Here is a 57,671-nt window from a genome sequence, read left to right on the forward strand (position 1 = left end):
TTTGCAACGATTCTATCGTTGCGGTAAATCTAGAATTAACGTTGACGTATTGTCTTGTTTTGTTCAGTTTTCAAGGTTCAATTTGTTGATGCGCTCCGTTTGAAGCGACTTAACCATCATACCAAGAATGCGACGCTTTTGTCAACAACTTTTTTCAAAAATATTTTTTCTATCAATTTCAGTTGTTTTCCGCGTCTCACTTGCGACGGTTTTTAAAGTATATCAACCATTCCGAGTTCCGTCAACAGTTTTCGCTAAATTAATTTAAACTTTTTAATAGAGTCTAAATCTATCCATATTCTATCTACCTTTCACCTCCACTATACTAACAGCCGCGAAGCATCTTTAATTATTGTCTCGGGCACCAACCCATCCTTTACAAACCCCCTATCACGGTAGACGATTACCTCTTCCCACTAGATACTCCCCCACTCCTTGCACCTTCTTTCTTCTATATAAAATAAAACCCCACACCGATACTAAAATCGGTGTGGGGTTTCTCAACTTTCATCAGTCAATCTTGATGATATTCTCGTCGTTACGATTTACTTTTCCTGTCTTTTCAAGAGTCACTTGCTGACCCTCTTTAAGGTTTGTAAAGACAATTGGCGTCATAATAGAAGGTGCGTTTTCTTTGATATAATCTAAGTCTACTTCAAGTAACGGTTGACCTGCTTCTACTTGATCTCCCTCTTTAACCAGCGCTTCAAAGCCTTTACCTTCTAGTTTAACTGTATCGATTCCGACGTGGATCAATACTTCTCGGCCATTCTTTGATTCAAGGCCTAAAGCGTGCTTAGTCGGGAATACATTCACGACTTTACCATCTACAGGAGAAACGATTGTTCCTTCTGATGGTACGATCGCGAATCCATCTCCCATCATTTTGCCAGAGAATACTTGATCTGGTACTTCTGTGATTTCTTTGATTTCACCCGTGATAGGTGATACAAATTTTTCGTTCTTTTCTTCTTCGGTTGTTTGAAGAGCATCAGGATTCACTTCTTCAATCTGCTGTTCCACTTCTTCATTTGCGCTTGTTTGCGCTTTACGAGGAGCTTTACCGCGCATGATGTCTTGCATTTGTGATTTCAATGTATCAGATTTAGGACCGAAGATCGCTTGAATGCTATTGCCGACTTCAAGCACACCTGAGGCACCTAACTTCTTAAGTCTTGGCTTATCAACGTTTTTCGCATCGTTTACTGATACACGAAGACGGGTGATACATGCATCTAAGTGAGCGATGTTTTCTTCTCCACCCAGCGCTTCAAGAACATTGTATGGAAGTTCACCGGCTGCACCTGTACCTGCACCTGCATCGTCTTCATCTTCTACTTCTTCACGACCAGGGGTCATAAGGTTCCATTTGCGGATCGCGAAACGGAATCCGAAGTAATAGACGACTGCAAATACCAGACCTACAGGGATGACAATCCATGCATTTGTTTGAGGATTGATCAGACCAAATAAGATATAGTCTATCAGACCGCCTGAGAATGTCATACCGATTTTAACATCCAATAGATGCATCGTTAAGAATGACAGACCTGCGAAAATTGTATGGATACCGAATAAAACTGGTGCTACGAATAAGAATGAGAATTCAATGGGTTCTGTGATACCTGTCAAGAATGATGTTAAGGCTGCAGATCCCATGATACCTGCAACGACCGCTTTACGCTCAGGGCGGGCTTCATGGTAAATGGCAAGTGCTGCTGCAGGAAGACCGAACATCATGAACGGGAATTTACCTGTCATGAAGGTACCTGCTGTCAGATCTTGAACACCGTCTTGAATTTGTTTCATAAAGATTGCCTGATCACCACGGATGATGTTCCCAGCTTCAGATGTGTACGTTCCAAACTCAAACCAGAATGGTGAGTAGAAAATATGGTGAAGACCAAACGGGATAAGAGCACGTTCGATGACACCAAAGATGAATGCGGCGAACGCTCTGTTTTCACCCAGCATGAAGTTCGAGAATGCATTCAAGCCGTTTTGGATCGGCGGCCAGATTAAAAGCATCAATAACCCTAAAACAACTGCAGATGCTGCCGTTGCAATCGGTACGAATCGTTTACCAGCGAAGAATCCTAAGTAAGACGGAAGTTCGATTTGGAAGAAACGATTATACATATACGCTGCCAGAATACCGACGATGATACCGCCGAATACCCCGGTTTGAAGTGTTGGGATTCCAAGAACAAGAGCATAGGCAGGGTCTACCCCTTCACCTGTTACATCACCGATTCCCAATCCTTCCACAGTACCCATCGTTACGTTCATAATCAAGAAACCAACGATGGCTGCAAGTCCGGCAACACCTTCTCCGCCAGCAAGCCCTATGGCTACACCGACCGCGAAGAGGAGTGCCAAGTTTCCGAAGATGATTCCGCCAGCTTGTTCCATGACACTGGCAACCATTTCGACTCCACCACTTGCAAGGAATGGAGCAATCTCTAATAAAGTAGGATTCTGCAAGGCATTACCAAATGCAAGCAGAAGTCCGGCAGCCGGTAAGATCGCAACTGGAAGCATAAGTGCTTTACCGACTTTTTGTAAGACGCCAAAAGCCTTTTTAAACATGTGTTTTCCTCCTTTTATTAAATAAATAGTGATTATTTCAGCAGATGAGATGATAGCAAACAAAAAAGGCATGAGAAAAGAGGATAATGAACGTATAAGGATAGACTACCCCAAATCATACGTTTCAATTATCTTCTTTACTCATGCCTGATCGAATCAGTAACACGTAAGATAGATAAGTACATTATTTGACTTTATTCTGTATACGCTGCAAGTGCATGGTCAAGTACACTGCCTCTGCATCATAAACAGGTTTCTTCAATGTTTGCTGCATCATCTTGATCAGCTTCCAAGATAAATTATAGCAGAGAGGGTATTCCTCTTTCAACAGTTTTGCGATTTTTTCCGGTTCCTCGACACGTTCTTCACGCAGGACCCGCTCGATTGTATATCGAATATGACGGACAAGCCTCATATAATCTACACTTTCTTTGTTGATTTTGACATCCAGCTGCTGTTCGATCATGGTTGTGAGCCTGGAAATCAACTGAGAGTGCTGATTCACTTCAGAAAGATCTTTATTCATCATTGCACTGTGAATGTGAAGGGCAATGAATCCCACTTCCCCTTCAGGCAAATTCACATCTGTCATATCATTGATCATCCCGACAACCTCTCGGGCTATTTCATATTCAAATGGATAGAGAGTTCTCGTTTCTACTAAAAAGGGATTTCTGATCTCCATCCCTCTCATCAGTCGATTGATGGCAAAGAGTATATGGTCGGTCAGGGCGATATGGATATGTTCATTCAAAAACGAATTCGTCCGTTCACGTATGAGTTCAATAGCGGAGATGATCACGTTGGAAATATTCTCATCAAGGAATGGCAGCAGGTTTTTGTACTGTTCCTGCTCTTTCTCTCCTTTCAGGACGAACATTTTTTCGGCTATATCATTTTGAATAGGGTCTCCTTTTTTACGGTTAAACCCAATCCCTTTTCCAATCAGCACAACTTCCCCATAGCTCTCATGCTCGGCGATTAGAACGTTGTTGTTCAATGCTTTTTTTACACTCAAAGTAGACATATGAATTCTCCCCATCATTTCGACCAATTTCGACAGTATCCGATTTCATGATTTTAACGAAAATGAACATATATTTCAATTAAATATAATCCCCTTTAGTATTACATTCTCTTCTTTCTTCTTACATCCTCTTTTTTATAGCTATTCATATATAAAACGGCTCTTGAACACCGCTTTTGATTTCCGTGCAAGACTTCACTTTCCGCGGGCGGACACTGAGCCTCCTCGTCGCTATGCTCCTGCGAGGTCTCATCAGTCTCGCTTTTCCCGCAGGAGTCTTCGTCTCGCACTCCAATCAACAGCTGGATTGAACTAAAATTAATAATGGGCCTAAAAATAAAAAACTGACCTCCAACAAGAGATCAGCTTTTAATGTGATAACTATACATTCTTCAATAATATTTTCGAAGATATTGAAAGTTTATTAAGCGATAAATATAAAATACAGAACAAAGATAACGAACAGTCCGTACATGATCGGATGGATTTCTTTTGCGCGGCCCTTCATGATCATCGTGATCGGATAGAAGATAAACCCGATTGCAATACCTGTTGCGATACTGTAAGTCAGCGGCATGGCAACGATCGTCAAGAATGCCGGAACGGCCACTTCGAATTTCTTCCAATCAATCTCACCTAAGGATGATACCATCAGCACACCTACGATGATAAGCGCCGGTGCCGTAACTGGAGCCGTGATGACATCGAGTAATGGGAAGAAGAAGATCGACAGTACGAATAGAACCGCAGTAACGACTGATGCAAATCCCGTTCTTGCTCCTGCTGCAACCCCTGCAGAGGATTCAATATAAGAAGTTGTAGTGGATGTACCCAGGATAGCCCCTACCACTGTTGCACAAGAATCAGCGAATAGTGCTTTTCCTGCACGTGGAAGCTTGTTATTTTTCATTAAACCTGCTTGATTAGCAACTGCCACGAGTGTACCTGCAGTATCAAAGAAATCCACGAATAAGAATGTCAATACAACGACAAGCATTTGGATGGTAAAAATACTTCCTGCATCATTGAACAGCGGATCAAGCGCTGCCCCGAAAGTAGGCGCCAGGCTCGGTGCAGCATCTACCACTTTATGTGGAGTATCAATCAACCCCATTAACATCCCTACGATGGCTGTAGCCACCATACCGATGAAGATTCCGCCTTTTACGCCTCTTGTCATCAATATCACTGTAAGGATGATGCCGAATATAGCCAATAACGTATTCCCGTGAGTAAGGTCACCAAGTCCAACAAGGACAGCATCATTATTCACTATGATCCCCGCATTTTGAAAACCGATAAATGTAATAAAAAGTCCGATACCCGCTCCAACTGCATACTTCAGTTCTGCTGGAATCGAGTTAATGATTTTTTCCCTGACACCTGTCAAGGTCAACACGATAAAGATCAATCCCGAAATTAAAACACCTGTTAAAGCTGATTGCCAGGATACACCCATTGTTAAAACAACCGTATAAGCGAAAAATGCATTAAGTCCCATTCCCGGTGCAAGAGCGATCGGGTATTTGGCAAGGAGCCCCATGATCAATGATCCGATTGCCGCAGCCAAAGCTGTGGCCACAAATACTGCACCTGAGTCCATTCTCATGCTATCCGGAAGATCCGGTACTGATTGAAGTGTCAACGTTAACGGGTTGACAACCAATATATAAGCCATTGACAGGAAGGTTGTCAGTCCCCCGATGATCTCTCTTCTGTAATTCGTCCCCAGTTGTTCAAACTGAAAGAAATTCTTCATTTCTGTAGTCCTCCCTTATGCGTCGCAGATTTCAAATAAAAAAAGCTCTGAACTACCGAAAGTTCAGAGCTTTGACTATAAGATAAAAAACAGATAGGACGTATGTGTATATGCCGAAGTCCTTCCATCAATCACCTCGTAGTCAAGCCATTTACGGTAGCTTGGTAGAAACGCTCGGGCCCTATTCCCGAAATTATACGACGTAACAAAAAATATAAGATTTATTATGACATGACTATTGTACCAACGAACGACGTGATGGTCAATATGAAAACCGAACATTTTATAAAATTAATTATAAAATGTTCGGTTTAAATTCAAAGCGGGTATCAATTACCCTTTTTTATATATTTATCGATGGTTTACTCCCACTCGATTGTAGCAGGCGGCTTACTCGTCACATCATACACCACACGGTTAATGTGATCGACTTCGTTTACGATACGGGTCGAAATTTTCTCAAGAACATCCCACGGGATACGCGCCCAGTCGGAAGTCATACCGTCAATCGATGTAACGGCACGGATTCCGATTGTGTAATCATAGGTTCTGGCATCTCCCATGACACCCACACTGCGAATATCAGGAAGGACGGTGAAGTACTGCCAGATATCGCGGTCAAGGCCGGCTTTCTTGATTTCTTCGCGAAGGATATAGTCGGATTCACGCACGATTTCAAGCTTCTCCTCAGAAATTTCTCCAAGAACGCGGATGCCCAGACCAGGACCCGGGAACGGCTGTCTCCAAACGATGTCGTCCGGAATACCAAGTTCCGAACCTAACGCACGCACTTCATCTTTAAATAAAGTATTTAAAGGTTCGATCAAAGTGAACTGCATATCTTCAGGCAGTCCGCCAACGTTATGGTGGGACTTGATAGTTTGGGCAGTCGCTGTCCCGCTTTCGATGATATCTGTATAAAGGGTTCCTTGCGCAAGGAATTCAATTCCTTCTAACTTAGTCGCTTCGTCATCAAATACGTAGATGAACTCGTTACCGATGATTTTACGTTTTTGTTCAGGGTCGGAAACACCTTTCAACTTATCAAGGAATCTATCCTGTGCATCCACTTTGATCACGTTCATGTTGAATCCTTCAGAGAAGGTTTTCATCACACTATCCGCTTCCCCCTTACGAAGAAGACCATGATCAACGAAAATACATGTTAACTGATCACCGATCGCTTTATGGATAAGGACTGCTACGACAGAGGAATCCACTCCGCCGCTAAGGGCACAAAGCACTTTCTTATCTCCGACGATCTGACGGATTTTGTCCATTTCCATATCGATGAAGCTTTCCATCGTCCAGTCGCCTTCACAGCCGCACACTTCAAATACGAAATTCTTTAGCATTTCATTCCCGTGAACAGAATGACGTACCTCCGGGTGGAATTGAACGGCATAAAGATTTTTCTCTTCGTTGCTCATCGACGCAATCGGACATGATGGGTTTGTCGCATTTACATCAAAGCCTTCTGGAGCTTCAACGACAAGGTCCCCGTGACTCATCCAAACAACTTGCTCATCTTCAAGACCGGAGAAGAGCTTTGATGTTTTCTCGATATTGATGGCTGCTTTACCATATTCACGGTGTTTGGCACGCTCTACCTTACCGCCGAAATGCATCGTCATCAGCTGCATGCCGTAGCAGATACCAAGAATCGGAATGTCCAGGTCAAAAATTCGCTCATCACAACGGAAAGAATCCTCACCATATACGCTGTTCGGACCGCCGGAGAAAATGATTCCAGTCGGATTCATTTCCTGGATTTCCTCAAGAGTGATGGTATGCGGGTGAAGTTCGCTGTACACCCCGAACTCACGAATTCTTCGTGTGATTAACTGATTATACTGACTTCCAAAGTCTAAAACGACGATCATTTCCTGATTATGCAATTCCTCTTTACCTAGCATTCAGTTCACCTCATCCATTTATTTATCTCTCTTTTGTGTATGATTCCCTTACCATCCACAAATACATCCTTTTGTTAGCAATTCTTTTTTAAAGAATGGTCCCCTCAACACCGCTTTTGATTTCCGGGCAAGACTTCGCTTTCCGCGGGTAGCCCGTGAGCCTCCTCGGTCGTACCTCCCTGCGGGGTCTCACATTAGCTACTTTTCCCGCAGGAGTCTTCGTCTTGCACTCCAATCAAAAGCTGGATCCGAAAACCAACAAGCAATCCTAAAATAATATACAACAAGCTTTTAGTTTACTGTTAATCCCCAACCATAAAATGACCTCTAAAAAGCAAAAAAACTAGACTCCGCCTGTGAAAAAGGCAGGATTCTAGTTTTTTGGCATGCAAAGATGTCGAAATAGAACACTGCCTTCATAGTCCAGTCATTTACGGTGACCGGGTAGAAACTTTCGAACCATATTATCGAGGATATACGAAGGATGCTAACGAACTCTATTATTAATTTGACATCATTTTAAACCTTGTTGATGAAGCGGTCAACCAGTTGTTCTTTTAATTAAATTTTCCCATAATTCTCTCATCTTCACCCAATCTTCCCGATCGGGCTTGTGACCATATAATGTGCGCTCGTAACGGTTGGTCAAACTCGTCATTTCATAGGTTCCAAAGAAGGAATCGATGTAGCGGGAGAACCCTCTGAGAGTTTGCCCGTCCTGCATTTTTAATCCATATCTTCCTAATTGTTTCACCAATGAGATAAAGGCTTCGGAATAAACATCTTCAGACTTTCTTCTCCGGTAATAGAAGATCAGGAAGTAAGGAAGCCAGCGTCTTCTGAAAATATAAGCAAGTGCAGCGGCCAAAATCAATAGTAAGAAACCAATCAGGATTTTACCCCAGTTTTCTGCAAAGAATGTTTTAATATCCTCCCAAAGGTCCTTGAAAGAAAAACCGCTCCCGTTTGATGTTTCTTCAACATCTGGCTGCATAGGTTTTTTAGGCGTTTCTTTTTCAGGCACTGGCGCCTGGTCTTCATCTTCTGAATCTTCAAGGTCCAAATCATACTCATACGCTATGTTGCCGTTGAACCCGACCGTCGGTTCAAATGGAACCCAGCCGACTTCAGGGAAAAATACTTCTACCCAGGAGTGGGCATTATTATTCGAGACCTCATAGAGCTTGTACTCTGAATCAATCTGGCGGCTGTAATCCCCTTCAGTGTATCCTTTTACCCAGCGGGCGGGAATACCGAGGGACCTGACCATGACGACCATTGATGTCGAGAAGTTATCACAATATCCCTTTTGCGTTTCAAACAGGAACTGATCGACATAGTCCTGATCTCCCTCAGGAACTGGGACGTCGAATTGATCATAAACAAAAGCCTCTTTTTCAAAATACCCTTCAATGGCACGTACTTTGTCATACCAGTCAGCTTCGTCCTGAGTGATTTCAATCGCCAAATCCTTTACCCTCTGCGGTGTGGAAGCAGGAATTTGCGTGTATCTGTCCACAAACTCAGGAACCTGCATGGCTTCCTGTTCTGCGTTTGCCGCCCTCATTCGTTTTTGAGAATAAGAAGGGTGACGATAATCAAGAGTATACTCATCTAACCTTTCAGGATCACCGGATTCATTAAGGCTTCTGATTTTCTCATTGACCGGCATGAATTCGAACGAGCCTTCTTCATTCCCGGTCACCTTTTCAACCCCGTAAGGATATACCACATGAGGGTACGCTTCTTCGATCATGACTTTTTCAGTTTGAAGTTCACGCTCTTCATTTTTAGGGTTTAGGGCAAACGGAAGCTCCTCAGCCGAACGGAAAGGGACTCCTGCCTCCTCTTCCATGGATTGCTCCCACCCTTTTCCCGTATACAAATCTTTCGTTTCGATTCTCCAATAATGTTCCCTTGTCACCTCAGCCGTGAAGACCACGGTCGGATCACCGATGAATGGACCGCCGAGCTTTGAATCGTCCGTATCATAGCCCAGCTTGCTGACACCCTTCAATCCACCGGAACCCTCTGCAAAGGATTTAATATACGGAACCGGGTCCGGCCAGATGGGATCGGCCTTTGGTGCCGCAAAAGCGGCAATCGAGCTGACTCCAAGCAACACCGTAAGCGGCACAATCCACCGGTGCCTGCTCATTTTTGAACCAAGCAGCTTTTCACCCTGGATCAACCGCTCAAGAGCGAGCAGTCCCATAAGCAGGAAACCAAACACTACGACACGGATGATCGCTTTGTCTCCCTCATACACCGTAAACGTATCCATGACGCTGATATACGTGACCGTCATGATATAAAAAAGCAAGATCGCTTTCCTGACCGACAGCCAGTAATAAATCAGATAAGTCATCAGCCACAGCAGGATAAAGAACAGCAGGCTTCGAAAGAAGAATGACAAATCGGACCAATCCCTGCCTATCGTGAGACCTAAGTTATGCCACAGGTCTTTAGCGAATACCCCAAGCCATGTGAGATCGAACAACGATCCCGGAAAATACAGGGCATGTAAAGAGACCATGATAAAGATGGCTTTAACAGTGCCCGACAGCAAATAATGAACCCCAAAGTAGGATAGGGTCAGTGCCAATGCAATAAAGATGATAAAATACGTCAAATCACCTGTATCGGTTACGACCTTCAAAGGTTTCAGCCACTCCCATAAAAGCAGGAATCCGAACAGATAAATCAAGACGGAATAAAATCGGTTGGCAGATGCTTTTCCCCTCATGCGCGCTTCACCTCCGAAAAGGCAGATGAGAAATCGCCTTCATAGCACACCTTCAGCCAGATTCCGCGTGAGGCTGCGTATGCATTCAATGCTTTTTCCTCGGAAGTGTAAGACTCCCCTTTTGACTTGACCAGGAAAATAACGACTGAACTGTTGCGTTTCGAATAATTATTGACACTCATGATCATTTTTTTCGACACGGACGCTGTAACAAAGAAGACAGCTGCAGACTGAGAGTAGTTCAGCCCTTCACCCTGGAGTATTTTCCCCAGTTCAAAACGGCTGTCCGGCTGGACCTTCGCCAAATGATAGAAGAGCTGCCCTTGATGCTCATCACCGCCTCTTATCGGAAATGATTGATGTTCTTTCCCGATTGAAACCAACCCAACCTGTGCACCTTTTTTAATAATGGAACGAATGACAGAAGCAGTGAAGGTGACCATCGGTTCAAAAGCAGAGGAATACTCACGGTCGAGAACGATGAGTACATCGTGCGACTGGCGCTCTTCAAATTCCTTCGTCATCAGTTCATTTGTGCGGGCAAACGATTTCCAATGAATCCAGGAAAAGCGGTCCCCCGGCTGATACGACCGGACACCCGTTGCCATCGTCGTATCCTTCTGTATCTTCACATTGGACGAAGTCATCCCTTGGTCGTAACGATTCTCAAGCGGTCTGTAAGGAACCTCGACGAACGAAGGGTAAACCAGCAGCTGATCCTTGCAGTCTATGACCACATCTTTTTCAAATACCCCAAAGAAGTCGCCAGTCTTAAGGCGCACTGCAGAGTAAATATGTTCACCTCGGGGAAGCTCGTCTATATAATAAGACAGCTTTATTTCCTTCCTGAATCCCGGATAAATCATTGATTTGGCTTTTTGAAACTGAGACTGCTGGAAAAGAGACTCTGTTACGACATCTTCAAGAATCATATAAAAAAGCGGAAAAGGCAGCTTCCTTCTCAGCGTCAGCGTCACCTTAAGTTCATCCCCCGCCTTGTATTCGACAGATTCAAACCTTCTTTCCACGTAAAAATCGGAAAGCGGGTACATGAATACGAGCAGCGAATACAGAGCAAAAGGGAGGAAGCTGTAAAATAAAAACCAGCTCACAAATCCACCTTGAAACATCGCATACGTAAACGTGATGGCAATTAAAAGAAGAAGAAGCAAAAGCTTGCCTATCGGCTTAAGTACCTTAAGTTTGTTCTTCATACTATCTCACAAGCCTTTGAACAGGTACAGGAATGCGCGCCATCACTCGTTCCACCACTTCTTCCGGCGTGATACCCTCATAACGGGCTTCCGACTTCATGATAATTCTGTGCGCAAACACAAATGGCGCAAGAAATTGAACATCATCAGGAACCACATAATCTCTTCCTCTTAAGAATGCATATGCCTGACACGCCTTCATCAATGCAATCGAGCCGCGGGGGCTTGCTCCAAGATACACATTCGCATGGATTCTCGTACGGCCAGCAATATCCACGATATATTTCTTAATGGTGTCATCCACCAATACTTCCTTCACTTCTTCCTGAAGGTAACGCAGCTCTTCCAGAGTCATGACCGCCTCCAGATCATCAATCGGAGGATTCTTCTGTGCCCGGTGCAGCACTTCCATCTCTTCCGCAGGCTCCGGATATCCCATCTTCATCTTTAAAAGGAAACGGTCAAGCTGAGCTTCCGGAAGCGGATACGTCCCTTCATACTCAATCGGGTTCTGTGTTGCCATAACGAAAAAAGGCTTATCGAGTCTGCGGGTATTCCCGTCGATGGTCACACTTCCTTCTTCCATCCCTTCAAGCAGTGCTGACTGCGTCTTCGGGGACGTACGGTTGATTTCATCAGCTAAAACGATATTCCCCATGATCGGGCCCGGCCTGAAGTTGAATTCCATTTCCTTCGGATTGTAGATCGATACCCCGATGACATCCGAAGGAAGAAGATCCGGCGTAAACTGAATCCGCTTAAAGCTAGCCCCGACAGATTTGGCAAGCGCCCTGACCATCATCGTCTTTCCGACACCCGGGACGTCCTCAAGCAGCACATGGCCGCCAGCCAATAAAGCCACTACACTCAATTCCGCTACCTTTCTCTTCCCAATCATGACTTTCTCTATATTTTCAACGACATTTTGCAGTTTCGGGTTTAAATCTTCTTGCGTCATATGACCCCTCCTGTATCCCTTTTATATGTTTTTTCTCTTTAACTATTAATACTTTCGTTTTGATTCCCAAAAATCCTCCATTTTGAGGAAAAAATAATACGAATTTTTAGGAAATTTGTCATATCAACCGGAATTGGGCGTTAAAATCATTGGGTAGGGTTCGCTCTTTCGGGCATAATCTCTAAATGGAAGGATATTGACTGCACCACAGGGGCAGGAGTCATGGGATGGGTATGAATTCTTCGAGTTTTGTATGTTAATCTTTTAGTTTCACCCATTAATCTTTGAGTTTTGGGCATTAATCTTTTAATTTTGATCAAAAATCTTTTAAAAACAGATGTTAATCTTTCACATAACGTTTTTAGCATATGTATTCATCTTCAACCTGACCTTCACCTTCACTAGGTACAATAAACTGAAATTCTCATTATCAATTACAAATGAACATAAAAAAGCCAACCCTCAATCATATGAGAATCGGCTTTTCTTTAGTCTTATTTCCAAAAATCATCAAATACCGTAACCGGCAGATTACGCTTATGCTGTGACTTCAGATAATGTTTCTCGATCGTTTCCCTTGCTTCCTGAGGAACCTCTTTCCCTTCGAGGAAGTCATCGATCTGATCATACGTCACACCCAGCGCTTCCTCGTCCGGAATCAACGGCTTATCATCTTCCAGATCAGCTGTCGGCTTCTTCTTGTAAAGGTGCTCAGGACAGCCAAGCTCTTTCAGCATCGCTTTCCCCTGACGTTTATTGAGACGGAACAGAGGTACAAGATCAGCCGCTCCATCACCGAACTTCGTATAGAAGCCTGTGACCGCTTCGGCTGAATGATCCGTTCCAAGGACGACACCATTCTTCATCGCGGCGATTGCGAACTGAACCTTCATGCGTTCACGCGCCTTTTCATTCCCCTTAACAAAATCTGACATTTCGATGCCGGCCTTCTTCAAGGTTGAGTAACTTGCGTCCACTGCAGCCTGGATGTTTACAGTTACGGGAACAGACGGGCTTATGAACTCAACGGCATCAATCGCGTCCTGCGCATCGCCCTGTTCACCATAAGGAAGGCGCACCGCATAGAAAGCATACTCATCAGAACCCTTTTCTTGGTTTAGTTCATCCACTGCCATCTGGGCAAGCTTTCCTAATAAAGTAGAATCCTGTCCACCTGAAATACCGAGCACCATACTTTTTAAAAATGAATGCTTCTTTAAGTATTCTTTCATGAAATCTATACTGCGGCGTATTTCCTTCTTGGGATCGAAATCGGGAGTTACCATCATTTCTTCTACAATCTGTTTTTGAAGAGAATCCATACTTTCACACTCCATGTTAGGTTTTGTTACATCAAGTATACCTGTTTATCTTACCCCATCACAACTCGTATTAACTGCCGGAATGGAACCGTTCCTTTACTTCGGCTTTCACTTTTTGAATGAGGTTCATCTTATTTGTCCAGCATTCATCACTCAAATCCACCGGATATTCCTCTGGGTTCATCGAACGCTTGTATTCATCCCAAAGCAGTTCAAGGTTCTCGTTGACAAAACCCCTCATCTCCTGAAGGGACGGTGTCTCATATATTAGCTGCCCGTCTTTGAATACATCGACATGAAGCTCTCTCGCTTCAAAATTCGTCACAAACTTGCTGATATACGTGTGAACCGGATGGAACATCTTGAGGCGGTCTTCGTTTTGGGGATTTTCATGTTCAAGCGTGATATAATCCCCCTCTGATTTATGATTAACCTTATTGATGATGCGATAAACCTTTTTCAACCCGGGAGTCGAAACTTTTTCCGCATTACTGGAGATCTTGATGGAATCCTCCATCTCCCCCTGTTCGTTCTCGATCGAAGCAAGCTTGTACACAGCACCGAGCGCCGGCTGATCGTACGCCGTGATCAACTTCGTACCGACTCCCCATACATCAATCTGCGCTCCCTGAGCCTTCAAGTTCAGGATCGTGTATTCATCTAAATCATTGGAGGCAATGATCTTCGTTTCGGTAAAACCCTCTTCATCCAGCATCTTACGGGCCTTCTTTGATAAGTAAGCCATATCCCCGCTGTCGAGGCGGATCCCCTTAAAATTGATCTTATCGCCAAGCTCTTTCGCGACCTTGATTGCGGCCGGTACGCCGGATTTCAACGTGTCATACGTATCGACCAGGAACACGCAATCCTTATGGCTCTCAGCGTACTTATGGAAGGCAGTGTAATCATCCTGGTACGCCTGGACCAATGAGTGGGCGTGTGTCCCTGAAACAGGCATGCCGAAGATTTTTCCGGCACGGACATTACTGGTGGCATCGAATCCGCCGATGAAAGCCGCACGCGTTCCCCAGATCGCTGCATCCAATTCATGCGCACGGCGGGTACCGAATTCCATCACAACCTCATCATGAACGACCTGCTTGATCCGGTTCGCTTTTGTCGCAATCAATGTTTGATAGTTAATGATATTCAGGATTGCCGTCTCGAGAAGCTGCGCCTGTGCAAGAGGTGCTTCGATCCGCAAGAGAGGCTCATTCGCAAACGCAAGCTCCCCCTCCCTCATGGAACGAATCGTCCCGGTGAATCGAAGATCCTTCAAATACGCCAGGAACTCTTCCTCATACCCCAGCTCTCTCAAATACTCAATATCACTATCACTGAAATGAATATTTTTCACATACTCTATCACACGTTCCAAGCCGGCAAACACCGCATATCCATTCCCAAAAGGCAGCTTTCGAAAGAACACCTCAAAAACAGCCTTTCGATTATGGAAGTCATCATCCCAATAGGCCTTCGTCATATTGATCTGATACAAATCTGTATGCAAAGCTAAGCTATCATCTGTAAAATGTGTCATGATTTCTCTCCTTCTACATTCCAACCGTTAGTCAATAAAACCATTGTTTCTATTCTACCCAATTATAGCGGTTTTTCCGAATGTTTTGGTTGGGGAAGGATTTCAAAAGGGCAAAATTTCTTTTAACTTTAAGGGTCCCAATAAACACCGCAGTTGATTTCCGTGCAAGACTTCGCTTTCCGCGGGTGACCCATGAGCCTCCTCGGCTTCGCCAGCGGGCAGAAAAGCGGAGGGGCTTTGCTCAGAGGCGGGTGGCGTAAGGCGAATCGGCCACGAAGGCGTTCTTTGCCTTCTGGTCGGTTTGACTTATGACATGTGCCTCTAAGCCCCGTAGCTGGACAGGTCTCACATTGGCCACTTCTCCCGCAGGAGTCTTCGTCTTGCACTCCAATCAACTGCTGGAACAAGCCAAAACAATAATAAGATTATTAAACAAACTTTTGATTAGAAGGGCCTCCCTAGCTGTTTTCTGCGGACTGCCATTGAAAGAGAGTTTTGTGCTATCTGTAATAGAGATTACCCCAATATTTTGAACTATTTGTTCGAATCTTCTTAATAGACATATATCTAGATAGTTAGTATTCTTATTAAAAATGGTTTCATTTTCCATTTATTGAAGCTTGTTGTCTAGACTTATAAAGTTATAATTTTATATAGAAGTAATTGTATGATTTTTCATACTTTTACAATAAAACGAAAAATCTTTGCTGTTTAGGAGGTTGAAATGAGAGAAATTACGCCTGGATCTATACTATCATCCACACAGTACGGATACTTAAAAGTCCCCAAAAAGGTCCGGACACAGTGCCCACATTGCCGTAAACAAGGAGAATTTGCATTAAAAGCGAATTTTTATCAGATTAAAACCGGGGTTTTTTCAGAGGGAATTTGTTCTGCGTGCAAAAAACCCTCTACTTTTATTTTGATGATCAAGGAAATTTCAACGAACCAGACGAAAGAAGTCACCGTCCACGTCTATGATCCACATGTAACAAATGGTCCTCTTGATAAAATTCAAGATAACAAGCGAATTTCGCAGGACCTTGTAAGGTCTTATCGTTCCGCTCTAAATGTGAACCAGTCAAATGATCATTCAGCAACGGCTGTCATGACAAAGCGGGTTCTTGAAAGTTTAGTAAAAAACCTGAACGCGGAAAAAGCAAAAAGCCAGACTTTATCAGAGCAATTTGAGCAGCTGCCAAAGAATGTAGATTTATCATCACCCATTCAAACATTAAGCCAACTCACTCGTCCAGAAAGCCCATTTTTTCAAATGCTTGAGCTGGAAAAGGAGATCGATGACAAAACAGCAGAACTGCTGATAGAATTGTTAGAAGCCTTGATTGACTATCTCTATGTAGTTCCTGAAAAAATTGAAACGATAAAACAAAAGATTGAAAAAAATTATTGATCCATTTGAAAAAACCACTCAATGATGAGTGGTTTTTTCTAAGCTTTGTACTTCAGTTATTAGACTTCTACCTTTTTAAACAAACGTTTGATTAAACTCTTAATTCTTTCGGTATTTCTGTATTTTCCAGGAGTGCCATCAGCTTATTTTTGATGTTCTCTGGGTTCTGAAGTTCTTCTTTAGTGAAAGATAGATTATGGATTCTTTCATCCCGGTCGCTTTCACTTATGGCAGCACGCTTGAAGTATCCGCCAATTTCTTTTGGGATGATGAATTGAAGCTCCACATACAGACTTTAATAACGCCACCGATCACTGGAACAACAGCAAAAAGCTAAAAACAGCCAGATGATAGCCAATGCTAAACTTGCTCTCGTAGTGTTTTGAAAAAGCCTGAAATAGACCTTCCCTGAAAAAATGCAATAAAACAAAGCCGACGATCCAACACGACGCAAAGTAGATCCAGGCACCATTACCCTCCTGCCAGAAATATTTAATGATTGGCTGTACAAATAAGTGGGACAAACAAAAGAGCAGGCAGTAACTCTGAATAGAGAAATACCTCACTTTAAGTTCGACTGTCTTCCAAGACACAACATTTATCATTAGCAATACAAATGAGATAACCGCATTTACTCTAAATTGTGGAACAGACCATTCAGGTAAAGCACTGAATAAAAAAGTAACGATCACAACGGAAACAGCCACATGAAGAATTCGGCTTTCTTTAAATGATAGGTCGTTTTTTTCTGACAATCGCGATTCCTCATTCATCATTTCTCCAACTCCTTTACCCGACTAGGCTTAATTAACAATACTGGGGCAATGAATAGGAATAATAGGGCAAAGATGAAAAAGAAAGACGAAAGGGCGATCGCATCAGGATTTTCTGAGAAGTTTATGGTAGCAAAAAATATCCCACCAAACCCTACGATGAAGGCGGTAGCTGTAAAAAAGAACTTGCCAATACGATTTTTAGAAGGGTTTACAAACCCTGTTGCTATAAACTCCCGATTAAGGAAAGGCAATATAATCATAACGATGATCAATACCATTCCCAGCCAAGATATAAGCTGACCTGCGAACACTCTGAAAAACGGAATAACAAAGTAGATGGACAACGCAATAATCATTACATAGGATAGTAAGGAAAAGTATCGCTTACTTTCATGTTTTGTCTTTAACCAAAACACAAAAAATATCAAACAGCATAATCCAGCAAGGCACATATTTACCGCTAGTAGAGACCAGTTTTCTTCAGGTACAAAGCTAACTAAAAATCCCATTAATATCAGCAGAAAAGTTGTTTGAACAATCCTGCTGTCTTTAAAAGTGACCGGTTTATTTTTCATGCAATCACCTCCTTATACGCGGATAAGATAATTACACGGAATCTGATGTTTTAGGTATCTCATTTTTACTTATTAATCTGTATACAAAAGCAGCATGCATTTTCCCTTAAGATGGACGTCTTTTCTTGTGAAAAAAAGCTTGAACTTATACATTCAAGCTTCCGCATTCTCCTTCATCTGAATCTGATGTAAATGATTCTTTCTCATATAGGGCAATGCAATCCCCACGACTACTGCTGTTAATGGAAGTCCGCCATCTCCCGCCAGCCATTCGAATACTGATACCGGTACATAAATTGCGTAGAAAAAGATCATTAGAAACAAGTAAAACCTTCTCCAGCGTTTTTCTTTTTTGGACATTGTAGCCTCTCCCGTCATTGTTAATAATCAAGCGACCTTTCTACTTCTACATTAAAATTCCTTAATTCGGTTAGGAAATCGATCTTAGGTCCTCCTGCAGTTTGAAAGAGATCTTCTTTTAAATCAGTAAAGAAACCTTTATACGATGTTCCTTCTACCGTATTGGATGCACGGACAAACACCTGACCATTATCTATAACCAGTTCGGCTCCTGTTAAATTTCCGTTGTTTTGTACAATAGTCGTTTGGGCTTGTGCTTGCATGTCTTTTAAGGTGGATTGATAAAGTTCTTCATTCAACATATCATGCAGCTTGTCCTTACCCACTCCATGCTGTAACTCCTCTGTAATTACAATATCCATCGCTTCCAGTTTGATTTCATTGTCAGAATAATCATCATAACTAGAAGATGATCGGAGCTCAATTTCTTTCTTCTGAATCTTCATTTCAATTGATTCCGGAATTTTATCAATTGTACCTTCAAGAGTTTCCTCATATTCTTCTATTACCTCATCAACCTGAGAGTAAAGTACTGATGTAGCCGCTAAACTCGCTTGCTGGGCAGTCGTGCTGGCTTCTTCCTTAACGGCAAATATTTTTGTGAGGTTGAAAACAAATATAAATAAAACCATCATTATGCTGAGAAGACCAATCATAAGAAGGGCTGCATTTCCTCTCTCTTGCCTAACAATATCTAGTATTCTAGCTTTCATTCTTAATCACCTTACCAGTAGCCTTTGAGGTGTATGAAATAGATGGGGTAGCGTTACCTGGCATGATCTTCTTAGGAAGAAACACCAAATCTATAGATACACTGACGTTTGCTGTAAAGTCCTTCTGCGTCATACCGGATGCTCCATTGAAAGTAAGGTAAGATCCCCCGGCAGCTACAATATTTTGAGCCGCCTGTGAGGCTTCAGAGGAATTTTCAGTTATAGAATAGACCTTAGCTGCTTCATTCACTGCAGATTGTGCAACCACTACAGCTTGAACACTTACAATCAGCTGCCAGGAAATCATCACTACTACGAAAATAAGTGGGAGGATACCAAGGAATTCAATTGTAGATGAACCTTTTTCATTTTTTATTTTTTCAATGATTCTTCTCATTTGCTATTCACCCATCCCGACTATACAAGCTTTCTTAATCCAGCTCTCCACTTCAGCGTATAAGTAGTTAATAAAATTAAGAAGATTGGATAAAAGATCATATTTGTAATCATCTGAACACCTGCGATTGCAGCGTACGATGAGGTTATTCTTAAGATCAATCCGTTTAAAACTATTCCAATTACCATTTCCACAATACCCCATAAAGATATTAAAAGAATAATCTTGATGAATTTCTTCTTAAATAATAGACCTGATTCTTTAATCGATTTCCATACGGATTTGTCATCCACAATCGCAATAATTGGAGCTGTAATAAATACAGTCAAAATAATTATTCCTGGAATAATAAATAATGCAAATCCTAAAATAGCTAGAATACTAATCAGACAGGCAAAAACAAAGATAGGAAACCCATTAACCACAAACGTGTAAAAGGCGTTTCTTAAGGAATCTTCCCTGCCTTCAAGTTCGTTGAATGTAAATTTCACAAAAGGAACTTGAGCGTAGATAAAAATTAGGATCGTAAGCAAAGCATAATAAATGTCTGCGACGGAATAGATTGTTCCAACATTTGGAGTTATGGCGTAGATATAATTTGTAATGAAAGAATGCAGCAGCAATAAAGGTAACTGTACGCATAAAATAATTAGAAGAATCTTTTCAAATCTTTCCCCTATAAATGAGAAAGTGTATCTTATTGGTTTATCCATGAATTCTCACCTCAGGGTTTGGGGTAACGCAGATCTTGTTTGTATCTCGGTAATTTTTCTTTTCCTGCCTTTTCAAACTCTTTCACCAAATACTCTATCTGTTCGTTAACAGGTAAATCTGAAATTTGCTGCTCAACATCTAATGACTTAATGTCTCTCTTTACATCTTTAATATCTTTTTGCATTTCTTTTAGAACTGTTTTATCAAAATTTGAAAGTTTATCTACTAAATTTAGGATCTCCATCTCTTTATACATCAACTTTACAGCATCGAAATATTCTATCATCTCTTTAGCTTGTAAATATTGCAGTCTATTTAAATGAGAAAGTACTTCCCAAAGAGTATAAATTTCATTTTCATCAATTTTATGATTGACCAAAATCTTATTATCATAATGACTTACATAATTTTTAATACGAGTCTGAATTTCCCCTAAAATACTTTCTTGTTTTAGTAAGTATTCTTTTCCTCTTAACAAGTTGTCATTGTAATTTTTATCTAAGTAAGATTCTATTACGTTTCTTATATTCTTAAAAGAATCAGGGGATAGCTTCATTTTCGCTTCTTCGATATCAAATAAGTTATTTCCAAATACCGTAAACACGATAAGCTTTTCAAAAGCTTTTATTGCATCTTGTTTCGAGTATTCACTTTCCGAAATTACTGAATAACCCTTAAAATTCTGACCTCTTTGATAGATAACCAAAAAATAATCCACATTATTTACCTGGTAAGCAAAAGGATTAATGATCACTTGGTTTTCCAGGAATTTCTTATATTTGTTTGCTTTTTTGCTTAAAATATTTAGATTCATTTATAACTTCCTTTTTAAAAGATTGCCTAGAGGATTAGATCATCCTCCAGGCACTTATTAAATTTTTCGTTAACTGAACCAGCCTTTTACCTTACTAATACCTTTCCCAATTACCTTAGAAGTACTTTTAATTGGATTTTTGGCAAATTTCTTAACTCCTTGCCAGTTATCTGCAACTAGTTTAGTAAGCTTTGAAGCACCCCATATAGCTGCTCCACCTGCAATCATAACAGCACCTGCTGCTTGACCACCTGGGAATGCTGCAGTGACCACTCCCGCATTCATCATTAAATCACCTAAGTTACTTGTGGCTTCGGCAACTGCAGAGACTTTTTTATTTCCTGCAACATCAGAGTTTAAGACATCATAAGCTTTTGCTCCATTAAAGCCCAATTCAAATGCAGAGTAACCAGCCCCCACTGCAGCAGTTGCTATATTCAGTTTAGAAATCGAACCGACTTTTGAGAGTTGAGATAGGATATCTGAATTCTCAGCTACCTGGAACGCACCTCTGATACTTCTACCTGCATCTGCTGCTTGCCTCGCATTTTGAATTATTTTGTAGTCTTTATATGCTCCAACTGCATCTATTGTCTTTAATGTACCATCTTGAGCATCTGCAATACCATTAACATACCAAGGAGTTTTGTCCCCTAACCCTACCTTTACTCCATTTAACATTAGCGCAGAAAAAAAAGTAGCTCCCGGCCTAAATCCATTTGGATTAGCCTCGAAATCAAAATTCATAAAATTGCTGGCCAAATTCACTTGCCCGCCAATAACATCATTCGAAATGTACTTAGCAACCTCATAACCCATTGGCAACTTTACGTCTGTCGGATTTCCTGAAAATGCTCCGGATCCGCCACCTCCACTTGAGTCTGTCGGAGTCCCTTCAAACGGACTTGCTAACGTACCATCTCCATTAAATGGATTGCCATTCGTTCCATTTCCGTTAAAAGGACTACCTTCAAATCCATTCGGTGTCCAACCATTATTTAGCCAAGGATCCATATACCAAGGAGCATTCGTCCACTGATAACCTTCCCAAGACTGTCCGTTTGTCCCTTGTCCGCTCGTTCCTTGGCCTTCAGTACCGTTTCCTTCCCAATCATTTCCGTTTGTGGACTTGCCTTCCCACGGATTTCCTTCCCAGGACTCACCTTCCCATTGAAGGTCTTTCCCATCCCATGGGGTACCTTTCCAATCTTGTCCTGTCCATGGATTCCCTTTCCATGGCTGTATTGTTGCACTTGCATAGATAGGAAAAGAAAATGATTGGAAAAGAACGATGAGTAGAGCGATTATTACAACAACCTTACTTGTAATTTTTTCAAACATCGTTCTTAATTCCTTTCTGATTATAAGGCTTTATGCTTTACTCATCGATGTAAGCTTATGAAAGTAGAATTCTATGTTTGCACAGACACTATTCCACTTGCTTGTTGTATTTTTTGTTTATCGATTCTTTTAAAGATTCAATTCCTTTTTTGTTGGTTGTATTCAAATCATTAACAATTTCATCGTAAGCTTCGTTAATAACTGCGATGACTTCCGAGGATCTTTTTTTGAGCTCTTCTTCATTATCCAAATTTATTTTATCTTGCTCTCTTAATAGAGTAAGTATCTCATTGATACGTAACATTTGATCTTCTTTAAGAAAATTCCAGTCATTAGAATAGGAGCTTATATCAAGCTCATTATCCAGTTTTTTACTTTCTAGATCAATTAAGGCATCCGCTTTCCAGCTTTCCCAACGTAATAAAACTTCTTGAGCCCGGTCAAACTCATTCGTTAATTGTTCTTTATTTCCTACAGTTGTATAAATTCCGTTGGAGGAATCCGCTACATCCTTCAATTGTTCTTGAGCTTGTGAATCTACATTGAATCCAATTACGTTTATTATTGGAGAGACATTGGAACCCGCAAATTCATCAGCAACTTTAACTGGATCTCCGTCACAGGTTTCAATTCCATCACTCACCAAGTAAATTAGATTAGTGTTTGTTTCTTGATCATATTTTTTAAACGATTCAAATGATTCTTTTAAGCTTTTTGCAATGGGAGTCCAGCCGCTAGGTTGGAATTGTTCAAGTGCTTCATTAAATGCGCCGGAATCATATTGTTCAAACCCATAAACTTGTTCAATGCTTGAACAGGACTTTTGTTTGTCTGAGTCATCTCCGGTGCCTTTGTGACCATATACTCTTAAAGAAATATTCACTTCTTCAGGTAAACTCCCAACAAATTCATTAATAGCTTCTTTCGCTAACTGCATTTGGGTTCTGCCGCCCACTACTGCACCCATAGAGCCGCTCGAATCTAGTATGATCTCAACGTTATAATTATCTTTAAATTGATATTTGGGATCCTTTAAATCGGAACTTCCAAATATTGAAAATTCCCATTTTTTCACTAAGTCATCAGGATCTTGAAAATCATTTGCAGCTAATGAATACACATATTTGAAATATGTTTCATATTCTTGCTCTGTTGGATTTTCAGGCAGGGGAGGAAGTTCTTTAATTTCCTGATTCACCTTTTCTGTGACACCTTCTTGGAAAACAGTTTGATTTGCATATTTTCCGGGTGTCTGTTCCACCACTTCTAGAGTACTCTTAGGAATCTCTGGCAGCTTTTTAAAATAATCACTCTCACTAATGGTTGTGTTTTCCTTTTTATCTACCTGTTCTTCCGCATTTTCTTCTGGGTCATTTTTTTGTTTAGTTTCACTAGTATTCTCTTTTTCACTGCAAGCCGCTAAGAAGAGAAGAACAGTGAAGAAAAGTAGGATGACTTTAATTCTCATAAGCTTCGTCTTAACCTCCAAACATGTTTCTTCTCTATTATTTTCATCCGCCGCCGATTTGACCTATCATTGTTTTAATTTTATTTAGAACTGTAGTTCCAATCGAAGTATCATTAGAAAATGCAGTAGAGATGACACCTACCATAATAACCACAACCGCCGCAATTCCGATCCACTCTAGTGTCTGTGAACCTCTTTCATTACGAATCATACCCTCTACTTTCGTTGAGCATCTTGTGTAAATTTCTGTAAGTTTTTTCATTGGTTAATTCCTCCATTTTTATAAATTAAATAGTTTAAAAATACTGTTCTCGCCATAAATCATATTAAGCAGCATCAATCCAGCAATCATAAGAATCGATACAGGCGCTACCACAAATGTGGTTACAAGTGTAACTTTAGGAGAGGCTTTAGCTGCGAGCTCCTTTACTTGCTCTTCACGGAACTGGCGCATATCTTCTGCTTGAACCTTAAATGTAGTTGCAATCGGAACACCCAGCTTAAGCCCCTGCAGCAATGACTTTATTAAACTCTGGAATTCAGGATTATCATTGCGGTTCAACAAATTACGATAGGCCGTTTCCCTTTGTACTCCCAGATCAATTTCATGATTGAACCTTGAGAACTCTTCCTTGAGCGGTCCTTCAAAGAAACGGATCACCTCCCTTAAAGCCTGGTCTAAACTGACGCCAGCCTGCAAGCTGGTACTGATTGTATCCAGGAAATCTGGCAGGTCATGGCGAAGTGCTTCCTGGCGTTTTTTTGCTTGGTTTCTTACCAATATAATCGGCAGGAAATATCCGATGATCGGATTAAAAATAATGGCATATTGGGAGAAAGGCAGACCAATTACCAGGGATAAAAAACCAGCAATGAATCCTATTAACAGCAGGACAATTTTGAGACCCTGAAATCTCTCTACTGTCAGCCCGTATTTATTTCCTGATTTCTGGAGCCAATCTTTCACGTCATGATTTTCACTAAAGAAGTTGATTCTTTGACCCAAATCCGCAAATTCATCGGCATATTTTGTTAGTTTTTCAAATAAGCTTGTTTTATTTTTCTTTCGACTTTTCTTATCAAATGCATTTACCTCGGTTACGTCATATACATGCTCCAGAAGCATCCTCTTTTCTTTTATATAGACAGAGTAATGACGTATCGCAATGACAAAAGTGATCCAGAATAAAATAATGGCTAGAATAATTATGGCATCCATCAGCTACACCTTTATATTCGTTATTTTTCTGATTAGAAAGAACGAGAGGACGATCCCCGAAAGAAACAGGGCAAGGATTATCATCCCGGGAACAGTTTTTAGTGAATCAGTAAATCCTTCTATGATGTTGTTCATCATAAGCACGATAAAGATTGGCATTGCAGGGACAATGATGGAAATGTACCTCTGCTCCGAAGTCATTGTCTTAATCGTTTGATTTAATATTTTCCGATCTTCCAGGGTATTGGACATAGATTCAAGGGTTGCTGCCAGGTTCCCCCCTGTTTTCTTTTGAATCAGTATGGTTGCGATAAATAGCTGGAAATCCCTGGACTTGTTCCTCTTTTGCATGGACCTGAGTGCCGTTTCAAGCGGAACCCCCAGCTTTAGCTCATTCGAAATCCTTTTGAACTCCTCCCCTGCAGGTGCCCCTACCTCTCTTGCCACCATTTCGATACCCTGGTTTATCGTAAGGCCGGATCTTGCCCCATTCCCCAACAGCCGGCATATATCTGCAAGCTGACTATTGAACCCCTGCTCATATTTATTCTTCCGCAAATAGAATAATAGATAATGAGAAACAAACAGAATGGCAGGGATCAATATGAGTGTGATATTTCCTGGTAGCTTAAAAATATTGAACAGGAGTACAAATAGTACTAACGATCCCAAAATGTGAACACCGATATATTCCGATGGAAGAAGGGCAATATTAGAACCTTGAAGTTTTAGTGCAAGTGACTGTGCCGCTTCGGAATTATCAAACCGATCTCCCATGACACTAAGTGAACTTTTTCTCTTTTGCTCTGGATACCACTCATTAACCTTTTGCTTCCATTCCCTTTTTTGATTTCGATATCCCAAAAGAAAGTACAGACCCCAAAGAAGGAAAAGAACACCTAAGCTATAGAGTGCGGAGGCTATCAATAGCTGCATGGTCCACATCCTCTCCTCTTTGGAATAGTGTATCGCCCATTTCTATTCCATGTATTTTTAGTCGGTGCAGGCAACGCGGCACTATGCCGGTTGGTGTGAATTGTCCGATCACTTCACCGTTCTTACCGAGACCAGTTCGTTCGTAAGTGAAAATATCCTGAACTTCAATCTGGTTATGATCGTTAACAAATACTTCTGAAATATTCATGATTTTCCTGGTCCCATCTGATAAACGTTCGGCCTGTACTATAAAGTCCAACGCTCCCACGATATATTCGCGGATAATATGAATCGGGAGGTCCATTCCAGCCATTACAACCATTCCTTCTACACGGCTTATCGCATCTGAAGGTGAATTGGCATGAACTGTTGTAATGGATCCCTCATGCCCGGTGTTCATTGCCTGCAGCATATCAAAGGCTTCCGATCCCCTCACCTCACCGACAATGATTCGGTCGGGACGCATACGAAGTGCGTTTTTCACCAATTGGCGAATCGATACTTCCCCCGTACCTTCTACATTTGCAGGACGCGCTTCCATCCCAACCACACTTGCACGGTTCAATCTTAATTCTGCAGAGTCTTCTATGGTTATGACCCGCTCTTTAATAGGGATAGATTTTGCCATCGCATTCAAGAGAGTCGTTTTACCGCTCCCCGTTCCTCCGGATACAAGAATATTCATTTTTGCCCTGACAATTGATTCAAGGAAAAAAGCCATCTCATTTGTGAAAGTGTTGTAGTTCATCAGGTCCTCCATTTCAAATGGAGTCTTCTTAAATTTCCTGATTGAAATAAGTGTCCCATTTAAACTTATTGGAGGGATGACGGCATTAACACGGCTTCCATCTGGCAACCTGGCATCCACCATGGGTGAACTTTCATCAATACGTCTTCCTAACGGAGCAACTACACGATCAATGATATGGCGAACATGCTCCTCATTTTTGAATGTCACATCCGATTTTTGCAGTTTACCGTTCTTCTCTATAAAAACCTCTGAAGGTCCATTTACCAGAATCTCTGTGATCGTTTCATCCTTTAACAGTCCTTCTAAAGGTCCAAAACCAACACTTTCGTCTATTAATCTCGTTAGCATTGATTCTTTTTCATGGCTCGGTATGACCACTTTTTCCTCAGCCATGAATTGGTTGACTACTCGTTCAATAGAAAGGCGGCGTTCCCCAGATTGTAAACTGGTCAACTCTTCAAGATTCGTCTCAGTCAGCAATCTGGCTTTATAATGTTCAACCAGTTCATCAATATAGGGGTTGGATGAGGACGTTTTTCTATCTTCGTTACTGTAATCCTTATCTGGCTTTTTAACTTGGTTCCTTTGAAAGAGTGACATGATTCCACCTCCTTCTCACTAATCTGTTTTCTATTTCAGCATAGAAGTAACCCACTTTTGTATGTCTTTTGCAGGTGCAGTCAATTTCTTCTCTTTTACTTCTTTTCTTAGCGGCTGCCCCTGATTAATGGCTGCTTGTACACCTTTAATATCCCTTCGGATTTCAGCAGTTACAGGCAGATCAACGAATCTCTCAATGTCTTTTTTCGTTAATTCGTTTTCCCGGCCTGTAAAATTCACCACAAGCTCCATTTGTTCAAGTGTTTGCGGCCCCAACCGCTTGAGTAGATCTTCTACATGTTTGAGGACCCTTATTGCAGGTGTATCCAGAGTCATGACATAATACACCCGGTCTGCCTCTTCCAGGGCAGTATACGTCTTTACATCCATTGCTGAAGGTAAATCAATGATGATAAAGTCATAACATCTTTTACATGCCCTCAAAAGCCTTATGACGAAATCTTCGTCCATTTTTTCAGCCATTTCAGCATCCCTTGGACTGACGAGTAATTCTAACTTCGAATGTGTCTCTGTCTCTGAGATATTCTTCAAATGATGCTCATTGATTTCATTTATGACAGGGAGGAGGTCAATTAATGAGCGATTACTCTCTATTCCTAAGTATGTTTCAGCCCCGCCATACTGTAAGTTAAAGTCAATATGAATGACCTGTGCAGTAGATTCCAATTTCAGAGTCTGGGCAAAAGCAGTGCTGAGCAACGTCTTTCCAGAGCCGCCTTTTCCACTGTAAAAGGCAAAAATTTGACCCTTTCCCCTTTTATAGTTTCCTGAAGAAACAGCTGTTTCAGACTTCGTCTGTGTATGTTGAAGAATAAAATTGATTCTTTCTTTTATAGAGTCTTCCTCTTCAGGTAAAAGAATAAAATCTTCCACACCGGCACGAGTGGCTTCCCTTAACAATTCGAAATCCTGCTCCATATGTACATACACTGCAGCTGTGTCCGTAAATTCTTTTCTCAGTTCTCTTATCTTTAGACTTACCGGTGTGCTGGGATCTCCCTGATAGAAGACGACTACACCAGGTTCATATTTTCTGAGTTCTGTAGACCAGGAATCTTCTTGGATAAAAATCACTTCATATGAAGTATTCAGTAATTCAATTAAGCTCTTTCTTAAGTCATTCTCTTCTCCAATGAGGAATATCTGATTTTCCTTACTCATAAGGTCCCTCCGTTATCTCTCTGACTGCCTATTCTTGTTTTGGTTTTTCTGTTGGTTTTGATTGCTGTTCACTCTTTGAATCTTCTTTTTTCGGTTGGGCTTCTTGTGCTTCCTGTTTTGGTTCTTCTTTCTTTTCTGGCTGCGACTCAGCATTTGTTTCATCCGCTTTTTCAGCTTCGCCTTCTTGAGCCATCTCCTGTTTACCGACATTTGCTTTGATTATTCGAAGGCTGTCAGCATAGTTTTGCATATGGATCAGTTCAGGAGCTTTTTCCATTGACACTTCAAGCTGGACACCTTTGAAATCTTTATCTTTCTTTGCAACCCTTGCTACTTTCACATCTCTCATAAAAACCGTTGTTTCTTCTTTATCATTAAAACGGTGAGAAACGATGATATCGACACGATCAAGGGATTCTAAGGGTTCATCAAAGAAAACACGTTCATTTTGCATTAACGTTATAAGTCGACTGTTCTCATCCACTACTGAGGAAGCTTGTTTTAATATGTTTGTAGTAATCATGTCACCTGTTGTCAATGGAACAACCGACACTTTATTGACTAGATCATCGACATCCGTGACATGATAGTCTTTCAGAAATTTTTTAGGGATTTCCTCGGTTTTCACATTGTCTGGAGTGATAAGTGACCGTGATGCAATCTCTTTATCAGCCACGAAAATTTTTACGCTTGTCCCAAGATTGGTATTAAGTGCCTGAACTTTTTTCAATACTAGAAACCCTGCAGTTACAGCTAGCAAAATAGATAAAACAATAAAAATAATAGCTTTTCTCTTCGATTCAAGCATTCACGATGTTCCTTTCTTTCTATTAATACGATAAATAGATTTTTAGATTGTTATGTTACACAGTTAAGCACCTTGGAAGCAGCTCTCCTCCCTCTTGTTGTATGTACGATTCAGTTTAAGGTTCGATGTCAATTCAACCCATAAATGATACAAATGTATCACTTTTCAATATTTTGGAATTTAATCAACTCTTATTTACCACCAATTTCACGTTTAAAAACCTGATTGTCATATTTTGTTCATGATTTTTTCCTATATATTAATTATCATCGGATGTTACTAACGTCAATGAGTGTTGGGGATTGTCGAAACATGTCTGATATTTTAGGACCAGATAGAGAGATAAAAAATGGAGGAAATCGGGTATTAAGTTCTGTATCTAAAGTTCCGATAGATAGAAATCAACCGTTGAAGAAGTTGTGATAGTGGGAATTTTTAGGTGGTTTATTACAAATGTTAAATTTAGTAGGTAATTGTAATTATTTGTGAGGGTGGTGTGTGCGATAATAAAATACCCTGTCCCATAAATAAAGCTCCCCGTCTTTTAACGAGGAGCTTTTCTTTCTTATTTAAGGAATCTTTCTATCTCTTCCAGCAATGCTGAAGGTGTAACCACCGGTTCTCCCCCGCCCTGGATAAAGTCTTCTTTCCCTCCGCCTTTTCCATTGATCAGGGAGAAGATTTTAGGAGAAAGATCTTTCAAATTTAGGTCCGCTTTCTTCCCTTTCGCTCCGACAACCTGAAGCTTGTCACCATTCAAGACTGCAAGAAAAACAACCGCCTCTTCTTTTTCTGCTATGATCTGGCGGGCAAGTTGTTGAAGCTCCTGGATGGGACGATCTTGATAGGCACTTTTAATAAAGACTGTGCCTTCTGCAAGCGGCATTGCGTTATCTTGAAGCTCTTTCGCTTCAAACTTCATTAGTTCCGACTTCAATTCTTCTATCTGCTTTTCTAGGACTTTGCCTTTTTCAATCAGCTGGCCTGTTGCGTCTTTCATTTTATCCTGAGGCGATTGAAGCAGGGCTGTCAGATCCTTTAGCACTTCATTTTTTTGATGAAGCTGCTCGAGGACCCGGTCCCCGCATACAAACTGGAGACGGATATGCCCTTTATGCTTTTCCCAATCAAGTATCTTGATGGCTCCCACTTCTGATGTTGAGCGTGGATGCGTACCCCCGCATCCGTTGTAGTCATAGTCAGGGATGATGACCAGACGTACATCATCGGAAACAGCCAGCTCTTTTCGGAGCGGATACGCGGTCGCTTCTTCTCCCGTCATCCATTTCGTTTCGATCGGACGTGCTTCCCGGATAACGTGATTGGCCAATACTTCTGCTCTACGGGCATCTTCATTTGAAATCTTTTCAACCGCCAAATCGATCGTCAGGATTTCTTTTCCCAAATGAAAGCTGATCGTTTCATATCCAAGCGCTTCTGCAAAAGCTGCGGATAGAATATGCTGGCCTGCATGCTGCTGCATATGATCAAACCGTCTGTTCCATTCGATTTCACCCCCGATCGTTTCAGGGAGTTCTTCAAACGGCCTTTCTATATAATGCCGGATTTCCCCGGCAGCCTCTTCTACATCTAACACCTTGATGCCGTTAAGGAATCCCATATCAAACGGCTGTCCCCCGCCAGTCGGGTAGAACGCCGTCTGTTCCAACACAACATACCAGCGGCCGTCTTCCTCCTGCCCCTGATGGTGGATGGTTGTCTCGAATGTTGTTAGGTATGCATCTTCGTAATATAGCTTCTTCGTCATAGGTGCCCCATTCCTCTCCTTTTTCTCTTACTTTATCATATCCTCCGCCAAGGGCCCGCACACAAACACCCAGTCCCTCATAAAATAACAGGAATTCCAGTGCAAATTATGGGTCAACCCTTGTGAAATCAACTTGAAAAGGTGAGAATATGAATTTTGGCAAAAACACGATCATGACCATCATCTCGGTCTTTATTATCCTTTATTTAGGGACGCTGATTTATTTTCTTAAGGATGGAAATGATGAAACAAGAAAATCCTCCGGAATGAATCCTTCAATGGGTCAATCTAACGCCACGATCACCATCCATACAAATGTTCAAAATAATATTTACGGAAATTCCAATGTGGAAACCACTATTACTAATGACATGACCAGTGATACGGATTATGATATCCAAAATGAGATCGATAACCAGGCAGAAGGCAGTGGAAAATCGACTTTCACCAATTCGATAGATAATCAATTTGAAGGAAAAGCAGAAGGGACGCTGTCTAATACCCTTAAAAACTACCTTAACGGAACTGGCAGCTATGGCTTGGATAACAACGTCCTGAACAATCTTGGAGTCAATGTGGATGTAAAGGTGACAAATGATGTCGGAAACGAAACCAGCGGCCGAGATGACGATAATGACGACGGAAGTGATGGCAATCAGGATCCAAACCCGGAAATCGTCTGGGGTATCGATTCTGCCAGTGAAACGACGGAACAGTTCTATGCGTGCGTGAGGGAGAATTTCGGTGATCCGGAAGTCTTCGGACGCTATATCAAAACACGAGATGGGGTCTCGGTCGGCTTATCCCCTGAACAGGTAGAACTCATCCATTCCAATGGGGATACGATCCTTCCGATCTATAATAATTTCAGTGATGCGACCGGTTTCGAAAATGGAGTGAATCAGGCAAAGGCTGCCATCCAGGCTGCAAATGAACTGGGGATCCCGGAAGGCGTTGCACTGTTCGCAGATATTGAACCGACCTATCCAGTAGATTCAGAGTTCATCAGAGGCTGGTACGAAACGGTAGCTGCTTCGAAATATGAATCTGGTATTTATGGAATATTCGATCCCGATAGAGCCCTTTATATAGAATATAATAGAGCGGTAGAAAGCAATGGCGAGATTTTAAAAGGAAACTATATATGGACGGCTTCACCAAATGTGGGTATCACCACCCAGTCTGACGCTCCTGAGTTCGCCCCTGAAGCGCCTGACAACTCGCTTGCCCTCGGCTGGCAGTACGGCATCGATGCCGTGGCATGCAATATCGATACGAATTTGTTCGATGGGGATCTCCTCGAGGTCCTATGGCAGCCCTAAATTCTTTACTCAACAATAAAATAAATGCAGCTAACCCTTGAAGGCCGGCTGCATTTATTTTTGTTTAAGGCTCTTTTCGAAGACTTTGTTGATTTTTTACGCAAGAAAATACTGGATCTTGGGTATTTTCTATTGTTCGTCCTTATCTCATTGAAGCTTGATTTCGGAAAGAGCATGACCACAATCCTTTTAAAGGCTCCAGTATATCCGAAAAGCCACAATCTTTTTGAGAACAGCCTTGTTTAATATTGTTTCAGCGTCTCGACAAGCATGTTCCAAAACTTTTCATGATCGAGTTTCAAGGCCACATTCACATTCGGCTCCCTGCCGGTCACCCCATGCAGATCCACCAATGTCATACCATAGGTAAGTTCCCCTTTTGTCTCAATGTCCACTCTCAGTTTCTTCGTTTCCACGACGGTTGGATCGATACAGTAAGCCACGCTGCAAACATCATGGACAGGTGGATGCTCAAATCCGAAAAACTCTAAGTAAGTCTTTCGGAAAAAGCTCAATAATTCACTGACGAAATTCGCCGCCGGGTTGCCAATTTCCCCGATGCGACTGCAGACGTCCCCATCCGCCAAGGCCTGATGAGTCAAATCCAGCCCCATCATCGTGATTGGCACGCCGCTCTCAAAGACGACCTTGGCAGCATCTGCGTCTACATAAATGTTGAATTCTGCCGCCGGTGTCCAGTTGCCGAACGTTCCTCCGCCCATGATGACGATTTCCTGGATCTTGGACAGGATGGCCGGTTCCCTTCTCATCGCCATCGCAATATTGGTAAGAGGGCCGACCGGTACAAGCGTGATATCGCCGTCGGATTCCATCAATTTTCGGATGATGAAATCCACGGCATGTTCATCTTCTATCTTTTTTACAGGTTCGGGCAAAATAGGACCGTCCATACCGGAGTCCCCGTGGATATCAGCCGCTGTTTCCCGTTTGCGGATCAGGGGCTGACTGCTCCCTTTCAGGACTGGGACATCGACAACCCCTGCAATTTCACAAACCTTCAACGCATTGACCGTTGTCTTCTCCAATTCTGCATTCCCCGCTACGGTCGTAATGCCGATGAGATCGATGGCTTCATTTCCTGCTGCGAGTAAGATCGCGATCGCATCATCATGCCCCGGATCGCAATCAAGAATGATTTTTCGTTTATGATGTGTTTGCATAGAAGATACCGCCTTTTCCACTAGTCTGGTTGTTTCTTATACTATGATTCTAATATTCTACTCCATTACGAGTATGTGTTTTTTCAAACTCAACAGGATCCGGGTCGAAATGTTTCTCGTTGAAATCCGCTACAAACTTATCGTCCTTGATATAGCCGGACCCCCACGTCGGATCCATCGTGAGCCACTCGCCGTCCACTTTCGCTTCGACCCAGGCATGCCGCTGAGGCCACCATCCGCCGCGTGCCATCCCTTCTACAAACCTTGCTTCAATATCGCTTGCCCTTAAGAGAGCGACGGCCAGATAGGCATAGTCCTGACACACACCCGTTTTTTCTTCAAGCGTCTTTAACGCGCTGTCATCCCACTCAAACTCTGAGTTTTCCAGCTTATCTACATCATAACTGACATTCTTCGCTGTGTAATCATAGATGGCCTTCACCTTATCACGATCGGTCTTCTTTCCTTCAGTCAGCTTCTGTGCCAATTCTTCAATCTTTGGATCATCGGACTCCACACCCCTTGAAGGCAGAAGATCCCGCTTATCCTCGCCCGTCGACTCCACTTCGAACTTGGCAAATCCGTAGAACCTGAAAGAATCACTGTTTTCTTCCTTTATTTCCGGCACGCTCAAGGTCACCTCGTATGTACCAGGACCGAACCGGAGATAGAATGCGTCATCAAAAGTGAAGTCCTCCACCGGAATGACATCGAGTGCCTCATCCTCACCTTTTTTCGTCGTCACATAAATGTGATCGGTTTCAGGTCCGAACTCCGCTTTCGGATCGATCGTCCCTTTTACCGTGTACATACCATCAGATTCCTCACCCCCGTATTGCGGCGATTCCAATGTGACACCGCGCTCCATATATGCGTTGGAAAAATCGATCGGACTCATCGTGCGATCGGATTCGTTATCGATCAGAAGACTTGTTGCCGTCTGATAGTAATTCTCGCGTTCATCATCAGGAACGAGCACTTCAAGTTCATGAACCCCTTTTCCATAAAATAAAGGGACATCGTAGGAAAACATTCCATCCTCAACCGTAATGACATGAGTCCACGTTTCGCTGTCCTTCCTTAGCTTCAGCATGATGGTGTCGCCATCCTGTAACTCGCCTGCTTTCCCTTTAAGCGCAAACACCTCATTCTCCTTTGTGTAGCTGGAATCGACGCTCACTTCCAATCCTGCGTCGCGGCCAAAAGGAGTATACGTCACATCCCGCTGTTTGTCAGGATTTACGTTATGGACAGTGAAAGATGCCGTATCATAAAAATAGTTCTCACTGTCCTTACTAGGCAGCTGCACCTTCACACTGTATTCTCCCTCGCCGTTGAAGAAATGAATGGCCTGCTTGAACTTTCCGTCCTCGATCGGGGTGTAATACTCAAGCTGATCCCCGGCCACACCTTCTTCTTTTGAACGAACCTTGATCCAGGCATAGTCCGATTTCAAATCGGAATGCTTCTCGATGTCCCCTTTAATCACCACTTTCCCATTCGCAGCGAATTCCTTATGCGAAGGCTCATTTAAAGTCAAACCAATTTCTTCACTGTAGGAAGTCAGTTCGATTGGTTCGAGTTCCAGCTCATTATTTTTCTCTTTTACGAGCTTCTCATATTTATCTTCTTCTTTCGCCTCTTCTTTTTCGGCTTTAGTATCAGCCGAACTGCTGCAGGCGGAAAGGAAAAGCATACTGGCCATGAAACACAGTATCAAGACAGCAATTGGATTCTTACGGTTCATAAGATTCTCCTCCAGGTTCTTTCCCGTTTTGTATCATCTCTCTTATGTACGGTTTAGCCAAAAATTGGTTTCTGATGCTTTTTTCCCATTTTAACTCTTATTCTAAACCTGTTCGAGTGGGTTTTTTTGGAAAAATAAAAAATTATTAATGTTTTCCTGCTCACCTTTATGCATCGTATACACCACAAATATGTATGATTGTAACAAATTCACTTGATTGTCATACCATATTCTAGGTCGTTGGCCGTATTCTTATTAAGAAGGTGATTATTTGAGACAAAATCAAGAATGGCAACCTGTTTTAATGGAACTGAATAGAAGTTTATATAGTGAAGGCATGGTCTGTTCAATGAGCACACAGTTATTTTATATTCCAGAAACAGAAGATCTAAAGGGAAATTCAGAAATGCACACAGCTCTAGTTCCTGCCTCCTACCACCGTGTAACAGCTAGTGGATCTGCTCAAAGATTATATAGCGGTGAAACTAATTCGACTCTCACACAGACCTTAATTAATTGCATTGAAAATGCCGAAAAGAGAGATCTTGAAGTACGGAACGGGTTGAATATTATGGCAAACGATGCTCCTATTTCTTTTAAACCTTTTATACAAACTATTATCCTGTGGCAAGACGATGCAGAATTGCACTTAAGAAATGCAAAGCAATTACTTGCTCAAATGACTGAATATGATCCAGCATAATTTTTAATTACCTTGATATTGCATTGGGTTTGAAAATAGGGGTTTGTTTAATCTCCTGATTGGTCGAATCCTTTCTTTTTTACATTATAGTTAGACAATCATAGTTAAGTTGATTATGGAGATTTAGCCTCCTTAGGGACAAGCGCATTAGCCATCCCATCCATACCTAATAAGGTAAAAAGGGATGGAACTAAACGACTTTGACTTTGAAACAATCCTTTTACCTCAAGCTAATGTAAAAGACTTGGAGTTACAAATCGAAATCGTCCATTTGGAGATATTTAATATAAAAAAGCTACTCCCATTTTATACTTTTGGGTGTAGCTTTTTAGTAGGGATTGATGAATGCAAAAATCAGAGAATTAACTATTCAAACCGTCTAAACAAAATCATAGATTATGTTAAGTAATTTATTGTTTGATTTTTTGATTCTTTCATCTATACAAGTCTTTAATAAAGTACATAAAATATAATAGTTTATTTTGGGAGGTGAGACTAATGAAAAAATTCGTAGCAGAGCTAAAAGGAAGAAACGAAGTTCCTCCAGTAAATTCAAGAGCCTTTGGAGTGGCTAAATTCTTCTCTTATAAACAGTGCTCAAAAATAAAATTTCACCTGGAGGTCGAAAATATTAAAAATTTCGTTCAAGCACATATTCACTTTGGTGAACGTGATGTGAACGGACCAGTACTCGTTTTCCTTTTTGGTGCTGACTTGATGACTCTTCAAGAGCAAAATGGTATTACAACACGGCGTGGAGTAGTTACTGGGATTATTACAAATGAGGATATCGTAGAAAATAATGCAGGGGTAAATGACATCAATGACTTACTGAAACTAATGGAAGAAGAGCTTACGTATGTAAACGTTCATACAGAGCAAAACCCTGGTGGAGAAATTAGAGGACAAATTATCCCTCTTGATAATAGGTACTAAAAAATGATAAATACCATGCAAGAAAAAGCCTCTCAAAAGTTCATAGAACTCTTGAGAGGCTAACTATAATGTAAAGTATTTCTTTAATTGAAATGACAAGAAGTATGAAAACCAGAATTTAATGCCCTGCTTCTGCATGGTCCAAATGCTTTAGGAACTCCAAATATTAAACAAATTCTCTTCATTCATACCAATATTTTCATAATTCTAGTACGCTGATCTAACATATCTAATTCCCATACACGATCAATTAAATGGATAACCCGTTTTCTCCTTATAGAACTCAATTCTCCGACCTCAGTAAAATGTTGAATGACCTTTTCCCATGGTCTTGTCCCCTGCAATAGTTCAATTAGTACTTCATCTGGTTGATCACTAATTATTGAATACATTGACTTTTTACTCGAATCATATCCGTGTAAAAAGTTTGTCATTTCCTTTGTTAATCGGTGTTCAGCTCTATTTCTTAATTGTTGAACCCGGGATGAAGAGATGCCCATCCGATTACCAATTTCTTTAAGTGTTAAAACTTCCCTGCTGAGTCTGTATACAAGATCCAAAACATATTTTTCTCTTTCTTCCAAACACTCTCTGAAAGACAAATAAACAAAAATAAATTCTTTGTATCCATCCGAATCCAAATCTTTAAGGAGTTAATAATATCCACTAGATTTCCCATATGGCGACTTTCTCATCTCAATATAAAATAATATACTTTGTTCATTTAATTGATAATCATTCATAACTTATGTCTCATACTCACTCCATTTCTTTTTGCAATAAAAGATAAAAAAGAAGCTTCCCAAAAGTTCAAAGAACTCATGAGAAGCCTCCGTTAATATCCTCAATGTTAGCAAACTGTTAGCAAACCACTCCCACCTTACCAACAAATTCTTTTATATCAAGGGTTGAGAGGCAGATTACATCATTCCGCCCCTAAGGTGAGAGGGTGTAATATCTTATACTCTGAGTACGAAAAGTGCGGTATATAAAGATTTTGTTAAATTCTTACTGTAACATCTTTAACGGGAGATTACTGTTTTTCACTGGATTGCGTTAGCAAAATGTTAGCATACTGGTCAGGAATTTTGGACTTCAGAACCATTTTGGTTTTTTGCTGATTCACTGTTCCTTTTTGAATTTCTAACCCAATATTTTCGTTTCAATTCCTTTATAAGAAAATATCTCCATTTAATCTAAAATTGATTTACAATAGAGGTACAAATACCCATAAGGAGGTAATTCTGTCAATGAAGACACAAGAGCATCAAAGTCTATTTAAAAAGTATAAATCACAGCTTTCCAAAGAGTTTTTTGAAATAGAAAATAACGAAGCACTTACACCAGATGAAAAGATAAACAAAATTATTGGTACCACTTCACTGATTTGTGCGGCTGTCGCCATTCAGCCGATCCCTTTTGCCGATATTTTCATTCTTACACCTATTCAGGCATTTATGGGACATAAAATTGCAAAAATCAGAGGCATCAACTTGAAGGAAAGCGGTGTAACAGATGTAGTGAAATACTTAGGTGGTGTAGTTGGAGGAGGTTTTGCTGCTCAGCAGACAGCCATCGGTCTCTATAAATTAGGACTCCCCGGCTTAGGAGGTCTTATGTCAATACCACTGGTTGCAGGCCTTACATTTGGAATGGGAAAAGCAATGGACCTGTACTTCCGTGAGAAGGCGAAAGGGAGAGAACCAAGCAAGGAAGCATTAATTAATGCCTTCAAGTCTGGAAAAAGGGAAGGAATAAAAATCAACAGAGACGATGTAAAAAACAAAATGGAGAGTATGAATGGATAAAGTTAAAAGAATCATTAAGAAGAATTGGGATGAAATTGGAATCGCCACCGCCCTCGGCCACTTTTACTCACAAGGCTCTCAAATAGATATAGAAGAGCACGGCTATATCATAGAGGCCTTGAAACGGAGTAACAATGATTTACAAGAAGCGGATGTCAATGAATTGCATACATATGTGCAATCCCTAGAAGAAGAGCAGCTGCCTGGACTGATTTCAAACATTAAAGGAATTGCCCATGAAGTCTATTATGTAGAAACAGAAAATGATGACGGAGATGCCATCTATGCTTATATGTTTGAGGATACGAATCATGAAGACTATGATATCGTAGTTTATGACCTGGACGGAAATTCTGAGAGCTTCCAAATGAAAGCCACAGACTCAGAGGCATATGCGAACATTGCAATTGAAGAAGTAGGAAGTGATCAGGTCATACTGACAGAAGAGCTTGCTGAAAAAATGAGCACTTCTTCATCCGGAATTAGCAATAAGGAGTTGACCTCCGATGTTGAACAGGTCGTGGACCATCTGCTTGAAGACCAGTCATTGTGGGATTACCTTCCTGCTCTCTCTGCATGGTCTATAGCCCTTATTGCCTCTTCCCTGACAAAGAGGTATATAAATAAACAAATCACTAAAAAAACATACTTCCAGCTAATGACCATTTACTGTGGAGCAAAAGTGTCCAAGCTTGCTATTATTATTGCTGCCCTTTCTATTCCCGGAGTAAACATCGTAGCAGGAGCCATGCTATTCTTGAAAGTCGCCTTCAGTGTCAAAAGTACCTACAGCGCATGAAAGAAAGCGAGAAAGCACATTATCCCGATCAGCATACCTTCTGTGAGCTCTCTGGCCCAACTGGAGAATACAAAACTCTAATAGAATAGCGGGGAAGGAGCATGATCTTCAAACAGGAAAAATGCAATTTCAAAGAGGCTGGGACATAAGTTGTAAGTGAAATCACAAAAATTAAAAACCGCAGGGAATCAAGGTATTACTGCTTGTTTTCCTGCGATTTTTTCATTTTTACAGGGCTTTGTCCAGGCCTCTTATATTTCAAGTACTAATTCAGCTTTGAACCTTTCCGCTTCGAATTCGGCGAGATCCAGTTCTTTTTCTTCTTTTATCGCCAACTGCCGGTTTTTTCCGGAGCGGTACAAGGTTCCAGTAAGCGGCAGTTTTTCTTCAGGCAATTTGAAGGTAATGGACGAAAACGGCAATTTGAGGTCTTTTTGCTTTGGAATATAGCTGAATTCCCGTCCCAGTTTTTCTAATTTATCTTCTTGGGATTTCCACTCACTCTCTAGCTTCTTCAATTCTTTTTCCTTTTCATTAAAGAGTGACTTCAACTCAGTGTTACCTTGCTGACTTTCCTTGAGAACTGTTTCTTTCTCATTTGAAAGATCATCGATTTCCACTGAAATTTCTTCATATTGCTTGAAGGTTTCCTGTTGTGCCTCCGACAGATCGGCTCTCAGTCCAGAATGAGTCGCCAATTCCTTCATGACATACTTCATATTTTCCTTGGATTCATTGATCTTACTTTTACTCATGATTTCCTCGAAAACGGAGATTTGGCCTACTTCTTCAAGCTGACTTACTAAGTATGGTTTGATGGTTTTTTCAAAATAGACGTTTTTCTTTCTCAGACTCTTTTTCAAGCTGGAGAAGGAATTAATTTTTTCATTTAAGTACGAGCAGAGATCAAGGATCTTCTTTTCAGAAGCAGCTTTCATTATTACGTCTCCTTGCTCAGTCTCCATTTCCTTCTGCTGGATGTGAAGACTTTCGATTTCAGTATCGAGTTCCTCTATCTTGGCCTCTGCTTCCGGGGAGACCTGCTCCATTTGGCTTGTTAACTCACTTAATTTCTCTTGTGCTTGAGATATAGCATAACCTAACTGCTCCTGCTCTTTTTCCAGTCGTTCTTTTTCGGACTGCCATTCTTCCTTATTGTTATGGTATTCCTGCTTTTCATGGAGTTCAAGCTGTTCTTCAAGCAATTCAGAGGTATAGGAGTCGATAGTTCCGAGCAAACGTTCTGCTTCACTCCATTCAAATACCTCAAGATTCATTGCAGTGAGGGCTGCTTCCAGCTCTTTTTTCACATGGTCGGAATCCTTACGGTTATCTCTCTGAAAAAACCTGCCGAGAAGGGAGGTAAGGATATTCTTTCTCTCTTCGCTGACCGTATTGGCATATTCAAGGACCTTTTCTACGTGGGTCTTAAGTTTTGTCGTTTCCTTTTCCCACTGGTCATAAAGGGTATCTACTTTTGCCTTTGAATCCAATACTTTGGGAACGATCTTCCAGCGGTGGATGACAGTTCTGGCAAGTTGCTGTTCAGTAGTAAAGGCCGGTTTCACAGATGTTTCAAAATAGTCCCTGAGGCGATCAACAATTATTTCATCATAATCCACGACCATGGACTCCTGGATTTTTTTCTCCTCCATTTTTTTATTGAAGTGTTCGAAAATGACTCTGTCAGATTCGAGGGAACCGAGAGTGGTGACGGCCTCATACTCCCAAAGCTTTCCTCTGTTATCCAGAAGACGCTGAATAAGATTTTGTGTCTCTGCAGGGCTTAAAGATATGCTAATTTCATGGGTGTCATGGATAGAGCCGCTAAGCAGCAGGCCTTTCCTTTCATCTATCATCACAAAGAAGTTGTTCAGGTTTTCCATTGAAAATATTTTTATATTGTCGTATTCGGACAAGTTCTGAATGAATAGGTGATCTTCCTTTAAATCAGTGTAAAAAGAAACCTTCACACCCATATCCGACTTCTTGGCGATCAGCTGGAAGAGCTCTTTATATTCTTTATAGCTCGATAAAGCTATATGAATAGAAGATTCCGCTTCAATAATCAATTCTTCCACTTCCTGAGACAGATAACGTTTCTCCCAGTCATTGAAGAAAAAGGTGTCTGGTTCAATCAAGGGATAAGTATCAAAAGGAGCGCGCAGTCCGGCCCTTGATGGTCCGCCTTTACCCCTGTATTCCTCTGATGCTTTCCAGAAATTATAAATGAAATAGTGAAAGGCTTCCTTAATTTGTGACCCATTCATTACTGCTGAGTAATCCAGTCCGCTATCTATACTCAATCCATTGTATCCGAACAAATTGCCACTTTTCGTTTCGAGATCGGCTTTTGGATCAACCAATACCATAAGACCGGCCACTTCCGCGTCAACCCTGACAACGGCTTTATTATGAATGAATTCATTATAAATGTCTTCGTAGGCATTCAAAAGGAGATAGACCCTAACTCCTTTTTGTGAGAGTTTGGGAATCTCCTGAAGGATTTCCTTTGGAAGCCTGTCGTTGCTGCTGATGCAGACAAGCTCTTTCGCTTCCCGCATTTGATTCAAAACAAGGCTCTTAATAGACTGATATTGAGAGGCAGGCTCAGAATCAAGAGATTTTAGCCATACATTAGTTAAAACCGACTCAAGGTTGGATACTTTCTCTTCGCAATGTTTCACAGGTACTGTGTTGTTCATCATAAGTAGTGCACCTCTTCAACAAAATTTAATCTTTCGTTCAATCCTTGCGGGAATACTTCCGGCAGGATTTCGATGAAGCTGATGTCCTGCCATGTCCCTCTTGTATGTTCCCCTGCGGTCCGCCAATTCTCATAACGGCACTGGTCGAGCTCGGCAGTCATCTTGAAACGGTGCCAGACACCATTTGATTTGTAAGCGAAATAGCGGTCGTGCGGCTGGATTCCAGGATATACATCGTCATATAACTCAATTGACACATCTTTGTCAGACAGATCGACAGGACTCTTAGAAACAAGCAGGATTTGCTTGACTCCTTTAGCTTTGAAGCATTCCACAAATACATGAAACTTCTTGATTTGAGCTGGATTTTTGACATACTTCGATGAAAAGACAAGTATTTCAGGAGTGTCATTCCCGACTACTTCTTGGACTATTTCCATCATTGACAATCTTTTGCCAGGTGCAATGTTAATCCTCCGATTATGAACGACAAAACGGTCTTCCACATCCATGAATAAATCCATCGGAGCCTGCAGATTCCAGTAAGATTCGAAATCTGAGTTTGCAAGCAATTCTTCGGCGAATTCCTCCATAGTCATGGTATCAATAATATACTGATAATGAAGAAAGGCTTTATATTCTTTTAGTTCCGCCAGGTAATTCATCAGCTCTTGATGATTTTTATACCCTTCTTCAGTAAACTTCTTGATAAGGACTCTGATCCATTTCTTTGCATCTTCAGCATTTTTGGGACCGATTGGAATGTTATGAATCTCTGTTGCTTCAAAGGTTCCCAGTCCTTCTCTTCTGAATTGAGGAATCTTCAAGGACATTTTCATGCTTTCGTATTGACCTTCATTGAGTTCATTAAACGGGACTTCAAGGCACTCTGTCACACCATTCCAGTGCATGTTAGATGGTTTGCATTTATCGATGATCATGTAAAGTAGCTTTTTAGCATCGATGTCACGGACTTCCTCTACTTCATGCTGACGGAAATTGACAGGGGAAGAAGCGGGAATCTTCAACTCTCCTGAAACATAGAAGATGGAAGAGTTCTCTCTGTTGCTATCAATACTCCAGGTGATTTCATATATTCCGCTATCTTCAGAAAGAAAGCCAGAAGGAGTACGGCCATCGAAACTCTTCACCTTAAATTCATGCCCAGTGTTAACCGATTTGCAGGACTTCCCTGTAAATAAGTCACCCTTTAAAGGGGAAACTATGCCAGATCTCTTTCCTTTTCCTGTCCGCTCATAATGGAGCAGATAATTTTCAAGAAATTCATCCTGGAGGTAATAAACTTGAAATTGTCCTCTCTCATCAACAGGAACTGTACCTGATTCAACTACTTTCTTCCCTTTCAAGGATAGAACGCCGTTCAGGGTTAGTAATCCTATGGATTTTAAATGATTGATAATACCCTTAATCACCGTAGCAGGCACTTCCGCTCCGATTGCATGCTCGAGGAGGTCTTCTGTGGCCACACCTCCGTTCTCATGTATGAACTGCAGGATTTCAACTAAATCTCTTCGTTCCGGGGTCATTCTTTCAATTGTCAAGACTGCTTCAAATGATTTAATTTGTCCTTTTCGTTGAAGAGTCACTCTCATTGTCTATCCACTCTCCTAGTTGTTTTTCATGTAGACGGCTTCTCTTGCAAGAAGCTCTAACTGTTCAGATTGATTATTTTTCAGAAAATAGTGATACTTTCCGACTATGACACGCTGGAACCTAGCCCTCGTGATTCCTACATTCAAACGGTTTGGATTATCCATAAACCCCATTCCCCTGTCTGTCCTGACCATGGATAGGAAGGTAATATCTGCTTCCTGGCCCTGGAATTTGTCGACCGTGTAGTTTTTAATATCAACATTTTCAATCGAGAAGTTGGCAATATTGCCTTTCTGTCCCGTCAGCTCTTTCAGTTTATCTGCCATTAGTTTCCGCTGCCCGTTATAAAATGAGAGGCACGCAATCTCCCAGCGCCCTTTTTCATGATCTTCATTTGGGTTAAGAGCTGCCCACTTCACAAAATTCTTAATTTCACGAATGATTGCAGTTGCCTCCGCTTCATTACTGGACCTTTTCATCCAGCCTTGAACGTCGAGCCAGATATTTCTGCTCTGATAGCGCGGATAGGACCATTCCCTGTTTTTTTGTGTATAGGCGGAATTCAATAGAGAAAGATCATTATAGAATTGCCTTCTTGGGAATTTTGAAATCTCGGGATGCATCCGATGCTGATAGTCCAGTGTTACAAAGCGGGATTTCTTTTCCTCCTCGTTAAAACCGGAGTTCAGTGTGGTAGCGAGTGAGCGTTCCCGATTCTTCCCGACACCCTCCTGAAGGGCCTGCAGAATGGAAGGCAGTGCTACATCACCGACGTTAGTGATTTCTCTCTTGGCCCATTCAGAAGCCGTTTTTGGAGCAAGGAGTTCAAGGTGCTTCTTATAATTCTCTCTTGTCCTTGAATTTTCAACGTTTTCTAGTTCGAAGATTCTCACCATTCTCCACCCATATTCAGACGACCAGTTCTTTTCCTTCAGAAACTTCTGCTGCTCGTATAGAAAATCGATTGGGAGCAGTTCGCGATTCCTATCTTTCTTCCAAGTGAATTTAAGGGCCTGATGAAGCTCCTTTGGGTGATCCCCATAAAAGGCATTAACCTGGTAGTGGTGGGAAGAGCCCTCCCATCCTTCCTTAAGGACGACCATGTGAGCGGGAATATAAGGCTGTACTTCCCTGAACACCTTCTCGCTTATGAACAGCACATCAGCGCCATTCAGCGCCCAAATCTTCGGATGCCTGTTTCGGATTTCAGAAATGGGAATCGAAACAAAGGTTACTGAATCCACTGAAGGCTCTTCATCCACAAGCACGACCTTCTTTTTGATATCAGCCTGATTGGTTGCGGAAAGCTCACTTCCTATCTCTTTCATGACTTCCTCCGGCTCTACAATACATACCGGCATCTTCACTTTGTGATTATGAAGGTATTGATATAGCAAGAGTGAGGCCCTTTTTAAAGGGGGCTTCAGTTTCAAATCGTCATCGATGCCAGCGTGGATTTGATCCCTGTCATTGAAGGGTGGGAGTTGTTTGATATCCCCTACTAATATCCATTTTTTCGCAAAAAGAGCAGGAATCAGGAACTCTTGGAAAGTCGTTTTACTTGATTCATCTATGATCAAATAATCAAATATCGGAACAGGTGGTTCATTATCTTCTATTTGAAATAGCGGACTATTCTTGCCGAGGATTCCAATGGTTGTTCCGCAAACCAGGTTGGCCGCCTCCATCATTACATTTCCAAACTTATGGTCTTGGTAAGAATTCCAGCAGAATTCCCTTACCTTCTCACTGACAGATTCAACGTTACCGATACGCATCGGAAAGATGCCTTCCATTAGCTCCCTGTCTTTTAATCTTTCAAGTACATTATCTATCGCTACATGAGTAGAACCGCATAGAAGGATCCGTTTTCCCCTTTTGATCAGCTGAAGGATCAATTCGAGAATCGTCGTTGTCTTTCCAGAACCAGGTGGACCTTCTAGTAATGCGAAATCTGGTGTTGAAAGGGCTTTTTGGACAAAATCCCTTTGCGACCGGACACCTTCCCTTTCCGATTCGATGAGAACATTCCAATCATATAGCTCTTCTACAGGATTAGAGGTCCACACATTGCTCATTTCTTTCTTTTGGGAAAGCTTGATAAGTGATTTATGCTCCAACAAAGGAGTATTCTTCAACCGAGTCAAGGCATCCCTTTGCATCTTCAACTGCCGGGTACTGATCTTGATGGATAAAACTTCAGGAATATCTTCATATTCAAGAGGCGGTCCGTTATATGGCCCTTTAAGGAAGAGGATGCGCTCATCCTCATTACTTCCTGCCACTTGCAATTCGACCCTCTTTCCATCAATAATACCCTCAAGCTCCCTTGTTTCCTGTTCAAAGAAGTAATCAATCGCAGACTTTGAGAAGAAGTCCTCTTCTTCATCATCTTCCCTCAACCGAATTGCAATCTGCCCCTTTCGACTGCGTTGCTTCTGCTTACTGCTAAGCTCTATCAAAAAGAGGGGGATATTAAGGGTGGGATGGAAGTATTCATACCCTTCCCCAATGAAATCCACTTTCGCAAGGGTAATATAAAAATCCGCCTCTTTCTCTACTGTGATTTCCTCGTGGCCGAAATCTATTCTTCTTGGAACAGGTACTTCCTTCACCTTGAACGGAATCTGCTTTTTACCCTGATAAACCGCAGAAGGGATTGGATATGTAGAATCAATATACAAAGTGTTCCCCTGGATGGTCTTGACAGGAAGGGGATTGCCTCTTTCATCCGTATAATCGGTACCTTGAGAATTGAGGGTATACCAATCATTCACGTCCACATGAAGGCCGTTTAGAAAAATCTCAGATTCTTCATCGATTCCCCCTGACAACGTCAATATGTAACAGTTTCGGGAATGATCATACTGTTTGTCCAGGATTGGTATTTCCCTGCCTTCCTGATGAATGCTTTCAAAGTGAAAGGGTGATATTTCGGCACTGCTTCCATCAATCGTGGAAGCCTGCTTCTCCCCTTTATACAACCCCCAATCACCTAAACTGATTACATGCCTATGATTTGAAATTGAATGAAAGGTAAATTGCTCCGGCAATAGAGGATTCCAATTCTGATCAAGCCGAATTCCTTGCGAAGGGTCAAAAAGGACGGAATTACTGACATTAAGTTCCAAGAATCTTTCTTCTATAAAGACCTCAATGGAACTGGACTTTTGGACAGTCAGTTCATATGAAAGTGGTTTGAAGTTCAAGACAGTGGGGTCATCAACCCTGTCCCATTTCGCCTTCAAATGTTTCTTATCCCTTAAAGCATTTATTGCTAAGTTTAAGTATCTCTCAAATTTACTTAAATTATCGGACACGGCATTTGTCATATTAGCAGCTATTCTGGAATCTTCAAAAAGAGCATTATAATAGAGATTCATTGTGTGACTCCTCCCATGATGTAGGAAAATATATTCATATTATACATCTTTAAACGCAAAATTTGGCGAATAATTGGAATTTTTTTGAGGTAAGATTCATAGATGGGATAAAGAGTGTAGTGCTAATTCTTGGTTTAGTCCTGCAATCGGCAATAATCTAGACACTGTCCTGATGGCGATAGGGTATCGAATAACCAAAATATGAATCTTCAAGCCACCCAAGAAATTAAAAAAGAAGCCCCCAAAAGTTTAATCAACTAATGAGTAGCCTCTTTTATATATGTTAGCATTTTTGCGAGAAAATCCACACATAGACCTTATGTATCAAGGGCTTGAGCGGTTATCACGTCATGCCGTCCCTAAGGTGAGGGTATGTATTATCTTTAACCTGGTATGCTTAGAGTGTGGTATATCAAGGTTTTTCTAATTTTCGGCTGTAACATCTTTAACAGGAATTAAACGTTTTTTACTGGATTGCGTTAGCAAAAAAAATTTAAGGGTATTGTAAAAAAGGTTAGTTAAAGTTTTCTGAGGTTAATAAAAAAACAATTATAAATTCCACTAAGTCATTAAATTGTCGATTATGTAAATCCAGGTTCTAGTCATTTATTTTTTGGTGTAGGGCTTCTAATATTTTTTCACCTAGATCCTTTACTTGGTCATGTTGAAGATAACTATGTGTAGTAATACTTGCAAATACAGTTCCATCTGAAAAGGTTAGCAAAAACGAGGCAGTATAACTCCATTCATTATTGACACTAATCCATGCCCAACTTCTGTCATTAACTGTTTCTTTTCGGTTAATTTCCCCCTTTTTTCTGGCTAAGTCAACTAATTTACTCCAAGGAAGATAAATTCTAGCCCGAAGTTCCAATCTATTTTCTCCTATAACTGTAAGAGAATATGTTAACTTCACCTTTTTCTCAAAAGGTATGTTTTCTTTTTTTCTAATTAATTGCATTCTTTCTCTTTCAGCTTCGTTTGTCCTTGAATCTTTTTTCAAAGGAGTTATTGCCGCTAATTTCTTTAAAGAAAGAAACATCATAGCATACTCAGGATTTAGTTTTTCGAGATGATTTACAGCTCTTACTGATTTGTCAAATTCTTTTATTGCGGTTTCTTCATCTCCAATCCAAGATAAAATTTGCCCTTCTTTGTAATGTCTAATTACTTCGTTAGCAATGGAACTACTCTTAGAATCCAAATAATATCCCCCTAAAATCCTTCTGTTTTAGTTCATCTACCGGTTTACTCCCTAACAGAGAAATTAAAGCTGGCTTATCCTCAGGTACTAGTAAATTAAATTTAATAACTTGATTTGTACGATAATTAATACTGGATATCAAACCAAATCCAAAAATTGGACTTGCACTCGATATTTCAATCCAATACTGAGCTAGTTGCCTTAATGCTTTTAAGTATGCATTGTTTTTACATTCACCAGGTATTATATCCGGTAAGAAAGAAGGTGCGGTAGGATTAGTTGTTCTAAATGCCAAATAATCGCAACTTAAGGGGGATGATTCTAAGATTAAATCTGGGCATTTTATGGCACCTACTCCACTTAAAACAGAGGAAAGGTGGCATACTCTTAACGGACGAGGTGTTATTTTACTTTCCAATGCCAGAATTGTTAATACCTCCCCAAAATTACCAGACACTGATCCCCCCGGTGACTTAGCATTTGAGATGGTATAACTTGTAGGTACAGAATGAGTTGTTGCTCCTATTCTATTACCGAGAGATGTGAAACTACTCGAACTATATATATCATAGTGAGCACCTAAAAATAATACCTCATTTTCACCCCATAAAGATCCATACCGATCTAACTCAATATCGTTTGTATGTACTGGTGGGATCCAAGTATTAAAAACTGAAGCATTTTCTTTACCAATCCTTATTTCTACATCAATAGTAAAAGTAGTCATTAAAAACTCCTGAAATTTAGTTATTAAAGGGGAAATTGTTTTTCAACTTTCCCCTCAGATTCAATAATCTGCAAGATTTTCAAGTTAATATGTGGTCTAAAACTGAATTTGAGAGAGATTTCTTTCAAAAAACTCTTTTCTATCTAAACGTTGTGTATTAAATTCCTTTAAACTTTTATCATCGTATAACTTTTTTAAAATATGAATAAATTCTTTTTCCAAGAAGGTATTCGGGTCTTTATAATCTTGTAAAGTATCGACTGTTAAGTGGTAGGCCAATTTTTTATTTAATATGTTTCCAGAATCAATAAGGTTTGAAATACTTTTAAGGTATTGTCTCTTGAAGGTTTCTTTTTCTTGAAATTTTATAGTTCTATAAATATATCCATAGGAGACTGTAACACTGCTTCTGAGAATATGAGATACTTTTATTTCATCCATAAAGTAGTCATCAGTCCTCCTTAAGACTTCATGTACCTCCAATTTATTAGCACTATTTTTAATCAAAAGGGTAAATAGATATCTTAGAAAATATTCAATAAAAGTAACACTTCTTACTTTATTCTTACTTTCTTCAATCTCACTTGACTTACTTCTCAGGTAAGTTATAATTTGCTTTATTATATCCTCAATATTTGTTTCTTTTTCACTTACAACTCGATAGAAATTAGAAGCTGCTATCTTACTTATACCTTTATTAATGCCATCGTCCTTTGAAAATATGAACTGAGATATACTCTTCTTTAGACTACTGAGGTTATGCAATCTAGCAAGTTTTCTTTGGACAATACTTTCCAAATAAAGTGCTAAATCATTCTCTGAGATATCATCTATATATTTATTTAGTACTACAAATATATCTGGAACCTTTATATTTTTTGCCATTGTATTTGATAGATAATATAGAAGCCCAAATACCTCTGATCGACTTAAATTGGTTTTATCCTCCAGTGTTAAGTGTTTAAATAAAATAGCTTGAGATGTAAAACTCATTTTTATAAAAACAAAAAATAGTACTTCTTTTCCGGTTTCACCTCTTAGTACATTCCTTACTATTCTATCAATTTCCTCGTCTTTATCCTCAATAAAGTCCAAATAAAGCAATTCAAAAATAAGAAGCTCAGCTCTTAGCTCTTCAAATGAATTTCGTAAGTCAGAATAACTTTCCCAATCTTTATTTATCCTATACAGTGTTAATATTTTGAACCCCCAATATAACTTAAACATAAACGAAAGTTCAAGTACTGTCCTGGTCCCATCTTCACTGAAAAAATCGTTAATTTTAGTTCTATTCTGAATAACTAGTTGCGCATTTCGTAACTCATAATAGCTATCATTTAACTTATTAAATAAACTTTCATATTCACTAGGGCTGAACTTTAACTTTTTATTCGCCATTATGAATTCAGTGATAGTTGTAATGTCTTGCTCTATAACTTCTTTTAACTCAACATATGATAGGTTTCTTTTGGAGGCAGCTACCATACTTTTCTTCTTAATCTCTGCATACCTTTTAACAAAATCTAAATAACATATGTTCATGAATTCTATTTCAAAGTCTCCAGCAGTGTTTGCATAAACATGACACATAAGTGGGTTTTTTCTGAACATCTCAATATTGTTTAGATTTGTTGAAGCAGGTAGTTGAGGATGTAAATTAATTTCAATTTTATATTTTTTCATTATTTTTTCGAAGGTATTATGTTTAATATTAAAATCATGCATGTTTATAAATAAATTGTATAAATCTGTTTCTTTTTCATGTATAGAGGGAACCCCATAATAGCAATATTCCTCTAAGAACTGGCTGTCATCTAAGATTAAATATTGATCAAATTCATTAATAGAAATTATCCAATTTATCCACTCAAAAACAGTAGTTCTCTCGACAAATTCTTTTAAATTTTTATAAAAAGAAGCCTCAGTAAGACAAACCTTCTGCAAGTCATCTATTATAAAAAAGATTTTAAGCGAGCACTCATCAGCTAAGCTGGTAATTAATTGATTAAATTCAAGAAGAGTTTGGTAATCTGTATCAAAGAAATTATTAAGGGATTTTAATATATTTTTCTCGATATTAAAACCATTAAATATTAGAGGTATGCTTAAGGAGAAATATTTCAAACTATCTTCTAAACTATAATTTTCAATTATACTATTGATTAGCTGAGTTTTACCCGTTCCTGATTCTCCAGTAATTAACAAAATTTTATTATATCTGTCTTCCATTAATTTTAGTATTTCAATTAGAGCTACTTTATAGCTACTTGTTTTTCTTGTTTCAGGTATATCTAAAATAAATGTTTGTATTTCTTTCCTTAATTTATTTTTGAATTCAGGATATGTTAAATTCAATTCTCTAATTTTTTGTAGGGTTGGAATGATATTTTTCTCTTTTATATACGGATCGTTGTTATAGGTTCTTGAAAAATCACTTATTCCCTTTTGTACTTTAGTTCTCCATGTAAAGTCTTCGAAGAAACCTTTAAGTAAAGGGTCTGTTAATATATCATCATTTGATTTAGCATTGAAAGGCATATTATCCCTTGTTTCTTTAAGGTAAGATTCAATTTTTGCTTCATATATAGCAAGCATTTTATCAAACTCTACAGGTAGTGATTCAAAGGTTCTTCCTCTTTGTTCCTCCACTGTCTTTTTTTTTATTTCAATACCTTTCTCAAACATCTCTTTTATTGCTTCGCTAACATGGCTATAATTTGTAGAACTATGGTCAATCACTTTCAAAATACTACTATGATCTCCTGGAAGAGGAATTCCCCCTACCCATTTTGACCTTATAATATGTGGAATAGCACTGTTTTCTGGAACAATAGTGTCCTCTGTTCCAAAATAAAATTTAAAATTTATTTTCATATTTTCAAGATGCTTTTGCCATAACCTTATCGTTTCATCTAAGAAGTTACTATTAGGTGCTAGAGATGGAATTTGAGCATGCTTATTTATATTTTTTATCAATTGATTATACAAAGCCATCGAAGAGCCGTTATATGGTGTAGCCAAACTAATCATACCCTTTATATTATGAGTTTGATTATTCTCAAGTTCCTCAAGAATATATCTAATAGCTACTAAGCCACCCATACTATGACCTATAAGTAATACATTCTTATACTGCTTAATCTTTCTAGAGTTAATTTCTCTTTTCAACTCTCTAGCCAAAATTTCTATAGTAGTAAAATTACCTTTACCTACAGTAAAACTCTTGAATCTACCTAGTTTAATTTTATTTACTCCCATTGAAGCCAATAAACCATTTGCCAAATGTGAAGTTTCATATTTTATTTCCGCTATATCAAGATTACTAAACGTCTCATCTGTTAAGAACAAATCTATCCAGGAGACTCCATCGTGTCTCCATGTGCTATCAGAAGCACCAAGTCCATGTATTAATACAATTAAATTATCGCTAAGTGTATCGTTCTTTTTATGTAATAATAATTCTAATGCCAACTTAATCCCTCATTTAACAGTTTTCATTACAATACAGACAAAAGCCACACATTTCACTGTAACTACAATCACCCCCATTGTGTGAGTACCTTCATTCAACAATAATGGGATATGATTGCTTTTCAAGTAGATTACAGGTTAGATTTTGATTAAAGAATAGAAAAATACTAATAAAATGCATGTCATTGTTCATACTCCTTAATATCCAATATTCCCCTAGATAACAGTGAATTATTTAAATCTGAAATTCTTATTCTTTCTCTATCCAACACTTGAACTATAAAATCAACCCATGCATCTGTATATAAATAATCATTATGAGCTTGGTCATAATAACAATATTTAGTATTTGTATCAAATGGGTCTTCAGCATCATTGGGTGGTCTCACATTAAACAACTTCCACATTATTGTATGGTTATTAATTGTAAAGTCAGTAACCCCACTCTCTATTACTTTTTCGACAATTATACTTGGTCTATGTCTTCCAGTATTAACACCTTCAACTCGAACAACTTTATCTTTGACAATGGCTGTCAACCGCTGGACCTCCTCTTGCTCCTCTGGACTCAATGTGTCCCACTTCAAAAATTCTATCGACAAGTCGTTTCTACTGGCGCTAGCAACTTTAGGAATGGCTATCAATTTAACGCTAAATTCTTGACTGTTGTATACTTCTTCAGATAATTCACTTCTATATTTAGTTATATAATCAACGAGATTTTGCACTTCATTAGATAATAAGTTTTTTTGTGCTTGTCTTTGTTCTTTTGTCATTATCCTTGAAAATTGAAGTGAGAAAGCAAGATTTTCATTTATACCGTATTCTTCACCAAAAAGTTTTACAAGTGTGTTTTCAAAGTTGTATAAAAGCGCCTGACACTCACCAAAAATAAGAGTATCGAGTGTTTCTTTTTCGATGTGTCTATGTTCTATCTTGTTCCTAAGTTTAATAAAAAATCTTAAATTCCTTTCTTCAGCCTCGGTTAGTTCACCATACTTTGAAATACAAGTGCTTAACTCCCAAGCTTTCCGTTCACCGTCAACACGTTCATACCGGTTTTTCTTTTTATAATAATATTTGTTACCTAGGGTGTTATTAAAATGCGCATGGAATAAACGAGTCCATGCCATAATCATCAATGTTATATAATTCTCTACCCTAAACGTTGTCCTTGGCTTATTGTATACTTCAACAGCCAGTAAAGCGCTGTCGATAGAGCTCTCAAGTATTGTCTTTGTCTTTCCTTTTCTTAAACTCATCATCTCACCTTCCGTCTTTTCAAGAATCTATATATTTTACTCTTTAATTCTTCTATAATAATTTTTCCAATTCAATCCAACTAAAATTATACCAGTTGTTTTTATAATTATCAGTCTTTTCAAAGAAGAAAAGACTTTAATTTCTCTTTTCTCAAAATAGATTATAAGTTTTGAGACAAACAAAAAAGACCGTGGTACATGAATGAGTATCTTGTCTGATAATCAATGCACTCCAGTCATTTCTGAAACCCGTACCTAGTTGTCGCTAGGTTTTTGGCCAATTAAAATCTTTTTTGTAGTACTTCTTTTTTAACTTTGCTAAGTCATACTCCCACTCTGTTATAGCGAAACGGAATTTTTTGGATCCGTCTTTCTGACCTTTTCTTAATTTCACATTTCCTGCAATGGTGTACGCTGCTTTTTTCAACCCAATGTCAGGAACTATACGCTGCAATATCCTCCATCTTTGCTCCCTTGTAGTCCCTGTAATCTGGTAGCCACTTTTCCGCAATTCACTCTTTTCATTTAATCCTATAGAATCATTCGAGTCATCGGGGCTGCTCATAACATCTGTCGAGGGCCACTTAAACCATTCGGTTTCACTTTCTATTTCTTCTTTGGGATTAGCTTTTCTGTCTTCTTTAACATATATATAACCAGGTTCATTTTCTTCTATTAATTTCTTTAAAAAATGTCTATTAATATAAATATCTTCTCTCTTTGGATGGCTAAAGGCTTCCACTTGGATTACTTTATATATTTTTGTCATTTTTTTATTTTCGTAGACCGCTAAATTAATTAGTATCTCTTGATTTATATCACTCAATTTATCACCTGGTGGAAGATTATAAGATACCAGCCTTTCTACTCCCGTCGTTATTTGTTTTTCTTTTACTCTCTTGAGTATATGCTCAATAATGCTTTCTTTTTCAATGGTAGAGTAACCTTTAACCTTTTTAAAACGATTAATAAGAAGCAATAGTTTTTCTTTATTTATATGGCCAGTTTCAGAGACCGTTTTCGTAACATAACGGAAAAATTTTATTCCCCAACGGTTACTCCTTATTAAACTATCATATTGAGTTAGTTGTTCTTTAATCTCTTTGTCTCTATCTAATATAAAGGCATACCAAAGTAACCTCTCAGAAGTTTTTTCATTAACCTGGTGGTCAAACTTATACCAATCAACACATATATCCGAAAAGAGTTTCAACAATTCATCTTTCTTATTTATAACTAAATATGTATGGAGAAGCTCTAGTAATAATTTAATATTAAAGCATTCATAGATATTTCCTTCCAAGTTATCTATTCTAGGACTAAGTACTGAATCAATATTAAATTTGCCTAAAGATCCGTCACAATAGTTTAGTAGCTTCAAAGCATTGTAATAAACTCTATCTTTTGATGAATGCTTGAATTGAATCAGTATTAGATCACATAGCTGATGTACATTTGTAGCATTATCCGTTAGAAAAAAATTATTCTGAATACGTATCTTGTGTATTAATTGCGTAAGTATTAAAGCTTGTTTTCCGTTCTCAGTTCTATAAATATATTCTAATAACCGTTTTACAGTATCAAAGAATTCCCTTGGGTTATCCCCCTCAACCCCAATACCCTTTAGTCTAACGAGAACTGTCATAAAGTCATTGTCATTTTTGATCGGCTCGAAGTATTCTCCGTACTTCACCTTTAACTTCTCCACTTCCAAAGTGGACAACAAAACATTGTCCATTTGCCCTCCCTCTCTTTCTAAATGAAATAAAAAGGCAACTTAAGGATTCTTAAGTGCCTTTAAGTGTAATCAGGTCAAAGTTGGATTTTACGCGCCAGCTATCTCTTCCGAATTTCGATTTATCTCATCAATAACCCCAATAATCTTACGGGCATCGTCCATATTATCCTTAAACAACTCAACAATACTTCCGACTGACTTAAATGGGTCTTGCTGTAACACTTTCTTATCCATTACTCCGTTCTTCACGACATAATCCACAATAAGTTTCACAAACCTACTTTGATAGATATTAAGTTTTTCGTTGGTTAGAAACTCCGAAAAGGCTTCATTTGCTGCTTGAGGATCTAATCCTACAATCTGTCTTACCAGCCTGGTAATAGGAGTATTCCCAAAGTCTTTTTCGTAATCTTCTTTAGTTCCTAGTTCGTTCCAAAGAATACTTTCTAACGTTTTTATATCTCGATCAGTAAGTTTCTTATTATTTCTAAGTTTGTGGATTGCTAGTTCATCTCTGTGTTGTTGAAGATAGTGATGTACTTTCTTCTTATAATTTTTTAAATCATTTGTGTGGAAAATCGGACCGCTTTCTTTCACCTCTAATACTTGATCTTTGAAGTTTGTGAAGTACATTTTTTGCTTTTCTTTTTCAATAAACTTTATCAGATCACGTAGTGCTTCACGAACGCTCTCCAACTCAAAGATATCAGCACTTTCCCAGAACTCTTCAGTTAATACTTTATTAATGATAGCCTTTTGTTCAACCACTTGTGGTATTGTCCCTAATTTGGACAAGGCTTCTGCAGTTGTTACCACACTCCGTATTGGCTTAGTAGCATTCTTTATCTGTAATTTTGCTAACTCAATTGTGTACATTACTAAGTCAAAACGCTTAGCAAATTCGTCATCATTAAATGGAACGATGATAGGAGAAACATGCTCTTTAATTTCATTTACATTCATTACCGTTAATGAGTTCCAATTAGCTTTATTTTTATATTTATGAACATGCTGCAAGTGTTGGCGCACTCGGAAGTTTTCATCATCCAACGCATTAATGTCGGCAAAAACATCATTAATGATTTCATTACGGTGTGAAATATAATTTTCTGTTTGGTATTCCACCCCTTGAAGCTCTTTAATGAGTTCAACTTTTGAATTAAACAGCTTTTCCGTTAAACTTTCGGTAGCTTTTCCTTCTATGCCCTTCGGATTCTCTCTGAAGAATTCAAAGTTCCCACAATAGTCAAATATTAAGAAATGGGTTTTATCCTGCCCTATTCCTAGTAGATCTGGACATAAACGTGTTCCTCGACCAATCATTTGCCAGAACTTTGATTTTGACCGGACCTTTTTAAAGAATACTAGGTTAACCACTTCAGGAATATCTACACCAGTATCAAGCATATCAACTGACACAGCTATCTGAGGCATTTTTTCTTTTGTTGAGAAATCTTCAATTAGGCTTTGGTAATAATTCACGCTATAGTCAATGACTTTCGCAAATTCTCCGCCATACTCTGGAAATAAAACATCGAATCTTTCAACTATCTTTAACGCATGTTGGTGGTTTTTCGCAAAGAGAATTGTTTTGCCAAGTTTATCTCCACCTTCAACATGTATTCCCTTTTCCATTAAGTTCTTGAGAACGGTATCAATTGTGTCAGCATTAAAAAGCCACTCATTTAATGCTCCACTATCAATATCATCTCCAACCTCATCTTCAAATGTTTCTTCATATAACTCTTTTTCCTCATCTGATAAATCATCGTAACGGATACCTTCTTCAAGGAATTTCATCCTTGTTTCGATGGTTCTGTAATCAACCAAATATTCATCTTCAACCGCTTTTTCTAACTCGTAAGCATAGGTCGGAGTGCCACTTTCCATGTTAAATACCTCATACGTATTTTTATCAATTTCATCTTTTGGGGTAGCAGTCAGTCCAAGCAGCATACCGTCAAAATAGTTGAAAATTGAACGATACTTTTTATATATACTTCTATGAGATTCATCAATAATGATTAAGTCAAAATGACCAATAGTAAATAACTTCTTGCCATCTTTACGTTTGACTTCATCAATGGCATTCATCATAGTTGGGTAGGTAGAGAATACCATCCGACTTTCATCAGGATTATCTTTGTTATCTAAGAGGTTACAT

44 protein-coding genes and 2 riboswitches (1 of these 46 running past the window's edge) are annotated in these 57,671 nt (G+C 39.8%); of the genes, 6 read left to right on the top strand and 38 right to left on the bottom strand.

Annotated elements, in window-relative coordinates; translation table 11 throughout:
- Positions 1-510: 510 nt before the first annotated feature.
- The 9 genes from ptsG to ACXAFV_RS00045 form a co-directional block, all read right to left on the bottom strand.
- Positions 511-2,589: a glucose-specific PTS transporter subunit IIBC gene (gene ptsG, locus ACXAFV_RS00005; protein ID WP_475123722.1), complete on the bottom strand. Its 2,079-nt coding sequence runs from the start codon at positions 2,587-2,589 to the stop codon at positions 511-513.
- A 184-nt stretch (positions 2,590-2,773) separates the two neighbouring features.
- The gene (gene glcT, locus ACXAFV_RS00010) at positions 2,774-3,616 is read right to left on the bottom strand and encodes a glucose PTS transporter transcription antiterminator GlcT (RefSeq protein ID WP_475123723.1); all 843 of its coding nucleotides are present in this window, start codon (positions 3,614-3,616) and stop codon (positions 2,774-2,776) included.
- A gap of 424 nt (positions 3,617-4,040) precedes the next feature.
- Positions 4,041-5,375: an NCS2 family permease gene (locus tag ACXAFV_RS00015; protein WP_475123724.1), complete on the bottom strand. Its 1,335-nt coding sequence runs from the start codon at positions 5,373-5,375 to the stop codon at positions 4,041-4,043.
- Between the two features lie 119 nt (positions 5,376-5,494).
- Positions 5,495-5,596, bottom strand: a riboswitch (purine riboswitch).
- 141 nt (positions 5,597-5,737) lie between these two features.
- Positions 5,738-7,291: a glutamine-hydrolyzing GMP synthase gene (guaA, locus tag ACXAFV_RS00020; protein WP_475123725.1), complete on the bottom strand. Its 1,554-nt coding sequence runs from the start codon at positions 7,289-7,291 to the stop codon at positions 5,738-5,740.
- A 399-nt stretch (positions 7,292-7,690) separates the two neighbouring features.
- Positions 7,691-7,792, bottom strand: a riboswitch (purine riboswitch).
- A gap of 40 nt (positions 7,793-7,832) precedes the next feature.
- Positions 7,833-10,037, bottom strand: a complete 2,205-nt coding sequence (locus ACXAFV_RS00025) for a transglutaminase TgpA family protein (protein ID WP_475123726.1) — start codon at positions 10,035-10,037, stop codon at positions 7,833-7,835.
- Positions 10,034-11,251: a DUF58 domain-containing protein gene (locus ACXAFV_RS00030; RefSeq protein ID WP_475123727.1), complete on the bottom strand. Its 1,218-nt coding sequence runs from the start codon at positions 11,249-11,251 to the stop codon at positions 10,034-10,036. Before ACXAFV_RS00030 ends, ACXAFV_RS00025 begins: the two co-directional genes overlap by 4 nt.
- A 1-nt stretch (position 11,252) precedes the next feature.
- Positions 11,253-12,209 (bottom strand): AAA family ATPase, encoded by a 957-nt coding sequence (locus ACXAFV_RS00035; protein ID WP_475123728.1) that lies wholly within the window; start codon positions 12,207-12,209, stop codon positions 11,253-11,255.
- Positions 12,210-12,703: 494 nt separating this feature from the next.
- Positions 12,704-13,531 (bottom strand): ammonia-dependent NAD(+) synthetase, encoded by an 828-nt coding sequence (gene nadE / locus ACXAFV_RS00040; protein ID WP_475123729.1) that lies wholly within the window; start codon positions 13,529-13,531, stop codon positions 12,704-12,706.
- Positions 13,532-13,601: 70 nt separating this feature from the next.
- Complete coding sequence (locus ACXAFV_RS00045) at positions 13,602-15,071, bottom strand: nicotinate phosphoribosyltransferase (RefSeq protein ID WP_475123730.1); 1,470 nt, start codon at positions 15,069-15,071, stop codon at positions 13,602-13,604.
- A 724-nt stretch (positions 15,072-15,795) separates the two neighbouring features.
- On the opposite strand from ACXAFV_RS00045, the gene ACXAFV_RS00050 reads away from it, so the two are divergent.
- The gene (locus ACXAFV_RS00050) at positions 15,796-16,482 is read left to right on the top strand and encodes a hypothetical protein (RefSeq protein ID WP_475123731.1); all 687 of its coding nucleotides are present in this window, start codon (positions 15,796-15,798) and stop codon (positions 16,480-16,482) included.
- A 91-nt stretch (positions 16,483-16,573) separates the two neighbouring features.
- Here the strand turns inward: ACXAFV_RS00050 and ACXAFV_RS00055 are convergent, their stop codons facing one another.
- The 17 genes from ACXAFV_RS00055 to ACXAFV_RS00135 all read right to left on the bottom strand — a co-directional run bounded on the left by ACXAFV_RS00055 (position 16,574) and on the right by ACXAFV_RS00135 (position 30,904).
- Complete coding sequence (locus ACXAFV_RS00055; RefSeq protein WP_475123732.1) at positions 16,574-16,768, bottom strand: hypothetical protein; 195 nt, start codon at positions 16,766-16,768, stop codon at positions 16,574-16,576.
- A gap of 25 nt (positions 16,769-16,793) precedes the next feature.
- Positions 16,794-17,258: a hypothetical protein gene (locus ACXAFV_RS00060; RefSeq protein ID WP_475123733.1), complete on the bottom strand. Its 465-nt coding sequence runs from the start codon at positions 17,256-17,258 to the stop codon at positions 16,794-16,796.
- Positions 17,255-17,833, bottom strand: a complete 579-nt coding sequence (locus tag ACXAFV_RS00065) for a hypothetical protein (protein ID WP_475123734.1) — start codon at positions 17,831-17,833, stop codon at positions 17,255-17,257. The genes ACXAFV_RS00060 and ACXAFV_RS00065 overlap by 4 nt, the downstream gene beginning before the upstream one ends.
- 153 nt (positions 17,834-17,986) lie before the next feature.
- Entirely contained in the window at positions 17,987-18,193 is a 207-nt protein-coding gene (locus tag ACXAFV_RS00070) for a hypothetical protein (protein WP_475123735.1), read from the bottom strand.
- A 20-nt stretch (positions 18,194-18,213) separates the two neighbouring features.
- A complete protein-coding gene (locus ACXAFV_RS00075; protein ID WP_475123736.1) occupies positions 18,214-18,906 on the bottom strand; it encodes a TadE/TadG family type IV pilus assembly protein in 693 nt (230 codons plus the stop codon).
- Positions 18,896-19,303: a TadE/TadG family type IV pilus assembly protein gene (locus ACXAFV_RS00080; RefSeq protein ID WP_475123737.1), complete on the bottom strand. Its 408-nt coding sequence runs from the start codon at positions 19,301-19,303 to the stop codon at positions 18,896-18,898. Before ACXAFV_RS00080 ends, ACXAFV_RS00075 begins: the two co-directional genes overlap by 11 nt.
- A 20-nt stretch (positions 19,304-19,323) precedes the next feature.
- Positions 19,324-20,016 carry a hypothetical protein gene (locus ACXAFV_RS00085; protein ID WP_475123738.1) on the bottom strand — a complete coding sequence of 231 codons (693 nt, stop codon included), beginning with the start codon at positions 20,014-20,016 and terminating at the stop codon, positions 19,324-19,326.
- A gap of 11 nt (positions 20,017-20,027) precedes the next feature.
- The gene (locus ACXAFV_RS00090) at positions 20,028-20,831 is read right to left on the bottom strand and encodes a hypothetical protein (RefSeq protein ID WP_475123739.1); all 804 of its coding nucleotides are present in this window, start codon (positions 20,829-20,831) and stop codon (positions 20,028-20,030) included.
- Between the two features lie 69 nt (positions 20,832-20,900).
- Positions 20,901-22,172: a hypothetical protein gene (locus ACXAFV_RS00095; protein ID WP_475123740.1), complete on the bottom strand. Its 1,272-nt coding sequence runs from the start codon at positions 22,170-22,172 to the stop codon at positions 20,901-20,903.
- 88 nt (positions 22,173-22,260) lie between these two features.
- Positions 22,261-23,640 (bottom strand): VWA domain-containing protein, encoded by a 1,380-nt coding sequence (locus ACXAFV_RS00100; RefSeq protein ID WP_475123741.1) that lies wholly within the window; start codon positions 23,638-23,640, stop codon positions 22,261-22,263.
- A 43-nt stretch (positions 23,641-23,683) separates the two neighbouring features.
- Positions 23,684-23,902: a hypothetical protein gene (locus ACXAFV_RS00105; protein WP_475123742.1), complete on the bottom strand. Its 219-nt coding sequence runs from the start codon at positions 23,900-23,902 to the stop codon at positions 23,684-23,686.
- Positions 23,903-23,920: 18 nt separating this feature from the next.
- Complete coding sequence (locus ACXAFV_RS00110) at positions 23,921-24,859, bottom strand: type II secretion system F family protein (RefSeq protein WP_475123743.1); 939 nt, start codon at positions 24,857-24,859, stop codon at positions 23,921-23,923.
- 3 nt (positions 24,860-24,862) lie between these two features.
- A complete protein-coding gene (locus tag ACXAFV_RS00115) occupies positions 24,863-25,795 on the bottom strand; it encodes a type II secretion system F family protein (RefSeq protein ID WP_475123744.1) in 933 nt (310 codons plus the stop codon).
- Positions 25,764-27,146 (bottom strand): CpaF family protein, encoded by a 1,383-nt coding sequence (locus ACXAFV_RS00120; protein WP_475123745.1) that lies wholly within the window; start codon positions 27,144-27,146, stop codon positions 25,764-25,766. The genes ACXAFV_RS00115 and ACXAFV_RS00120 overlap by 32 nt, the downstream gene beginning before the upstream one ends.
- A gap of 30 nt (positions 27,147-27,176) precedes the next feature.
- Positions 27,177-28,328, bottom strand: coding sequence for a CpaE/TadZ family protein (locus ACXAFV_RS00125; RefSeq protein ID WP_475123746.1), 1,152 nt, complete (start codon positions 28,326-28,328; stop codon positions 27,177-27,179).
- 28 nt (positions 28,329-28,356) lie between these two features.
- On the bottom strand, positions 28,357-29,136 hold the full coding sequence (gene cpaB, locus ACXAFV_RS00130; RefSeq protein WP_475123747.1) for a Flp pilus assembly protein CpaB: 780 nt from the start codon (positions 29,134-29,136) through the stop codon (positions 28,357-28,359).
- 565 nt (positions 29,137-29,701) lie between these two features.
- Positions 29,702-30,904 (bottom strand): alanyl-tRNA editing protein, encoded by a 1,203-nt coding sequence (locus ACXAFV_RS00135; RefSeq protein WP_475123748.1) that lies wholly within the window; start codon positions 30,902-30,904, stop codon positions 29,702-29,704.
- Positions 30,905-31,053: 149 nt separating this feature from the next.
- On the opposite strand from ACXAFV_RS00135, the gene ACXAFV_RS00140 reads away from it, so the two are divergent.
- On the top strand, positions 31,054-32,226 hold the full coding sequence (locus ACXAFV_RS00140; RefSeq protein ID WP_475123749.1) for a glycoside hydrolase domain-containing protein: 1,173 nt from the start codon (positions 31,054-31,056) through the stop codon (positions 32,224-32,226).
- Between the two features lie 242 nt (positions 32,227-32,468).
- On the opposite strand, the gene ACXAFV_RS00145 is transcribed toward ACXAFV_RS00140, so the two are convergent.
- Positions 32,469-33,407: a nucleoside hydrolase gene (locus ACXAFV_RS00145; RefSeq protein ID WP_475123750.1), complete on the bottom strand. Its 939-nt coding sequence runs from the start codon at positions 33,405-33,407 to the stop codon at positions 32,469-32,471.
- A gap of 49 nt (positions 33,408-33,456) precedes the next feature.
- Entirely contained in the window at positions 33,457-35,154 is a 1,698-nt protein-coding gene (locus tag ACXAFV_RS00150) for a transglutaminase domain-containing protein (protein WP_475123751.1), read from the bottom strand.
- 271 nt (positions 35,155-35,425) lie between these two features.
- Here ACXAFV_RS00150 and ACXAFV_RS00155 point away from each other — a divergent pair, with 271 nt between their 5' ends.
- Both ACXAFV_RS00155 and ACXAFV_RS00160 read left to right on the top strand, forming a co-directional pair.
- Positions 35,426-35,857, top strand: a complete 432-nt coding sequence (locus tag ACXAFV_RS00155) for a hypothetical protein (protein ID WP_475123752.1) — start codon at positions 35,426-35,428, stop codon at positions 35,855-35,857.
- Between the two features lie 498 nt (positions 35,858-36,355).
- Positions 36,356-36,793, top strand: a complete 438-nt coding sequence (locus tag ACXAFV_RS00160) for a CHRD domain-containing protein (protein ID WP_475123753.1) — start codon at positions 36,356-36,358, stop codon at positions 36,791-36,793.
- A 185-nt stretch (positions 36,794-36,978) separates the two neighbouring features.
- On the opposite strand, the gene ACXAFV_RS00165 is transcribed toward ACXAFV_RS00160, so the two are convergent.
- Positions 36,979-37,377, bottom strand: coding sequence for a sigma factor-like helix-turn-helix DNA-binding protein (locus ACXAFV_RS00165; RefSeq protein WP_475123754.1), 399 nt, complete (start codon positions 37,375-37,377; stop codon positions 36,979-36,981).
- 666 nt (positions 37,378-38,043) lie between these two features.
- Here ACXAFV_RS00165 and ACXAFV_RS00170 point away from each other — a divergent pair.
- Together ACXAFV_RS00170 and ACXAFV_RS00175 are read left to right on the top strand one after the other, a co-directional pair.
- The gene (locus ACXAFV_RS00170; RefSeq protein ID WP_475123755.1) at positions 38,044-38,601 is read left to right on the top strand and encodes a hypothetical protein; all 558 of its coding nucleotides are present in this window, start codon (positions 38,044-38,046) and stop codon (positions 38,599-38,601) included.
- On the top strand, positions 38,594-39,400 hold the full coding sequence (locus tag ACXAFV_RS00175; protein WP_475123756.1) for a hypothetical protein: 807 nt from the start codon (positions 38,594-38,596) through the stop codon (positions 39,398-39,400). The genes ACXAFV_RS00170 and ACXAFV_RS00175 overlap by 8 nt, the downstream gene beginning before the upstream one ends.
- Positions 39,401-39,651: 251 nt before the next feature.
- Here ACXAFV_RS00175 and ACXAFV_RS00180 read toward each other — a convergent pair whose 3' ends face one another.
- The 9 genes from ACXAFV_RS00180 to ACXAFV_RS00220 form a co-directional block, all read right to left on the bottom strand.
- The gene (locus ACXAFV_RS00180; RefSeq protein ID WP_475123757.1) at positions 39,652-42,108 is read right to left on the bottom strand and encodes a hypothetical protein; all 2,457 of its coding nucleotides are present in this window, start codon (positions 42,106-42,108) and stop codon (positions 39,652-39,654) included.
- On the bottom strand, positions 42,105-43,721 hold the full coding sequence (locus ACXAFV_RS00185; protein WP_475123758.1) for a hypothetical protein: 1,617 nt from the start codon (positions 43,719-43,721) through the stop codon (positions 42,105-42,107). The genes ACXAFV_RS00180 and ACXAFV_RS00185 overlap by 4 nt, the downstream gene beginning before the upstream one ends.
- A 15-nt stretch (positions 43,722-43,736) precedes the next feature.
- Positions 43,737-47,105, bottom strand: a complete 3,369-nt coding sequence (locus ACXAFV_RS00190; RefSeq protein ID WP_475123759.1) for an AAA domain-containing protein — start codon at positions 47,103-47,105, stop codon at positions 43,737-43,739.
- 598 nt (positions 47,106-47,703) lie between these two features.
- Positions 47,704-48,309, bottom strand: coding sequence for a hypothetical protein (locus ACXAFV_RS00195; RefSeq protein ID WP_475123760.1), 606 nt, complete (start codon positions 48,307-48,309; stop codon positions 47,704-47,706).
- The gene (locus tag ACXAFV_RS00200; protein WP_475123761.1) at positions 48,299-49,036 is read right to left on the bottom strand and encodes a hypothetical protein; all 738 of its coding nucleotides are present in this window, start codon (positions 49,034-49,036) and stop codon (positions 48,299-48,301) included. The genes ACXAFV_RS00195 and ACXAFV_RS00200 overlap by 11 nt, the downstream gene beginning before the upstream one ends.
- 96 nt (positions 49,037-49,132) lie before the next feature.
- Positions 49,133-52,507 (bottom strand): lipase/acyltransferase domain-containing protein, encoded by a 3,375-nt coding sequence (locus ACXAFV_RS00205; protein WP_475123762.1) that lies wholly within the window; start codon positions 52,505-52,507, stop codon positions 49,133-49,135.
- 182 nt (positions 52,508-52,689) lie between these two features.
- Positions 52,690-53,769 carry a DUF3644 domain-containing protein gene (locus ACXAFV_RS00210; protein ID WP_475123763.1) on the bottom strand — a complete coding sequence of 360 codons (1,080 nt, stop codon included), beginning with the start codon at positions 53,767-53,769 and terminating at the stop codon, positions 52,690-52,692.
- Between the two features lie 265 nt (positions 53,770-54,034).
- Positions 54,035-55,462, bottom strand: coding sequence for a hypothetical protein (locus tag ACXAFV_RS00215; RefSeq protein ID WP_475123764.1), 1,428 nt, complete (start codon positions 55,460-55,462; stop codon positions 54,035-54,037).
- Positions 55,463-55,594: 132 nt separating this feature from the next.
- Positions 55,595-57,671, bottom strand: partial view of a DEAD/DEAH box helicase family protein gene (locus tag ACXAFV_RS00220; RefSeq protein ID WP_475123765.1) — the 3' portion only. The gene runs 1,262 nt beyond the window's last position; 2,077 of the gene's 3,339 nt are visible here — the last part of the coding sequence; the start codon falls outside the window, past its right edge — the gene reads right to left on this strand; its stop codon occupies positions 55,595-55,597.

This window comes from Rossellomorea sp. ABR4_012 (assembly GCF_056159545.1).

Coding starts and splice junctions, on each gene's coding strand:
- ptsG (WP_475123722.1), bottom strand. CDS start 2,589: ATGTTTAAAAAGGCTTTTGGCGTCTTACAAAAAGTCGGTAAAGCACTT.
- glcT (WP_475123723.1), bottom strand. CDS start 3,616: ATGTCTACTTTGAGTGTAAAAAAAGCATTGAACAACAACGTTCTAATC.
- ACXAFV_RS00015 (WP_475123724.1), bottom strand. CDS start 5,375: ATGAAGAATTTCTTTCAGTTTGAACAACTGGGGACGAATTACAGAAGA.
- guaA (WP_475123725.1), bottom strand. CDS start 7,291: ATGCTAGGTAAAGAGGAATTGCATAATCAGGAAATGATCGTCGTTTTA.
- ACXAFV_RS00025 (WP_475123726.1), bottom strand. CDS start 10,037: ATGAGGGGAAAAGCATCTGCCAACCGATTTTATTCCGTCTTGATTTAT.
- ACXAFV_RS00030 (WP_475123727.1), bottom strand. CDS start 11,251: ATGAAGAACAAACTTAAGGTACTTAAGCCGATAGGCAAGCTTTTGCTT.
- ACXAFV_RS00035 (WP_475123728.1), bottom strand. CDS start 12,209: ATGACGCAAGAAGATTTAAACCCGAAACTGCAAAATGTCGTTGAAAAT.
- nadE (WP_475123729.1), bottom strand. CDS start 13,531: ATGGATTCTCTTCAAAAACAGATTGTAGAAGAAATGATGGTAACTCCC.
- ACXAFV_RS00045 (WP_475123730.1), bottom strand. CDS start 15,071: ATGACACATTTTACAGATGATAGCTTAGCTTTGCATACAGATTTGTAT.
- ACXAFV_RS00050 (WP_475123731.1), top strand. CDS start 15,796: ATGAGAGAAATTACGCCTGGATCTATACTATCATCCACACAGTACGGA.
- ACXAFV_RS00060 (WP_475123733.1), bottom strand. CDS start 17,258: ATGATGAATGAGGAATCGCGATTGTCAGAAAAAAACGACCTATCATTT.
- ACXAFV_RS00065 (WP_475123734.1), bottom strand. CDS start 17,833: ATGAAAAATAAACCGGTCACTTTTAAAGACAGCAGGATTGTTCAAACA.
- ACXAFV_RS00070 (WP_475123735.1), bottom strand. CDS start 18,193: ATGTCCAAAAAAGAAAAACGCTGGAGAAGGTTTTACTTGTTTCTAATG.
- ACXAFV_RS00075 (WP_475123736.1), bottom strand. CDS start 18,906: ATGAAAGCTAGAATACTAGATATTGTTAGGCAAGAGAGAGGAAATGCA.
- ACXAFV_RS00080 (WP_475123737.1), bottom strand. CDS start 19,303: ATGAGAAGAATCATTGAAAAAATAAAAAATGAAAAAGGTTCATCTACA.
- ACXAFV_RS00085 (WP_475123738.1), bottom strand. CDS start 20,016: ATGGATAAACCAATAAGATACACTTTCTCATTTATAGGGGAAAGATTT.
- ACXAFV_RS00090 (WP_475123739.1), bottom strand. CDS start 20,831: ATGAATCTAAATATTTTAAGCAAAAAAGCAAACAAATATAAGAAATTC.
- ACXAFV_RS00095 (WP_475123740.1), bottom strand. CDS start 22,172: ATGTTTGAAAAAATTACAAGTAAGGTTGTTGTAATAATCGCTCTACTC.
- ACXAFV_RS00100 (WP_475123741.1), bottom strand. CDS start 23,640: ATGAGAATTAAAGTCATCCTACTTTTCTTCACTGTTCTTCTCTTCTTA.
- ACXAFV_RS00105 (WP_475123742.1), bottom strand. CDS start 23,902: ATGAAAAAACTTACAGAAATTTACACAAGATGCTCAACGAAAGTAGAG.
- ACXAFV_RS00110 (WP_475123743.1), bottom strand. CDS start 24,859: ATGGATGCCATAATTATTCTAGCCATTATTTTATTCTGGATCACTTTT.
- ACXAFV_RS00115 (WP_475123744.1), bottom strand. CDS start 25,795: ATGCAGCTATTGATAGCCTCCGCACTCTATAGCTTAGGTGTTCTTTTC.
- ACXAFV_RS00120 (WP_475123745.1), bottom strand. CDS start 27,146: ATGTCACTCTTTCAAAGGAACCAAGTTAAAAAGCCAGATAAGGATTAC.
- ACXAFV_RS00125 (WP_475123746.1), bottom strand. CDS start 28,328: ATGAGTAAGGAAAATCAGATATTCCTCATTGGAGAAGAGAATGACTTA.
- cpaB (WP_475123747.1), bottom strand. CDS start 29,136: ATGCTTGAATCGAAGAGAAAAGCTATTATTTTTATTGTTTTATCTATT.
- ACXAFV_RS00135 (WP_475123748.1), bottom strand. CDS start 30,904: ATGACGAAGAAGCTATATTACGAAGATGCATACCTAACAACATTCGAG.
- ACXAFV_RS00140 (WP_475123749.1), top strand. CDS start 31,054: ATGAATTTTGGCAAAAACACGATCATGACCATCATCTCGGTCTTTATT.
- ACXAFV_RS00145 (WP_475123750.1), bottom strand. CDS start 33,407: ATGCAAACACATCATAAACGAAAAATCATTCTTGATTGCGATCCGGGG.
- ACXAFV_RS00150 (WP_475123751.1), bottom strand. CDS start 35,154: ATGAACCGTAAGAATCCAATTGCTGTCTTGATACTGTGTTTCATGGCC.
- ACXAFV_RS00160 (WP_475123753.1), top strand. CDS start 36,356: ATGAAAAAATTCGTAGCAGAGCTAAAAGGAAGAAACGAAGTTCCTCCA.
- ACXAFV_RS00170 (WP_475123755.1), top strand. CDS start 38,044: ATGAAGACACAAGAGCATCAAAGTCTATTTAAAAAGTATAAATCACAG.
- ACXAFV_RS00175 (WP_475123756.1), top strand. CDS start 38,594: ATGGATAAAGTTAAAAGAATCATTAAGAAGAATTGGGATGAAATTGGA.
- ACXAFV_RS00180 (WP_475123757.1), bottom strand. CDS start 42,108: ATGATGAACAACACAGTACCTGTGAAACATTGCGAAGAGAAAGTATCC.
- ACXAFV_RS00185 (WP_475123758.1), bottom strand. CDS start 43,721: ATGAGAGTGACTCTTCAACGAAAAGGACAAATTAAATCATTTGAAGCA.
- ACXAFV_RS00190 (WP_475123759.1), bottom strand. CDS start 47,105: ATGAATCTCTATTATAATGCTCTTTTTGAAGATTCCAGAATAGCTGCT.
- ACXAFV_RS00200 (WP_475123761.1), bottom strand. CDS start 49,036: ATGACTACTTTTACTATTGATGTAGAAATAAGGATTGGTAAAGAAAAT.
- ACXAFV_RS00210 (WP_475123763.1), bottom strand. CDS start 53,769: ATGAGTTTAAGAAAAGGAAAGACAAAGACAATACTTGAGAGCTCTATC.